Consider the following 57,194-nt stretch of genomic DNA (forward strand, 5'->3'; position numbering starts at 1 on the left):
CCGCCACAGCGGACCGGCCGGGCTGAAATGGGTTGGGATGATCATGGACAAATCCTCTTCAGTCGATGTGTTGTCCCGGTATAGAACCCCCCTGCTGCCAACATCCTGTCAGCATCCACGCGCCGGATTTTGAGCGGGCTGCGGTCAGGAATTTGGAAAGAGAATTGTCATGAGACGCGCCGACCGGCTGTTTCAGATCATCCAGGTGCTGAGGCGCACGCGTAAGCCGCTGACGGCGGATGCGATTGCGGCCGAGCTCGAGACCTCCAAGCGCACGATCTATCGCGACATCGCGACACTGATCGGCCAGCGCGTGCCGATCCGCGGCGAAGCCGGCATGGGCTACATCCTGGAAAAGGGTTTTGACCTGCCGCCCCTGATGCTGACACCCGACGAGATCGAGGCGGCGGTGCTGGGCGCGCAATGGGTCGCGGGCCATGCCGATTCCACACTGGCGCGCGCGGCCGAAGATCTGATGGCGAAGATCGCCGACACCGTGCCTGAGCGCCTGCGCCCCTTCGTGCTGGAGCCCGCGAGCCGCGCGCGGCCAAGCTGGAACAGGGAGCCGGACCGCCTCGACATGGCGCGCACGCGCACCCAGATCCACGAAGGCAAGAAGATCATGCTGCGCTATCGCGACGAGCAGGGCCGCCCCAGCGAGCGCATGATCTGGCCGATCTCGGTCGGCTATCTCGAAGCCGTGCGCCTGCTCGCGGCCTGGTGCGAGCTGCGCAGCGACTTCCGCAGCTTCCGCACCGACCGCGTCGTGGAGGCGACCTATCTCGACGAGAAATATCCGGAGCGGCGCGACGTGCTGCGCGCAAAATGGCGGCAGAGCCTGGTCTGGGGCCCGCCAAAGGACACGTGACGACGATGGAAGAGCCATCCCCCATCGACCTGTCGAGCTGCTGCCAGAGCTGCGGCGCCTGCTGCGGCTATTCGGAGAACTGGCCCCGCTTCTCGATCGAGAGCGACGAGGAGCTTGCGGCGATCCCGGAGGCGCTCGTCAATGCGCGACAGTCCGGCATGCGCTGCGAAGGCGATCGCTGCTCGGCGTTGCGTGGGGAGATCGGGAAAGAGACCGCCTGCGGCATCTACGCCGTGCGGCCGGAAGTCTGTCGCACCTGCATGCCGGGCGACGCCGAATGCGCAATGGCGCGGCGGAAGTTCGGGCTGCCGATGATCGCGAACCCTTAAGCGGGGACAGCTTCGCTGATCTCGTCGTCGAGCTCGTCATCGAGCGGTGCAAGCACCGAGAGCGGCTTGGTCGACAGCGTGATCGGCTTGCGGCCACCCGACAGCGACGGCGAGGATTTGGCGACGCCTTCGCGCGACAGCGCGTAGAGCGTCGAGCCGACCCGGCCGCCGTTCTCGATCAGGTCGCGCTCGCTGCAGCTGCCCGCGATCGCGACCGCCAGCGAATGCAAATGGCTGCGGCGATAGCAGAACAGCGCCAGCTTCGCGCGTGCGTCAGGGGAAACACTCTCAACCAACCTCGGCAGGCCACTCTCGCTGGCGCGATACATCTCGCCAAGGAGCTCGTCGCGAACCGGGCAGAAATCGCTTTCAAAGGCGTCGCGGCTTGAAAACATTGCAGTTCTCCCTCGTGTGGGGAAGATGCAGCGCAATTCTCTAACGGAAGGTTAACCACCCCTGACGGTAGTCACCCGGGGTTCCTTGTGCCCTCCCCGCGAATCGGAGGCGGCGAGAATTGCCACTTGCCGTCATTCCGGGGCTCGCGAAGCGAGAACCCGGAATCTCGAGATTCCGGGTTCGGTCCTGCGGACCGCCCCGGAATGACCGGTGCAAGCAATCAGTTCGCCGCCATGAAGATGGAGAGGCCGAAGCCGGTCAGGTGATGGAGCGCCTGGTCGACGCCGATCAGGGTCCAGAACCAGGGGTGCGCAAGGTCGACCCCGAAATTGGCGGAGACGAACCCCTTGGCGCGGTCGATCGTGATGTGGATCACGAAATCGATGAAGGCCACGAACCAGAATTTCGGCGCGACGATCAGGATCAGCGGCAGCGCAACCGCAAGGTGAATCAGGCAATGCACCAGGAGCGGCAGGGCCCAGCCGTGCTTCTGGTCCTTGCCATGCGCCATCCAGGCGGTCTGCAGGACGAAATCAGCGATGATGTGCTTGAACGTGAGCAACAACATCCAGCCAATGAGCGCCTCAACCGGAACCGCCGATGACATGGGTGGAAACGACAAAGCTGACGCCCTCATTGAGGTGACAAGAAAAGATTGGAGCGTTCAGCGCAACTTCTTCTTGGACCGGTCAAATCGCCGGGACCTCTGATTTATGACACCTCCCGCACCGGAATGCAGCCGGGGGGAACCGGAAAATCGCCAACTGTGGCTAACTGGTGATAGGATGACCAATCGCCGCGTCGGCGTGGAGTAAGGTTACCTCCGGCTCGAAATTTGCATTCCGGTACCGGCAAGCTATCATTGACGATAGAGAATATCGTTCTTTTTTCAGGCGTTTAAGAATTGCAGGGGCGCACGCAGCGATCGGATCCGCGAGCCGCCCGCGACCCAGAATAAGGCCAGAGTGCTGCCATGAGTACTGAAGGCCCGACCACATCGTCGGTCGAACCGCCGCCCCGGCGCCCCAAGGTGATCAAGACCAATCAGCAGCAGGTCCTGCTGTACGTCGTGCTGACCCTGCTGCTGTCGCTTGCCACCGTCTGGGCCGGCCGCGCGCTGGTTCACAATTCGGAGACGCTGACCTTTGCCGTCGGCGCACCCAACAGCGACGAGGCGCTGTTCGCGGCCAAGCTCGCCGCACTCCTGAAGAACAACGCCTCGCGCTTCCGCATCAAGATCGTCAACAACCCTGACAATGCCAAGGCGCTTGCCCAGTTCGACCGCAAGCAGGCCGACCTCGCCGTGCTGCGCACCGACGCCAAGGTCCCGCTGCGGGCGCGCACGCTCGCGATCCTCGAGCACGACCTCGTGCTCCTGCTTGGACCCGGCAACAAGAAGATCAAGTCGCTTGCCGAGCTGAAGAAGAAGAAGGTCGCAGTCCTCGCCGAGAACGAGTCCTCGCTTGCCTTCGTCCGCGGCATCCTCGACATCCCCGACGGTCCGGACGCCGCCAGGATACAGATGGCGCCGCAGGGCGCAACACTCGACAAGCTGCTTGCGCCGGGAAACGGCTTCGGTGCGGTGATCGCCATCGTCCACGCCTCGAAAGCGGTGCGGGACAAGGCCTATGAGCAGGTCGCCAAACGCGGTGGCTTCACGCTCAACGCAATCGACGAGACCAAGGCGCTGGCACGCAAATTCCCCGGCATTGCCGACGAGACGCTGACGGCAGGGACGCTGTCGGTCTCGCCTGAAATTCCCGACGACGATCTCGAAACGATCGGGCTGGAATGGCTGCTGGTCGCGCAATCCAGGATGTCGGCGGCCACGGCGGGCGAACTCGCGCGCACCGTCTACGAGAACAAGTCGGCCCTCGGGCTCGACAGCGGCTTCGCCAGCAGGATCGAGCCGGCCTCGGTCGAGAAGGACGCCTATGTGATAGCGCATCAGGGCGCGGCCGATTACATCAACGACGACACCAAGTCGTTCATGGATAAATACAGCGACCTGATGTATCTCGGCGCCGCGGCGCTCAGCGTCATCGGCTCGATCTTCGCCGCCATCTACGCCAAGATCACCCGGATCGCACCGGAGAAGGCCAGCGAGCTCTCCACCGCCATCCTCGACATCGGCGAGCGCATCGAGCACGCCCACTCCCTGGATCAGCTCGAATGTCTCCAGGATGAGCTGGAAGGCATCCTGCGCGGCGCGGTCATCGGCCTCCGGGACGGCACGATCAGTACCGACGGGCTCGACACCTTCAAGCTCGGCTACGAATTCGTCCGCGACGAGATCGGCATGCGTCGCGACTACCTGAAGCGCCATGCCGGCGAGATCGACGAGACCGCCCAGGATGCCGGCCCTCCCCAGCACGACGACAGCAACGTTGTGGTGGTCAAGACCGCGCAGAGCGCTTGACCCGCCCACCTGGCACTCTCGGGGCAGGCCGGGCGGACGTCTTCCGGGAGGATCAACCGCCGGAACTCGGGAACCCTCCCCATCCGCAACCATTGGTTTCCGGATACAACCAGAGAACGCGCCATGCGTACACTCCTCATGATCTTCCTCGTGGGAATGCTGGCAGCGGTTGGCTATTTCGCTTATTCCGCGATGGCGGTCGAAGGCGAGCCGATCCCGACGGAAGGCTATGTGGCTCTCGCGCTGGGGGCGGCATTTTCCGTCGTCGTGGGCATCGGCCTGATGGTCCTGCTGTTCTTCAGCAGCCGCCGCGGCTACGACGAGCCGCCGCATTTCAGGTAGCGGCGGGACCGGCTGCCGCCCCCCGCCTTCGTCTTCCCATTTGCCGCGGCCCGCGCCCGTCGTTGACGGCCTCGGCCCGGGCAGGCACTTTGACACCGAGGTCCCAGCCGGGACCGCAAAAGCCAAGACTGCTGAAGCGAAGACCGCTAAAGCCAAGACCGCTAAAGCCAAGACCGAGCCACCTTCCCGCATGTTCAAGCCGCTGATCTCCGCTCTGGCCCAGTTCGTGGCCGCCACGGCCGGCCGCAACATGACCAAGGCGGCCTATGTTGCGGTCGGCGTCGGCCTGCTCAGCATGGTGCTGCTGACGGTTGGCCCGGCCTATGAGACGGCGCCCCGCTGGGTCGATGCCCTGCTCTGGGCCTGCCTCGCCTATTTCGTGTTCGAATGGGTCGTCCGGCTGCGCCACATGAGGCGAACCGAGCGCCTTGCGCTCTACATGTCCTCCTCCGCCGGCATCGTCGATGCGATCGGAGCGCTGGCCGTGCCGGTCGCGCTGGTTCTCGGCGTCGAGCTCCGGACGGCCTGGCTGCTCAGCGTGCTCTGGGTGCTGAAGGTGGTGCCGGGCATTCCGGGCCTGCGCCAGCTCCGCCGTGTCCTGGTGCTGGAATCGGGGCCGCTGGTCAGCGTGCTCGTGATCTTCCTGATGGTGGTTTTCCTCGCCTCCGTCGCCGAATATTTCCTGGAGCGGGACGTGCAGCCTCAGACCTTCGGCAGCGTGCCGGCGGCGCTGTGGTGGGCGGTGGTGACCTTGACGACGACCGGCTATGGCGACGTCGTGCCGGTGACGCCTCTGGGGCGCATGGTGGCGGCGCTGGTGATGATCTCCGGCCTCGGCGTGTTCGGCCTCTGGACCGGTATCCTGGCAACCGGCTTTGCCGCGGAGACCCGGCGCGACAATTTCCTCAAGACCTGGGAATCCGTCAGCAAGGTGCCGTTCTTCGCGGCGCTTGGACCGGCGGCCATCGCCGACGTCACCCATATGCTGCGGACCATGGAGCTGCCGGCGCGCACCATGATCATCCGCAAGGGCACGCAGGGTGACTGCATGTATTTTATCGCGGCCGGCGCGGTCGAGGTCGACCTGCCCGGCAAGAAGGTTCAGCTCGGCGAAGGCGCCTTCTTCGGCGAGATGGCGCTGCTCGGCAACAACATGCGCGGCGCCAACGTCTCGACCACGAAGGTGTCGCGGCTCCTGGTGCTCGATCTCGTCGATTTCCGCGTGCTGATGGCGCGGCATCCCGACCTCGCCGAGACCATCGACGCCGAGGCGAAACGGCGCACGCTCGAAAACAGGTAAAGGGAGACAAGAATGTCGGATATAGCCGACGCAGCCTCTGGCCCCGTGCTCGAACGCGACGGCGCGCGGGCCACCATCCGCCTCAATCGTCCCAAGCATCTCAACCGGCTCGAGGCCGAAGATCTCGGCGAGCTCGTCAAACTGTTCGACCGGATCGAGGCTGATCCCGCGATCCGCGTGCTGGTGCTGACCGGCACCGGGCGCGCCTTTTCGGCGGGCTATGATCTGAATTCGGTCGCCGAGCGCGCGGTGAGCGCAAGCGAGCAGCAGAGCGCGGGCTCGGCCTTCGAAGTGGTCGTCAACCGGCTGGAGGATCTCGGCGTGCCGACCATCTGCCGGCTCAATGGCGGCGTCTATGGCGGCTCGACCGACCTCGCGCTCGCCTGCGATTTCCGCATCGGCGTCGACACCGCCGAGATGTTCATGCCGGCGGCGCGGCTCGGGCTGCACTATTACCGGAGCGGCATCAAACGCTACGTGACGCGGCTCGGCGTCGACAATGCGAAAAGGCTGTTTTTGACCGCGCAAAAGATCAGCGCGCCGGAGATGCTGCGGATCGGCTATCTCACCGCCATGGTGGCGGTGGAATTCCTCGACGAGGAGGTCGACAAGCTCGCCGGCGTCCTGGCCGGCAACGCGCCACAGGCGATGCGCGGCATGAAGCGCGCCATCAACGAATTCGCCCGCGGCGAATTGGATGAACAAGCCGCCGACCAGCGCCACCGCGACAGCATGCGCGGCGACGAGATCAAGGAAGGCATCAAGGCGTTCGCGGAAAAGCGGCCGCCAAAATTCTGATCACGCCCGCTTCGACCGCATCGCGCGCACCTGCGTGAGCTTGGGATCGCGGACGAGCGCCTGGTAGCGTTTGCTGTCGACGGCGTAAATCGCGATCCGGCCCTCACTGTCGGCATGAACGCCCCAGCCAAAACGCTTGCCCAGGCTCGACGCCCTCATGCACGCCTGCCCCCGGGAGAAGAACGCTTCACGGGCCGCACGCTTCTCCGTCTTCGTCGCCTTCACATCGAGCTCGCGTCCCGGCGCAGACGTCGCGAAGATCACGTCGTCGGACGTGCGTTTGTAGGGTGCCTTGGCGATCATCTCGTATTGCAGGGACGCCACCGTCGGCTTTCCCGCGCGCAGCGGCGGCTCCTCGCCAGTATGCGCCGGACAGTCTTCAGCGACCCGGATGAAGGTGTCGAAGCAATTGGTCGTGTGAATTGTCATCTGCAACCCTGGATCATTCAACCGCCAGCAGCCGCAGCATGCTGCGCCGCCATCTCGTCATCCGCCGCATTGATCCGCTGGAACGCAGGCCGTGACGTCATCCGCTCGGCATAGCGGACGAAGACGTCCTTTTTCGGCACGATGCCGAACATCATCGTCCAGCTGAACGCGACGCCCCATAGCACGTCTGCTGCTGTCATGCGCTCGCCGAGCAGATACGGCCCGTTCGACAATTGCGCCTCGAGCGCACCCAGCATGGTGTCGTAATCGGCATAGGGCGATTGCGTGATCGGTGCCGGCTCGCGCTGCATGAACTTGTCGATTAAAGCCGGCTCGAACGATGCGCCGTAATAGGCGATCCAGCGCAGATAGGGGCCGCGCAGCGGATCGTCCAGCGCGGGCGTCAATCCCGCCTGCGGAAACAGGTCGCCGAGATAAATGGTGATGGCGACCTGCTCGGTCACCAGCGCATCGCCGTGGCGGATCGCCGGCACCTTGCCGAGCGGGTTGATCGCGAGATAGGCGCCCTGCCGCTGCTCGCCGGCCTTCATGTTGAGGACATGGAGATCGTAGGGCGCCCCCAACTCCTCCAGCAGCACCCGCGTGCCGGTGGCGCGGCTTTGCGGCGAGTAATACAGCGTGATGCGGTTCGGATCGGTCATGGCAGGTCTCCTCGAGCGCCGTCTGGCGATGCGCACCTTGTAGCGGACCATACCTGACATCCTGTGTCAGGTATGGTTTAAGGAGTCATGCGCGCGAGCCGGATGCTGTCGATCCTCACCACCCTCCAGGCCAGGGGGCAAGTCACCGCGCCCGAGCTCGCGCAAGCCTGCGAGGTGTCGGTGCGCACGATCTATCGCGACATCGACGCGCTCGCGGCATCGGGCGTCCCTGTTTATGCCGACCGCGGCGCGGAGGGCGGCTACCGCCTGCTCGACGGCTATCGCGTGCGGCTGAACGGCCTGTCGCAGAACGAGGCGGAAGCGCTGTTCCTGACCGGTTTGCCGGGGCCGGCGGCAGCACTCGGGCTGGATGCGGCGATGATCGCCGCGCAGAACAAGCTGATGGCGGCACTGCCCGCCAATCTGCGCGCGGACGCCGGGCGGATGCAGGAGCGTTTTCACCTGGACGCTCCCGGCTGGTTCGGCGAGGCGGAAGAACCAAAGCACCTGCGCACGATTGCCGGTGCGGCCCTGCGCGGGACGCTGATCAAGATCCGCTACCAGAGCTGGCGCGCCGAAAAGCAGCGCCGCGTGGCGCCGCTCGGGCTCGTGCTGAAGGGCGGCGGCTGGTATCTCGCAGGGCAGGTCGACGGCAGCGTGCGCACCTATCGTGTCGCGCGCGTGCTCGATTGCACGGCGCTCGACGAGCGCTTCGATCGTCCCGCCGATTTCGATCTCGCCGCCTATTGGCAGGCCGCCACGCTGCGCCTCGAGGCCGAGATGCATCCGAATGTCGCGATCGTGCGGCTGTCGCCGTTCGGCGTGAAACTGCTCGACGCGCTGAGCCAGCCTTACGTCCGGGCGCGCACGCAGATCGAGGACGCTGCCGACGCGGACGGCTGGCGCATCGCCAGAGTGCCGACCGGCAAGACGTCATGGCACGCCGCGGCCGAATTGCTGCGGCTCGGTCCCGAGGCCGAGGTGCTGGAGCCTGCCGATCTCCGCGAGAAGATGGCCGAGCTGACGCAGGCCATGGCCGCGCGCTATCGCGCGGCGCGGAAAGCATGACGGCGGCGCGCCTCGCCGCAGTCGACGAAACAATCCTGAAACACGATTCTCCCCTCGCCCCGTGAACGCATTCGCGTTTCGACCCGACCGAGATGCAGGGACACAACAACGGCCTCGCGCCAACTGGAGAATGAAGATGTTTCGTAAGCTTGCACTCGGTCTGATCGCTGCCGGCTCGCTCGGTGTTGCCGCTCTCGCCCCCACCGCCGCTTCGGCCCACGGCTTCCACCATCACTGGGGTCCCGGCTGGGGCTTTGGCGGAATCTACGTCAACACCGGCGTCAACAACTGCTACCAGGAGCGCGTCGTCCAGACCCGCCACGGCCTGCGCGTCCGCGTCGTGAATGTCTGCGCCTACGGAATCTACTGATATCTCGCGCCGTCGACAAAGCCCCGATCGCTCCGCGATCGGGGTTTTGCATTTGCCTAGCCGGCCTGCCGCTGCCGGCGAAACCAGGCCCAGGTCTCGCGCGTCGTCGCGATATAGCCGCGGCCGCGATAGACGATCTCGCCGTCGACGATCTCGTTCAGCTTCGGCAGCGCGTGGAAGGGTATCGAGGGATAGGCGTGATGCTCGACGTGGTAAGGCATGTTCCACGCGAACCATTTGACGAGCGCGCCGGTGTAGGTGGTGCGCGTGTTCTGGAAGGCGCTGCGGGTGCGGTCGCAGCCGGTGTGCTCGGCATAGAGATAGGGCCGCAGGAAGAACTGCCCGATGACAAGCGGCACGATCCAGACCCAGAGCAGCAGCGCCGAGGAGAACCACAGCGAGAGCGCGAGCAGTAGCGCATAGAGCGCAGCATAGGCGCGCGCCTCGCGCACGATGATGGCGCGCTTGTTTTCGGGAATCCAGGGCACCGTGACCTTGCCGGTCACGGCGTGGCCGAGCATCAGCCAGAGGCGGCCGGCGACCTGGAGCAGGCCGCTATAAGCGAGCGCCAGCTGCGTATCGGATTTCGGCTTCACGCCGACGATCAGCTCCGGGTCCTTCTCAGGATCCTGGGTGTAGCGGTGATGGTCCCAGTGAAACAGGCAGTAATATTCGTAAGGTTGTCCGATGATGAAGCCCGAAGGATAGCCGACCGCAAGGTTGAGGCCACGGCTCCTGAACGCGGTCTTGTGCGCGGTCTCGTGCAACGCCATGAACAGGAAGGCGACGAAATAGCCCTGCACCGCCATCAGCGGCAGGGCCCATAACACGCCCCAGGCCGAAGAGACCTTCCAAACCAGCGCGCCGACCAGCACGACCAGGCCGTAATGGCTGAGGCTTTTCGCGGCGCCCCTGAGATCGGAGCGCACTGACAATTCACGCAGCATCGCCGGCGTGAGCGGCTTCAGGCGGTGGCCCGGCTCTGAAACGGTTGCGTCAGTCATGATCGGATGCCTGTCTTACTTGCTGAGGAGCTGTGCGATCTCGGCCTTGATGAAGGCCTGGTCGGGTGGATTGTTCACGGGGTTGCCGGCGCGATGGCCGTGCAGCGACGGGATCGGATGCAGCACCGCCGACTTTGCGTTGACCAGCCGGCCGAGTTCGTCCTCGTTGTCGCGGACGTCGAAATAGCGGTCGGTCGCGCCCGGCATCAGCAGCATGTGCGCCTTGATCGCGGCGAGCGCCCGATCGAGATTGCCGCCGAATGCGCCGCAGCGGCTGATATCGCCGCTCTGCCAGATGCCGATCTGCGCCAGCAGGTCGTTGGCATCGCGCCGCGCGAACGTCGCGTCCCAGCCACGGACGAGATAATCCTCAAGCGAGCTGAAACCGGCCTCGCGCCAGAGCTCGTCGCGATAGAAGCCGTGCGACATCGCCCAGCCGGCATAGACGCGCCCCATCGCGCGGTAGCCGACGGTCGGCTTCTCGACGAAACGGCCGTTACGGAAGGCGGGATCGCCGGTCAGCGCGGCCTTCACGCTTTCGAGGAAAACATGATTATAGGGCGCGCAGCGCGCACTGCCGCAGACCACCGCGGCGCGCTCGACCATATCGGGATGAGATGCCGCCCAGTGATAGGCCTGCATGCCGCCCATCGACCAGCCATAGACCAGCGCGAGCTTCGAGATGCCGAAGCGCCCGGTGAGAAGGCGATGCTGGACCGCGATGGCCTCGTGGTAGGTCGGCTCAGGGAACGGGCCAGCCGTGTTCGAGGGCGAGGACGACAGGCCGTTGCCGAACAGATTCGGGATGACGATGAAGTAGCGTTCGGGATCGAGCACGCCGCCGGCCCCGATCAGCCATTCGGTGTCGTAATGCTGCGCGCTGAACGAGGTCGGGTAGAGGATGACGTTGTCTTTGGCCGGGCTCAGCGCGCCGTACGTCTTGTAGGCGAGCGTCATCGAGGGGAAGATGGCCCCGGACTGGAGTGTGACGTCGCCGGCCTCGAAGGTCTCATAGTCGCGCTGCGCCGTCATGCGTTCAACTCCGCTCACGCGGTCGCAGAACGCGCCGCTGAAATGGCGATGCATCGATCATGCCGGGCCGCTCACGCATCATTGCGTCACGCTTAATAACTGTACGAATAGTACATATATTAGCAGGTGGCAAGATGTATCTGGCCGGTTCGCCGGCTCAAGCGATGGCCGCCAGATAGCGCGCGACCGACGCCGCGAATGCGGCCTTGGCCCCCGCGGCGATGTTGCGCCCCCACCAGGCGCCATAAATGCGGTCGAAGGCGAACGGCTCGACAACGCCGGCGATCCGCCGCACCGCGGCGGCATTGAGCGGCATGTAGTTCGGATAGGAATACATGAAGCTGACGAAGCGGCGGTCCATCGTCACCTGCGCGATGTCGCCGGTGAGCAGCGCGCCCCTGCCGTCCGCGCCCTGCCGCCAGTGCAGCATGGTGGCGCCGGCGAAATGGCCGCCGCTGCGCAGCAGCACCACGTCGTCGGAGATGCGATGGCTGTCGCCGGTCCAGTGCACGATCGAGGCATGCGGCCGCGTCACCCATTGGCGGTCGTCCGCGTGCAGATAGACCGGGATGCCGCCGAAAGCCTCGCTCCAGTCGGCGAGCGCGCCATAATAATGCGGATGTGAGATCGCGATTGCCTGCAGTCCACCGAGCGAGCGGACCTGCGCGATCGCCTCCGGCGTTGCCAGCGGCACACAGTCCCACATCACGCAGCCGTCTGCGAGCGGCACGAGCAAGGCGCGCTGGCCGATGGCGAAGCTCGGCTCGAGTGCAAGGCCGGTCAGGCCGAGATCGTCGCGACAGATCATGCGATGGCTTTCCGCCAACGCCTCGCGGGGGAGGAAGGTCTGCCCTTTCCAGTTCACGAATTGCCGTTCGTCCTCGCAGATCGGACAGGACGCAGGAGGTCTTTCGCTGGCCGGGAATTGCGCGCCGCAGGTTTCGCAGGTCCAGAGGGACATGGCTCGTGATCCAGGATGTCACGCTTCAAATATGGACGGGAGATCGACGACGGCAAGAACCCCGCAAGCGGGAAAGGCGAAGCCCCCTCACGTCCCGAAATTCTTCTGGATCGCCTTGTCGAGGGTCTCTCCGCCGACGAAGCGCTGGCGCAGCTCGCGCTTGAGCAGCTTGCCGCTCGGATTCTTGGGCAGCGCGTCCACGAAGATGACCCGCTTGGGCACTTTGAAATGCGCCATCTGGCCGGCGCAGTGCTTGATGACGGATTCTTCGTCGAGCGTCTCGCCGCTCTTGACCACGACGATCGCGGTGACCGCCTCGATCCAGCGCGGATCGGGCAGCCCGACGACGGCAACCTCCGACACCGCCGGGATACGATACACCATCTCCTCGACCTCGCGGCTCGCGACGTTCTCGCCGCCGGTCTTGATCATGTCCTTGACGCGGTCGACCACGGTGATGTGACCCTCGCCATCGACGGTAGCGAGATCGCCGGAGTGAAACCAGCCGCCGGAGAACGCGGCCGCCGTCTTGACCGGATCGTTGTAATAGCCGGACAACAGGTGCGGCGAGCGGTGCACGATCTCGCCGACCTCGCCGACCTTGACGTCCTCCATCGACGTGTTGACCACGCGCGTCTCGACGTTCAGCACCGGCTTGCCGGCCGAACCGGCCTTGCGTAGCTGATCCTCGGGCCGCAGCACCGTCGCGAGCGGCGCGATCTCGGTCTGGCCGTAGAAATTCCAGAACTTTACAGCGGGCAGACGGCGCTGGAGCTCGAGCAAGACTTCCACCGGCATGATCGAGGCGCCGTAATAGCCCTTCTGCAAGGTCGACAGGTCGGTCTTGTCGAAATTGGGTGAGCGCAGCATCGCGATCCAGATCGTTGGCGGCGCGAAGAACGACGTGATCCTGTGCGCCTGGATCAGCGCCAGGATGTTGTCGGCAGTCGGCTTGCCCGTAATCACGCCGGAGGCGCCGAGATAGACTTGCGGGCCAAGGAACACGTCGAGCTGGGCGCAATGATAGAGCGGCAGCGCGTGCAGGAATTTATCGTCCACACTCATGCCGCCGTCGATGATGCAGCTGACATACTGCCACATCACCGCTTCATGGGTCAGCATCGCCCCCTTGGGCAGCGATTCCGTGCCGCTGGTGTAGACGATCTGCGCGAGGTCGCGGCTGTCGACGGACGCCTCCAGGAACGAGCCGTCGGCATGAAGCAGATCGTCGAAGGTGGTGAGGCCGGCGGGCGCGGTGGCGGGATCCTCGCCCGGGAGCCAGATCATCTTCTCGACCGCACAGTCCTTGGCCGAGGCCGCTCGCGCGGGCTCGACGAAATCAGGCCCGGTCGCAAGCAGCTTTGCGCCGGAGCTCTTCAGGATGAAATTGATCTCATCCGGATTGAGCATGAAGTTGATCGGCACCAGCACCGCGCCGATCCGCGCCACTGCGAAGCGGAGCGCGGCAAAGGCATGGGAGTTGCGCGAGAGCACGGCGAGACGATCGCCCTTTTTGACGCCGAGGCCGAGCAGGCCGCGGCCGAACCGGTTGCAGATCGCGTCCATCTCGGCGAACGTCCAGCTCACGCCGCCGCAGCTTATCGCGAGCTTACCCGGATCGCGGCCCGCCGAACGGCGCAGGAGATCGCCGATGGAATGCTCGCGCGCTTTCGAGATGGTGGCTGCGGTGTCGCTGGACATTTCTATTCCCCAAGATTTGCAATTTGCGCGAAGCGTAGTCGGCGCTGTCGACTGCGTCAAATTGCCTGCGCGCCGGCGTCATGACGCAAGAATTGCCCCTTCGCCGGGGCAATCTAATCTGGCGCGCCAACTACAAAGATCGGGGGAAATGTCATGTATCGGATCGCACGCGCCGCCCTTGCGGCCGGGCTGTTGTCTGCGCTTTTCATCAATCCGTCGCCCGCCCAGCAGACCCCGCTCAAGATCGGCGTGCTCTCCGACTTCTCCTCGGTCTATTCCGACATCGGCGGTATGGGGAACGTCGAGGCCACCAGGATGGCCATCGAGGATTTTGGCGGGCAGATGTTCGGCAAGCCGATCGACATGGTCTCGGCCGACGTGCTCAACAAGCCCGACGTCGCCTCCACCATCGCCCGCAAATGGTGGGAGACCGAGGGCGTCGACATGATCATCGACCTGCCGACCTCGGCCACCGCGCTCGCCGTGATGGAGCTGTCGAAGCAGTACGAGAAGATCATGATCGTGACGGATGCGGCGAGCTCCGACATCACCGGAAAATCCTGCTCGCCCTACACCGCGCACTGGACCTACGACACCTATGCCAACGCCCACACCGTCGGCAGCGCCATCGTCAAGAACGGCGGCGACACCTGGTTCTTCCTCACCGCCGACTACGTGTTCGGCCATTCGGTCGAGCGCGACACCGGCGACGTGGTGAAGGCCGCCGGCGGCAAGGTGCTCGGCAGCGTCAAACATCCGCTCAACACCGCCGACTTCTCGTCCTTCCTGCTCCAGGCCCAGGCCTCCAAGGCCAAGATCATCGGGCTTGCCAATGGCGGCGGCGACACTATCAACGCGATCAAGCAGGCCGGCGAGTTCGGCATCGTCGCCGGCGGCCAGAACCTGGCGGCGATCGTGATGTTCATCTCCGACGTGCACAGCCTGGGGCTGAAGCTCGCGCAGGGGCTGATCATCACCGAGGCCTATTACTGGGACCTCAACGACAAGACCCGTGCCTTCGGCAAGCGCTTCCTGGAGCGCGTCAAGCGGATGCCGACGATGAACCAGGCCGCGACCTACAGCGCGACGCTGCATTACCTCAAGGCCGTGCAGGCCGCCGGCACCAGGGACACCAAGACCGTGATGGCCAAGATGCGCGAGCTGCCGGTGAGGGACGCCTTCACCGACAACGGCAGCTTGCGCGAAGACGGCCGCATGGTCCACAGCATGTACCTGTTCCAGGTGAAGAAGCCCGAAGAATCCAGGGGTCCGTGGGACTATTACAAGCTGCTCGCCGAAGTCCCCGCCGACCAGGCCTTCCGGCCGCTGAAGGACGGCGGCTGCCCGCTGCTGAATTAGCGCTTTGCGCGCATCGGGGACCTGCCTTCCGTCGCGGGGCGGGTCCACGGCATTGCATTGCACGGAAAAAACGAGCGAGCGCTCTCTCAGAAAATTCTGGTCCGCCCCCTTTCCCGACGGCCACTCTCTGCGCTAGGAATGACGACAAGGGTGTAAAGCCCACGCCTGGATCAACAACAACGCCAAAAGACCCGGGAAGAAATTTGGGGAGGCAGCGTGAATCTCGCGCGCCGACGACCTTGGACGAACGCGTTCTCGACGGAAGCGCTGTGCACGCGCATTCTGGAACGTCACCGCGACTCAATCCGCGTCCAGAAGCCACGTCTTGCCGTCGCAAATCTCGCGCGTATCATCGGCGCAACCCTCACCCTCTCCAACAAGCAGGGCTTTCACGCCACCACGCTCCGCCAGCTCGCGGAGGCCTCCGGCCTCAGCATGGGCGGCCTCTATACGTATATCGACAGCAAGCCCAGGCTCCTGTCGATGATCCTCGGCGAGGTCGCGGCAACGGCGACCGAGGTTCTGACGGCGCCTCCCGACGACGTCAGGAATGACGCCCACAGGCACCTCGACTGGATCATCGCGACCCATATCCGCATGAGCGAGGCGATGCAGCCCTGGTTCGTCTTCGCCTTCATGGAGGCGAAGTCCTTTCCGCCGGCGGAACGTCAGCGCGCGATCGACATGGAAGCCATGACCGAGAAGATCATCGCCGACGTCCTCAGGCAGGGCGTCGCCAGTGGCGCCTTCACGATCGACCATGTCAGGCTCACGGCGTCGCTGATCAAGCCGCTGCTGCAGGACTGGTACGTCAAGCGCGCCAAGTACCGCAAACGCGGCACGTCGATCGACGGATACATCGATGGCGTCGGCAACTTCGTGAGCGCCGCCTTGTCGAGTGGCACCCGCGCCAACGGACGCTCGTCCGCCAGGGCACGCTCGCGGCCAAAGCAGATGGCGCACCCATAGTCCGCAGGAAGGGCCAGGCGATGAAGCGTTTCCGGTTCAATCAGCAAGAGATCGTCTTCGCCGTCTTCGCGCTGCTGTTCCTGGTATTCTCGATCTTCCTGCGCGGCTTTCTCACCCCGGAGAACATGCTGACGCTGCTCCAGAACGTCTCCGTGCTCGGCATCCTCGGCCTTGCCATGGCGATCGTCGTGATCGGACGCGGCATCGACATCTCGCTGATCGCCGCGCTCGCCGTGCCGCCGGGGCTGGTCTTGCAGATGGTGCAGAACGGCCACTCGCTGCCGGCCTCGCTCCTGACCGCCGTGCTGCTGACGATTGCCTTCGGACTCGTCAATGGCTGGCTGATCGCCTACGCCGAGGTTCCCTCGTTGTTCGCGACGCTCGCGACCGGCTTGCTCCTCGCCGGTCTCGGGCAGGCCGCATTGTTCCAGCTCGACGTCGTGCAGTGGAGCCCCGGCATGGACGGCTTCGAGCGGCTCGGACAGGGCACGATCCTCGGCATCCCGACGTCGATCATCATGTTCGCGATCGCCTGCATCGTGGTGGCTTTCCTGCTGCGCCAGACGCGCTGGGGCGCCTATATCTATGCGATCGGCGACAACCCTTTCGCCGCGCGCGTCACCGGCATTCCCTCCCGCCCGATCATCGTCCTGCAATATGTGATCGCCGCCCTGATCGGCTGCTTCGCCGGCCTCGTGTTGGCTGCATCCGTCAACTCGATGCCGACCCGCATCTTCAACTCCACGCTCATCTACGACGTCATTCTGGTCGTCGTGCTCGGCGGCATCGGGCTATCGGGCGGCCGCGGCGGCGTCCTGAACGTCGTGATCGGCACGCTCCTGATCGGCACGATGCTCAACGGCATGACCATCATGGACATCTCCTACGCCGGGCAGAATCTCATCAAGGGCGTGGTTCTGCTGCTCGCCGTCATCACCGATTCCTTCCTCAATCCGCGCAACGAGGAGACGGCACAGCAGGGCGACATCTGACCGACCCAACGAGATAACGACAACCACAACCAAGGAGGAAGCAATGAAGCATCTCGGCAGCCCGACAAGGGCCATCGTTGCAGCACTGGGCCTTGCGGCCATGACCGCACCGGCTTTGGCCCAGCAGGGCCTGGACGAGCCGTTCCAGAAGCCGTTCAAGGAAGCGCTGGCCGGCAAGACCGTGGCCTATGTTCCGGTCGCGATGAACTTCGACCTCACCGAGGGCTGGTATGCGGGCCTGAAGAAGGAGCTCGAGCCGCTCGGCGTCAAGTTCGTGATCCGCGACGCCAACTGGAACACCAATGCCGGCGCGCAGGCCGTCACCTCGCTGATCTCGGAGAAGCCGGCGGTGATGGTGGTCCATAATCCGGACGTGCAGACCTATGCCAAATTGCTCCAGCGCGCCGAGAACGAAGGCATCTACGTCATCCAGATCAACATGGGCTCTGCCTATCGGAGCTCCGCCTTCGTCGGCGCCAACTGGGTCGAGATCGGCGAACGCCAGACCGAAGGCGTGGTCAAGGCCTGCGAAGGCAAATCGAACAAGATCGCGATCATCCAGGGCGCGCTGTCGGCGGCCGCCAGCGCCTATACGCTCAAAGGCGTCGAGAACGTGCTCGCCAAGCATCCCGAGATCAAGGTGGTGTCGAGCCAGGCCGCCGATTGGGACGCCGCCAAGGCCAAGGCGATCACGCAAACGGTGCTGAAGCAGAACCCCGATCTCTGCGGCATCGTCGGCTTCTGGGACGGCATGGATATCGGCACCGCGGCGGCCGTGAAGGAAGCCGGGCTCACCGGCAAGGTATTCCTGGCCACCTCGGGCGGCGGCGAACGCAAGGGCGCGTGCGAACTGGTGAAGTCGGGCGCGTTCGATCTCAACATGAGCTACGACGTGCCGACCCAGGCGGCACAGATGGCAGGCACGATCAAATGGCTGCTCTCGTCGGGCGTCAAGCCCGGCTCCGTCAAGGGCTCGGAATACACCACGCTGATTCCGATCACCAAGGAGAACGCCGACAGCCAGACCGCCTGCTGGAATCTCAGCGACCTCAAGAAATAGTTCGACGCTGACGCTCGAGGTCCCCTGGGCCGTTGCGGTCTCGGGGACCTCGCTCCCAACATCTTCCATGCCCCGCCGGAATGCCGATGCGCGACACCCTGACAAGCCTGCGTTACCGCTACTGGCCCGATCACCTGCTCGGCGAAATCCTGTCCAAGCGATGGACCGAGACGGCCATCCCGGTCATCCTGCTGCTGATCGTCGGCCTCGCGCTCAGCCGGTCCATCGACAATTTCCTGTCGCCGGCGAGCCTTGCCGACACCGCGCGCCAGGCCGGAGAGATCGGCTTCATCGCGCTCGGGCTGGCGCTGGTCGTCATCGTCGGCGGCATCGATCTGTCCGTCGGTTCGATCTTCGCACTGACGGATTTCTGCGCGCTCTATCTGCTCGACGTGCTGGGCTGGCCGGTCCCGGCGGTGGTGGCCGCCACGCTGCTCTGCGGTGCGCTGCTCGGCGCCGTCAACGGCGTCCTGATCGGTTATCTGCGGCTGCGCGCCTTCATCACCACGCTGATCACCCTGATCATCTACCGCTCGGCCTACGACCTCCTGATCCAGCGCTACTCCAACGCCATCGCGTCGGCCTTCCCCGACATCCCGTCCTGGGACTTCATCGGCGGCGGCAGCATTTTCGGCATCCCGACCGTGGCGCTGGTCTATATCGTCATCGCCATATTCGGCCATATCTTCATGACGCGGCTGCGGCCGGGCTGGCATATCACCGCGATCGGCGGCTCGCGCCGCTCGGCGTACAATTCCGGCATTCCCGTCCGTCGCACGATCGCACTCTGCTACGTCGCAAGCGGCGTGCTGACCAGCATCGGCGCGCTGTTCTTCGCCTCCCGGCTCGGCACCGTCGGCGGCGACATCGGCGTCGGCCTCGAGGTGATCGTGCTGACCGCGACGGTGCTGGGCGGCATCACGCTCGGCGGCGGCAAGGGCTCGGTCGCCAAATCCGCGGTCGGGGTCCTGATCGTGCTCCTGATCACCAATGGTCTCACGACCATGAACGCGCGCGGCGGCGTCAACCGGATGGCGCTCGCCGGCATCCTGCTTGTCGCCGCGATGGTCGACATCCGCTGGCAGAAGAATCGGACGCGCATCATCAGCAAGGTCTACGTCGCCCCGACCTACCACGCGCTGCCGCCGCCTCCCCCGACCGAGATCGGGCAGGGCGGCCCGTTCGAGCAGAACGACAAGCTGCGCGATGTCGAATTGATCGGCCTTGGCCGCATCGAGGCGCCGGAGGACGTCATCCTCGATCGCCACGACAACCTCTATGCGGGCTCGCGCCACGGCGACATCATCCGCTTCCTCGCGCCCGACTATCAGAAGATGGAAGTATTCGCCCATATCGGCGGCCAGCCGCTCGGCATGGCCTTCGATCGCGAGGACAATCTCTACATCTGCATCGGCGGCATGGGGCTCTATCGCATCAAGCCCGATGGCACCGTGGAAAAGGCGACCGACGAGACCAACCGCAGCATGCGTTCGGTCAACGACGACAGCCGCCTTCGGCTCGCCGACGACCTCGACATTACCGACGACGGCCTCATCTTCTTCTCCGAGGCGACCGTGCGCTACGAGATGGACGAGTGGCCGATCGATGGCCTCGAGGCGCGGGGCAACGGCCGCATCATCTGTTACGACACCAGGACCGGCGCGACACGGACGGAATTGCGCGGCCTCAAATTTCCCAACGGCATCTGCGTGGCCAGCGACGGCCAGTCGATCCTGTTCGCCGAGACCTTTGGCTGCTCGATCAAGCGCTATTGGTTCGCAGGACCGAAGAAGGGCGCGGTCGAGGTGGTGATGGACAACCTCCCCGGCTACCCCGACAACATCAACCTCGCCTCCGACGGCAATTACTGGCTGGCGCTGGTCGGCATGCGCAGCCCTTCGCTCGACCTCGCCTGGAAGATGCCCGGCTTCCGGCGCCGCATGGCCAAGCGTGTGCCGGTCGACGAGTGGCTGTTCCCCAACATCAACACGGGCTGCGTGGTCAAGTTCAACGAGCAGGGCAAGATCCTCGAATCGTTCTGGGACCTGCGCGGTGAAAACCATCCGATGATCACCTCGATGCGCGAGCATCGCGGCTACCTCTATCTCGGCGGCATCGCCAACAACCGGATCGGCCGCTACAAGCTCGACAACGCCGATCCCGACTTCGTCCAGTATGACAAGCGGTGGGGGAAGCTGTCGTGATCGCAGCCGTCAGGGAATTCGCCAACCGCTTTCTCGGGCGCGGCGAAGCCACCATCACGGTGCCGTCCTTCGACGGTGCCTTGAAGCCCAACCAGAAGCTGGAAGCCGCCGACACCTTGCTGACGTGCCAGGCGCCGGAGGACCTCGCCACCGATGGCCGCAACCTCTTCATTGCGGACGGTCCGCGACTGATGTGCCTGAATGGCGGCTCGCCCTCGGAGATCCGCACCTTCGATCGGCCGATCTCGGCGTTGTGTGTCCTTCCCGAAGGCGGCCTTGCCGTGGCGCTCGGGGGACGCGAGGTGCGTCTCTATGCAAGCCCTTCGGCCGAACAGCCAAGCGTGACGTTTACCGACGCCGCCTTCAATGCCGTCAACGCGCTCGCGCCAGCGGGCGACAACACGCTGATTGCGACGGACGGCTCGGCGACATGCGGCGTCGACGACTGGGCGCGCGACCTGATGGAGCTCAACCGGAGCGGCCGCGTGTTCAGGCTGGATCCCGGCAGCAAATCCGTGACGGCGCTGGCCCAGGGGCTCGGCCATGCCTTCGGCGCCTGCGCGCATGGCAACGGCGTGCTGGTCAGCGAGAGCTGGCGCCACCGCCTCGTTCTGGTGACGCCGGGCGCATCGCCCCAGATCGTGCTCGCCCACCTGCCCGTCTATCCGTCGCGACTGACAGGAGCCGCGGGCGGCGGCTACTGGCTCACCGCCTTCACCGCGCGCACCCAGCTCATCGAGTTCGTGCTGCGTGAGCCGGCCTATCGCCGCCGCATGATGACGGAGATCGATCCGGCGTATTGGGTTGCCCCGCGCCTGCGCTCAGGCCTCTCGTTCAAGGAGCCGATGCAGGGCGCGCACATCAAGACCATGGGCGTCATCAAGCCGTGGGCGCCGCCGCGATCCTACGGACTCGTCATCCGTCTCAACCCCGATGGCCAGCCGCTCTATTCGCTGCACAGCCGGGTTGACGGCGTCAATCACGGAATCGTTGCGGCCATCGAGATGTGCGACGACCTCGTCCTGATCGCCAAGGGACCTGGCCGTGTCCTGCGACTGCCACTGGCCGGCCTTGCCGAGGAGTCTTGCCAATGAGCGACATCATGCTCTCGCTGCGCAAGGCGACAAAACTCTACGCCGGCGTTCCCGCCATCGACGGGGTCGACTTCGACCTGCGCCGCGGCGAGATCCACGCGCTGGTCGGCGAGAACGGTGCCGGCAAGTCGACGCTCACCAAAGTCATGGCCGGCGTGGTGACGCTGACCTCGGGCGCCATGACGGTCGACGGCGCGGACGTCGCACCGAGGACGCCGCTGGAGGCACGCAATCTCGGCATCGCCATGGTGTTCCAGGAGAACAGCCTGGTGCCGACCATGACGGTGGCGCAGAATTTATTCCTCGGGCAGGAGAAGTTTTATAACCGCTTGCGCGGAATCTACATCGCCGCGCAGCAGTTTTTGCAATCGCTCAATTTCGACGTCACGCCGACCGCCACGGTCAGCGGTCTCGGCGCGGCCAAGAAGCAGATGGTGGAAATCGCGCGCGCGGTTCTGCACCGCGCCAAGGTCATCATCTTCGACGAGCCGACCGCGTCGCTGACGCCGGAGGAGAAGAAGTACTTCTTCGACCTCGTCCGCGACCTCAGGAAGCGCGGGGTCTCGATCGTCTTCATATCGCATGCGCTGGAAGAGGCCCTGCTGCTCGCCGACCGCATCACGGTCCTGCGCGACGGCAAGCATGTCGTGACCGACGACGCCGCCAGGTTCGACCGCGCCGCGATCGTACAGGCCATGGTCGGCCGCGACCTGTCGAACACGCTCTACGGCGCACGCAAGCGCGGCGTGCGGCCGGCCGGCGCGCGCGTGCTCACGGTGCAGAATTTGAAGATGGCGCCGATGGTGAAGAACAATTCGCTGTCGGTGTTCGCAGGGCAGATCACCGGCGTATTCGGCCTCGTCGGGGCCGGCCGCACCGAGACGTTCAAGATCGTCTCCGGCGTGCTGAAGCGCGACTTCTTCCACGGCGGCGAGATCCTGCTGCACGACAAGCCGGTGCGCTACCGGGTGCCGGCGCCGGCGGTCAAGGCCGGCATCGCCTATGTCACCGAGGATCGCAAGGTCGAGGGCTTCTTCGAGACGTCCTCGATCGCGCGCAACATCTATCTCGGGCTTCTGTCGAAGTTTCCCAAGGGCCGCATGATGCTGTCGCGGCGGGAAACCGCGACCATCGGCAAGACCTGGATCGAGAAGCTCGGGGTTCGCGCCATCGGCGACCACGGCAAGGTGGTCGAGCTGTCCGGCGGCAATCAGCAGAAGGTCGTGATCGCCAAATCGCTGGTGCAGGAGCCCGACCTGATCATCTTCGACGAGCCGACCCGCGGCGTCGACGTCGGCGCCATCGTCGAGATCCACGAGCTGATCAACCAGCTCGCCGACGAGGGCAAGGCCGTCGTGGTCATCTCGTCCTATTTGCCCGAGATCATGGCGCTGTCCGACCGCATCCTGGTCTCACGCCAGGGCAAGGTCGTGGAGGAATTCTCCGCGCTGGACGCGACGGAGGAAAGGATCATGTACGCGGCGATCCACTAGGCGCCGCCAGAGCGCTCGGGGCCAGCCGACTGCCTGAACCTTGGGCAGAGGCAACGGTCGCGCAATCTGATCTGCATCAAGTTGCGCTGCAAAAATCGCTGCAATGTTGGACCAACTTCGGCTGCGCGGCTTCCACCTCGGAGATATCCGTAGCGGCCGGCCATTCGTGTCTCAACATGTGGGCGCCGCGGCGCGGCGTTATGAACAGATGAACTTCACTCCGGGCCGCGTCATCGCCGCGATCGCCATCCTGCTTGCAGGCGGCGGCTATTACTACTGGCAGCACCGCGATTCCAACACGCTGCCGGCGGGCTTTGCCCGCGGCAACGGCCGCATCGAAGCGGTCGAGATCGACATCGCCACCAAGACGCCGGGCCGGATTCGCGAAATCCTTGTCAACGAAGGTGATTTCGTGAACGCCGGCCAGGTTCTGGCGCGGATGGACACCGAGCAATTGCAGGCGCAGCGCCGCCAGGCCGAAGCGCAGCTCCAGCGCGCATCCATCAATGTCGAGACCGCGAAGAGCCTGGTGAACCAGCGCGAGGCCGAACGCAGGGCTGCGGAGGCTGTGGTCGACCAGCGCATCGCCCAGCTCGACACCGCCAGCCGCAAGCTCGATCGCTCCGAGCAATTGATCAGGACGAATGCGGTGTCGCAGCAGGTGCTGGACGACGACCGCTCGGCCAACGCCACGGCGAAGGCGGCACTTGCCGCAGCCCAGGCCCAGGTCGCGGCCTCAGAGGCGGCGATCAGCTCCGCCCGCGCCATGGTGATCGATGCCGGCGCCTCGGTCGACGCCGCCAAGGCCGCGATCGAAAGCATCAACGCCGACCTCAACGACAGCGTGCTGAAGGCGCCGCGCGAAGGCCGCGTCCAGTATCGCGTGTCGCAGCCGGGCGAGGTGCTCGCGGCCGGCGGCCGCGTCCTCAACATGGTCGATCTTGGCGACGTCTACATGACATTCTTCCTGCCGACCGCGGATGCCGGCCGCGTCGCGATCGGCTCCGAGGTCCGCCTCGTGCTCGACGCCATCCCGCAATACGTGATCCCGGCCAAGGCCACCTTCGTCGCCGACGTCGCGCAATTCACGCCCAAGACCGTCGAGACCGAGGAGGAACGCCAGAAGCTGATGTTCCGCATCAAGGCGCATATCGCGCCCGAGCTGCTGCGCCAGCACATCGAGCATGTGAAGACCGGCCTGCCCGGCATGGCCTATGTGCAGCTCGATCCGGCCGCGCAATGGCCCGACAATCTCAAGATCAAAGTGACCCGATGAGCGCGACTGCCGCAGCCGACGCACCGGCCGGGCCCGGCAGCGTGGTGCATCTCGAAGGCGTTGGCCTGAGCTACGGCAAGACCCGCGCGCTGGATGGCATTACCCTCGACCTGCCGTCCGGCTGCATGATCGGATTGATCGGACCCGACGGCGTCGGCAAATCCAGCCTGCTCGCGCTGATCGCCGGCGCGCGCGAGATCCAAGAGGGACGCATCCATGTGCTTGGCGGCGACATGGCGAGCTCGCGCCATCGCCGTGCGGTCTGCCCTGATATCGCCTATATGCCGCAGGGGCTGGGCAAGAATCTGTATCCAACGTTGTCGGTGTTCGAGAACATCGACTTCTTCGGCCGCTTGTTCGGACACGACAAGGCGGAACGAAGCAGACGGATCGCTGGCCTTTTGCGCGACACCGGGCTTACCCCCTTCGCCGACCGCCCGGCCGCAAAGCTCTCCGGCGGCATGAAGCAGAAGGTGGGCCTGTGCTGCGCCCTGATCCACGATCCCGAGTTGCTGATCCTGGACGAGCCGACCACCGGCGTCGATCCCTTGTCGCGGCGCCAGTTCTGGGAGCTGATCGCCTCGATCCGGAGCAGCCGGCCCGGCATGAGCGTGATCGTCTCGACCGCCTATATGGAGGAGGCCGCGCAGTTCGACTTCCTGATCGCGATGAACGCCGGCCGCGTGCTGGCGACGGGAACGCCTGCCGCGCTCAAGCGTCAGACCGGCGCCGACACGCTCGACGACGCCTTCATCCGCCTCTTGCCGGAGGCCGATCGCGGCAATCACACCGGCGTCGTCATCCCGCCGCGCAGCGCGGACCATGACGAGATCGCGATCGAGGCGGACCACCTGACCCGGCGTTTCAATGACTTCGTCGCTGTCGACGATGTCAGCTTCCGCATCAGGAAGGGCGAGATCTTCGGCTTCCTCGGTTCGAACGGATGCGGCAAGACCACGACCATGAAGATGCTCACCGGCCTGTTGCCCGTGAGCGAGGGCAATGCGCGACTGTTCGGCAATGCGATCGATGCCGGCGATATGTCCGTGCGCCGCCGCATCGGCTACATGTCGCAGGGGTTCTCGCTCTATTCGGAGCTGACGGTCGCCCAGAATCTCGATCTGCATGCGCGGCTGTTCGGGCTGTCGGCGGAGACTATCGCCGCGCGCATCAGCGAGATGATCACCCGGTTCGATCTTGCGGAGGTGGCCGACGCCCTGCCCGACGCGCTGCCGCTCGGCCTGCGGCAGCGGCTGTCGCTGGCGGTCGCCATGATCCATGCGCCGGACATCCTCATTCTCGACGAGCCGACCTCCGGCGTCGATCCCGTCGCCCGCGACCGCTTCTGGCAGATTCTCGCCGAGCTCTCGCGCAAGGACAACGTCACCATCTTCGTCTCGACCCATTTCATGAACGAGGCCGAGCGCTGCGACCGGATCTCGCTGATGCACGCGGGCAAGGTGCTGACGTCGGACACGCCTGCCGCGATCGTGGCCGCGCGCGGCACCGCCACGCTGGAGCAGGCCTTCATCGCCTGCCTCGAAGAGGCGATCGCTGACACGACAGATGCAGCCGGCCCGCCTGCGGCCGCATCGCCCGCGCCGGCTGCGACCGCTACGCCGCCGCGCAAGCGCAGCAGCGCGACGTTCAATCCGATCCGCATGCTGGCCTATTCCCGGCGCGAGGCGCTCGAGCTGCGCCGCGACCCGATCCGCGCGACGCTCGCGATCCTCGGCAGCGTGCTGCTGCTGTTCGTGCTCGGCTACGGCATCAGCATGGACGTCGAGAACCTGACCTTCGCCGTGCTCGACCGCGACGACAGCGCCATCAGCCGCGACTACAGCCTGCAGATCGCGGGGTCGCGCTACTTCACTGAAAAGCCTCCGATCACGGATTACGCCGATCTCGACCGCCGGATGCGCGCCGGCGAGATTGGCCTCGCCATCGAGCTGCCGCCCGGCTTCGGCCGCGACGTCAGCCGCGGTCGCCATGTCGAGATCGGCGCCTGGGTCGACGGCGCCAACCCCACCCGCGCCGAAACGCTGCGCTCTTACGCCCAGGCGATCCACGCCACCTGGCTCGCGCAGAAGGGCCGCGAGCTCTATGGCGAGGCGGCGATCGCCGGTTCCTACAAGCTCGAGCTCCGCTACCGCTACAATCCCGACGTCAGAAGCGTCGTCGCCATGGCGCCCGGAATCATTCCGCTGCTCCTGATCATGATTCCGGCGGTGCTCGCCGCACTCGCGGTGGTGCGCGAGAAGGAGCTCGGCTCGATCGTCAATTTCTACGTGACGCCGGTGACGCGGCTGGAATTCCTGCTCGGCACGCAACTGCCCTATGTCGTGCTGGCATTCGGCAACTTCCTGCTCCTGGTCGGCTTCGCGCTCGCCGTCTTCGGCGTGCCCTTCACCGGCAGCTTTCCGACCTATGCGCTCGCCGCCCTGCTCTATGTCACCGCCACGACCGGCATGGGGCTGGTGATCTCGGCCTTCATGAACAGCCAGATCGCGGCGCTGTTCGGCACGGTGCTGATCACGCTGATCCCGGCCATCCAGTATTCCGGGCTGATCGATCCGGTTTCATCGCTCCAGGGCCTGGGCGCACTGGTCGGGCGGCTCTATCCCACCACCTATTTCGTCACGATCTCGCGCGGCACCTTCTCCAAGGGGCTCGGTTTCGAGACTCTCCACAACGATCTCCTGGCGCTCGCCGTCATGATCCCGGTGCTGGTGGCAGCCGGCACAATGCTGCTGAAGAAACAGGCCCGCTGACCATGCGCATCGACAACGTGCTTCAGCTCGGCATCAAGGAATTGCGTGGCCTCGTGCGCGACCCGATGCTGCTCGTGCTCATCGTCTACTCCTTCACGCTGGCGGTCTATGCAGGTGCCAAGGCACTGCCGGAAACGTTGAACCGCGCCGCGATCGCCATCGTCGACGAAGACCATTCGCCGATATCGACCCGCATCGAGATGGCGTTCACGCCACCCTACTTTTCCGAGCCGCGCCTGATCTCGCAATACGAGATGGACCGGCGGATGGACGCGGGTCTCGACACCTTCGCACTCGACATACCGCCGGACTTCCAGCGCGACCTGCTGGCGCGGAGATCGCCCGCGATCCAGCTCAACGTCGATGCGACGCGGATCTCGCAGGCCTTCAACGGCGGCGGCTATGTCGAACAGATCGTCAGCGCGGAGATCGCGGAATTTCTGGCGCACACGCGCAATGCACAGGCCGCACCGATCGAGCTGGCGCTGCGGGCGCGGTTCAACCCGGAACTGAAGAAGTCCTGGTTCGGCGCCATCGACCACGTGATCACCTCGATCACCATGCTCTCGATCATCCTGACCGGCGCAGCGCTGATCCGCGAGCGCGAGCACGGCACGATCGAGCACCTGCTGGTGATGCCGGTCACGCCATTGGAAATCATGGTGAGCAAGATCTGGTCGATGGGAGCGGTGGTGCTGATCGCCTCCGCCTTGTCGATCATCTTCGTGGTCAAGGGGTGGCTGGCGGTTACCATCGATGGCTCGGTGGCGCTGTTCCTCGTCGGCGCGGCGCTTCAGCTCTTCGCCACCACCAGCATGGGCATCTTCCTCGCCACCGTCGCCGGGTCGATGCCGCAGTTCGGGCTGCTGCTGATCATGATCCTGCTGCCGCTGCAAACCCTGTCGGGCAGCATGACGCCGCGGGAGAGCATGCCGCAATTCGTCCAGGACATCATGCTGGCGGCGCCCAACACGCATTTCGTGATGCTCGCGCAGGCGATCCTGTTCCGCGGCGCGGGCCTGGAGGCCGTCTGGCCACAGCTCGTCGCGCTCACGCTGATCGGCGTCGTCTTCTTCCTGATCGCGCAGCGCCGGTTTCGCGCGTTTCTGGCCTAGGCACGACGCGCGGCCCGAGCATATTGCCCGGCCTCAAAGCTTGTGCCCCTTCTGCCGCAGCGCCTCGATCAGGCGCTGCTTCAGCTCGTCGGCCGCCTTCTGACCGACGTCCTGGCCGATCTGCATGCTCGCCTGCGCCAGCGCATCCGACTTCTCCAGGAATTTTCGTCCCACGGGCTGGGCGTAGAACGCCTCGATCTGGCGCAGCTCATCGACGGTGAAGCTGGCGGCGTAGAGAGCCGCGATCTGATCGATCATCGAGGCGACGAACGGAGCATAGATCTCGGCGCCGGGCGCCGTCAGCGCATCATAGTCGCGCTCGATCTCCGGCCTGTCCTGGGCGACCACGGGCCTGAGCTTGAGCAGGAGCTGCGGCAGCAGCGCACGATACTGGTCGGCAATCTTCAGCGTGACGACGAGCTTGCGCGCTGCATTCATCGCCTCCGGCGGCGGCGCCTGCGCCGACGCGCCGCAAACCAGGAACAGGAGCGTGCCGGCGATCGTCAACAAACGTCTGGACATGAACCTCTCCGTGAGAAGGCGAGCTGGCGCCACGATGCTTTCAACGGCTCGCGGGCGCCCCGGCCGCGGCCGGAGCGCTTTCGGGCTCGGAATCCTCGACCTCCGTCACCTTCACGAACAGGCTGGGCACGCGTTCGGCACGATCGAGCAGCCAGGCGGCACCGATCATGATGACGATGCCGACGACGGAGACGGCGAGCTGCTCCCAGACGCCCTTGGTGTATTGCGTCAGGATCCAGTGCGCGGAGAACGACAGGAACACCCCGAGGCAGAAGATCGGCAGCGAATGCTGGCCGCAGAGGATGACCGGGCGCAGCCAGGGTGTGTGCAGCGACCGCCATTTGCGCGAGATGAAATGGGTGACCCAGATCGCCAGCGCCAGGAAATGCGTGAAGCGCAGCATGTCGAGATCGGTCTTGTCGATCGGGTAGATCGCCTTGATCATCCATTTCGGGATCAGGGCCTCGAGCGCGGGAACGTGCCAGGTCATCACGATCAGGAGCGCGAAGGCGAGCCAGGCCGCCGCGAGCGTCATCGCCGCCTTCGACCACACCCATTTCGCGATCTTCCCGATCTGGCCGATGCCGCACCAGGCCGCGAACACGAACATCAGCTGCCAGCAGAACGGGTTGAAGTACCATTTCGTGCCGGGCGGATAGGAGGCGACGTTCCAGTCGAACCAGCGCGACAGCACATAGAGCACCACGGAGGCGGCGAGGGTCAGGTTCGGCCGCCGCACCAGGCACCAGACGATGAAGGGCGAGGCGAACACCAGCGCGATGTAGAGCGGCAGCACGTCGAGATTGACCGGCTTGTATTTCAGGACGATCGCCTGCCCGATCAATTCGTCCGGATGCGACAGGAAGTTGAACACGTTGAACTCGTGCTCGTACATCGGATTGTCGAAGCGGCGCGCGGTGCGCGCGATCTGCGCCGTGAACAGCAGGAACAACATGATGTGGGCGACGTACATCTCGGCCGCGCGACGCCACAGCCGCTTGAGCGCGGCGAGAAACCAGCCGCCCGCGATGATCGGCCCGTAGATCCAGCCGACCAGGTAGCCGGAGATGAAGACGAAGAACTCGGCGGCGTCGCTGAAGCCGTAATTGCGCAGCGTCAGCCAGGCCACGACGTCGTGCGGGATGTGGTCGAGGAAGATCATCCACAGGCCGATGCCGCGGAAGAGATCGAGCCGCAGGTCGCGCTCGACCGGCGCCAACAGTGCTGACTGGTCCCGTGTGATCATGGCCCCGCCTCTTCCGGTGGGCGTCGCGCCGTGGCGGCGCCGACAAAATGGAATGCTAAAAAACGCGAATCAAAAGATCACCTGGCCCTGCGGCTAGCTTCCCGCCAACGGTAGCCGACCCAGGTGCCCGCGCAAGGGACTTCGTCATCACGGGCGGCGGGGACCACCGCCGGGCCGCGCCGAACCGGCGGCCATCCCGCTAAAACATCGAAAACAACCCCATGCACAGTAGAAGTGGCACGATAAGCCATTGTGATTACTACAAAATAAAAACGATATGTCGGGCAAGAAGGTCACCCCGGCGGTACGATCGCACGGCAGGCGGATTGAGAGGCAGGGGTCAGGCGAGCTCGTCGCCCCGGGCGAGCATCCCGGTCAGCATCGCCTCGGCCTTCTGCTTCAGCGGCAGCGCGCCGCTGTCGGATGCGATCGCGATCGCCGCGCGCAGGGCGGCAAGGATCGCGGCCTTGTTCTCCTCGCTGGAGGGCGGCGTCACCACGGCTTCGCCGAACAGGGCCTCGGCCTCGAGGCCGGCAAACCCCTGCTGCCGCGCGGTGTTGCGCGCCTCGCGCAGCATGTTCTGCGCGGCCTGGACGTCGCCGAGCCGGCGGGTTGCCAGCGCCAGGTAGATCGAGCTGCGCAGCACCGCCGAGGTATAGCCGACCGCCTTCGCCTCCTCGCGCGCCTCGCCGAGCATGCCGCGCGCCCGATCGAACAGACCCTGCTCGAGATAGGCGATGCCGAGGTGGCAGGCGAGCACCGGCACGAACAGCCGAATGCCATGCTTCTGCGCGAGGACGAAACCCTCTTCGAGGATGGCGGCGGCCGCCGCCGGATCGTTGCGGCCGAGCTTCAGCCACCCGCCGCTATAGGCCGCCGCGACGCGGTCATAGGGACGGCCCGTCTCCTCCGCGATCGCCGCGGCCTGCTGCTGGAGCTGCTCGGCGGCATCGAGCTCGCCCATCACGGTGTGGGTGAAGCTTTTCATCATGCAGCAGAGGAGGAGCGTGTATTTTGGGGGCGTTCCGAAGGGCGCGCTTGCCTCCGGCCCCATGAGATTAGCGCGGCCTCGCGCCAACGTCTGCTCCGCTTCGCGATATCGACCGGCGAGAAAATAGGCCTGTCCCAGATTGTATTGTGCAAGGTTGCGCCAACCCGGGTTGCCTGACTTCTCGGCGAGGCCAACGACCTCCCGGCCGAGCGCAACCGCTTCAGTTGGCGTTCCGTAGAAATTCTGTCCACCCGCCATGACGGTCATGGCGGCGACCTTTCTTCCGATGTCGTCAATTCCACTGGCCCGGCGTTCGGCCTCTTTTCCGAGATCGATCCACTCGGCAACCTGACCGGACCAGATGAATGCCATTCGCGCCTCCATCCGGAGGTCAATTGCATCTGCCTCCCGCGAAGGAGTCATCGGTGTTTTGTCGAGCGAACTCATCGCGATCCCGAAATAGTCGACCGCATCGGCATATGCCGAGCGCACAAGACATTTCCGCGCGGCCCCCCTCCCGTACCCGAACGCTTTCAGCCAATCCTTCGCGCGCATTGCGTGGTAGCAAAGCGTGTCAGGACCGTCGCTCCATGTCTCGTCGCTTTCGAAGGCCGCAAGAATTCGCGCATGTATATTTTCGCGCACCTTTTCGACCATCGACTCGTAGGTCACTTGGCGGACCATCTCGTGCTGGAACTCGATCGAGTCCTCAAGTTCACTATCGATCCTGACGAGGAGCTCGGCTCGGTCGAGCGCTCCAAGGCAATCCTGGAAAACGTCTTCGGGCAGCGCCGCGACGTTCCGCAGCATCATCACGCTTGAGCGCGGCCCCAGCGCCGCCGCTATTTGGAGAACCGAGCGCTCCTGCCTTGAAATGCGATCGAGCCGCGCCGCAATCACGCCCTGAATGCTGGTGGGGATGCCGAGCTCATCAATGGGTCGAACGAGCGCAAGGTCACCCCACTGACCGCGAAGCGTGCCACTATCTTTCAGTCCGCGGCAGACTTCCTCGAGAAACAGGGGAACGTTGGCCGTATGAGAGATGATACGGTTCTTCAAATCGGTGTTCGTCGCCGACGGTCCGAGCATATCGGCCAACATGGCCAATCCCGAATCGTCATCCAGGGGGCGCATTGCAATCACTTCCGCGTGGCAGCGCGCGATCCACTCAGGCATGCCGTTCGGCCTGCTCGTGAGAAAAACCATCAGGTTGGGGCTCTGCAACGACGCGATTGCAGCAACAACCGCATCGCTGGCTCGGTCGATCCAGTGCAGGTCCTCGATGAGAAGAACGGTGCGCTGCTGGAAGGCCAAGCCTTGAACGATGGCGCAACTTGCATCGGAAATGGCACGCGCGCGCGCGTAAGGCTCCAACTCGCTCCAGCGAGGATCCTCGACCGGAATATCCAATATGGAATCGATCGCGAGTTGATGGATTGCCTGCAACTCCTGTCGGATGTCGACCAGACCATCCGAATCTCTGGCGGTAACTTCGGAGATCGAAAGTATAATGCGCTTGAGCGCGCTGAACGGCACGCCCTGAAGGTTCGGGCTGCACTCGGCGTCGATCAACCGCCAGCCATCGGCCTTGAGCTCCTGGGCGAACTCATGTGCGAGCCGCGATTTTCCGATGCCTGCATCGCCGATCAGAAGGACCGTCTGCCGGCTTGCACTGGACCTCTCGGCGGCGCGTCCCAACAGGGCCCGCTCGGTCGTTCGATCGACAAACCGCGAAACGCTCCGCGCACGTCGCACCCGCCAGCTTGAAAGGTCGCTCGCGCCGACGACACGGTAGACCGGCAGCGGCTCGTTGAAGCCGCGCAGCACCTTGAGGCCCAGGGATTCGAATCGGACATGTCCATCCGCGAGTTTCTGGCAGGCTTCCGACACGTAGATCTGATTGGCCTCGGCCGCTGCCTCCAGCCGCGCGGCAAGATGCTGAGCGGCGCCTCCGATCTCGTAGACCTTGGAAAACTCGCTGGCGACCATATAGGCGACGACGTGCCCCGAATGGAGGCCGACCCGAACCTGAAGTCCGGGATCCCCAAGACGGCCAACGCGCCGGACAAGCTCGATGGCAGCATGGCAGGCCAGCGGCGCATGGTTGTCGTCGGCGATCGGGGCACCAAAGACCGCGGTCAAGCCGTCCCCCAACTCCTTGCTGACGATGCCGCCGAACTGGCGTACCGCGCCCCTCATGGCCGCCAGCGCAGGCTCCAGGCGTGAGACGGCCTCCTCCGGCTCCAGTTCGGCAACAAGCCCTGTGGAGTCGATGACGTCGGCTCGGAGAATTGTCACAAACCGCCGCTCGCTGTCGGGATCAGCACGCCGACGTACCGCCGCCCCACACTTGGAGCACCAGCTATCGTCGGGATCAATCGCCGACTGACACGCGAAGCAATGCATTCCTGCGCCTTCAAGGATCGCGGCGTCGCTGTCGTCCAGCGCCCGCGAGCAACTCGTGGTAAGAATACCTATCAAGAACCGCTTAGCAAATCGGACTTGCCCATCGCCGTTTAGCGGGGCGCGGTGCGGTTGGCGATCTGGACGAAACACAGTCCTGAGTGGTAGCGTACGCAAATCCCAGCAAAGATGGGGCATATATCGGCGAGGCCAGGTTGGCAAAACCAACCGGCGTCGTGGAGCTGTATGTATTTTCGCAAAGCCAAGGACATATTGAGGGAAAAGACGATGGGGTCGAGAACTTACACCGGGGCTTCATTCAAAGATTTGATGAACGACAATTATTTCCCTCTGGAAAACATGCAGAGGAGCGTGGACATCCTCAAGGCGTCGCCGGACATCCATCTGCCGACCCTGGAGTACGGCCAGTACCACCTGATCCTGACGCCGGCGGACAAATGGCCGGACGGGAGTGCGGCGTACTGGCACAAGGAGAAGGGCCGGGCTCGCGTCGACCTCACCACGCAGCTGAATACGGTCCCGCTGTCCAAGGACGAGCCCGGCGTGATCCCGCTGACGCGATGCGCGCTGCTCGATGCCTGCGTGCGGAAATGCTTCAATTCCGAGCCGCCGATCCCGATGAAGACGAATATCATCACCCACGCGGCGAGCGACGCCTATGCCGACCGGCACGAAATCCGGCTGGAGTGGGAGTACGACAATGGTGAGGACCAGGCGCCGACGTTGCTCCACCTGACGATGGTCTGTCCGTACCGACCCTGATTCCGAGCGGGAGCAGCGCGGAAGCTTCCGCACCAATCGAAGGTGGTCCGTCGTCGCCACAGCATACGTTGCACGACGGACCAATCATGCCCCGCCCGCTCGGCCCGAAGGCCGCGGCGCACTGTCTCGCTGCCGCCCCGTCATGGGCCTGTCGCACGAAAATGATCTGTTCCAGCTGTGCGCGTGCGAGCCGCCTGCTTGAGGCAACCGTCGCGTCCATTGACAGGAGCGGCCGATGCCGGTGGGACTGCTGGAGGTCGAAGGCACGATCGAGGTCAGCCAGTTCTGGCCGGAGGGGAGGTCTGACGCCGACACCACCAAGGTCGTGGTGAACGTCGCGCCCGATGCGATCCGCTTCCGCAAGAACGACACCTCGCCGTTCCAGCCGACCCATGTCTTCGACAACGCCAAGGTCAAGGGCCGGACCAACACGGCACCGATCAAGAACGGCAAGCTGACCGTGCGCCTTCAGGGCATCGACGCGCCGGAGCTGCACTATCAGCCGTCGCCGCTGTCGCCGGCCGAGAAGAAGGGCCTGGCGGATGCCAAGCGGCAGGCCTATCACGAGGTCACGCACCCCTACCGGCAATTCCTCGGCGCGACGTCGAGCAAGGCGCTGCATGACTTCCTCAGCCGTGCCGGCGGGGCGACGCTGGCCTGCCGGGTGTTCACCCGTGTCGATGCGCCGAACGAGGTGTTCGACACCTATGGACGGCTGGTCGGCGACATCGAGGTGGCGGTCACGAACAAGACGGTCGACATCAACCACTGGCTGGTCGAGCAGGGCTTTGCCTATCCGACGTTCTACTCCTCGATGAACGACGACGAGATCAAGGCCTTCCTCGTGCTCGCCAAGGCCGCGCGGACGAAGAAACTGCCGGTCTGGAAGCATCTCGCCAAAACCGTTCCGGCCTTCGACTTCGACCTGCGCGAGCCCAAGAAGAACGAGACCGACGTGCTCGCGACCGACAAGGGCCCGGTGATCCTGCCAAAACTCTACCGCCGCCAGACCAACTGGTCGGCGCGCAAGAAGGCGAAGGTGACCAGCCAGACCTTCCAGAAATTCCTGGGTGAAGGATCAGGCGGCAAGCCGGACACCTGCTACGAGATCGACGACTTCCTGACCAACGGCGTTCACTCGGCGACGCCGCGGAATTTTGCGGAGTTCGTCGAGGGCGGGAAGACCATCAAGTTTCAGCCGGAGGGGCTGGTGTTCGGCGAGGCGCCGTCGAGCCTGGTCGGGGCGGACAACAAGTCCATCCTCCATTTCTGAGGCCTGCCTGTCGCCAAACAAAATGGCCCGCGTCGCGCGGGCCATTTTCTCATCCAAAGCTGCGAAGTCCGAACTTGGCCTTCAGCGACGTCGCGCCGCCAGAGCGCCTGCTCGTTAGCGAAGGCCGCCGGTGACGTGAAGTGTCTCGCCGGTGACGTAGGACGCGTCGTCCGATGCGAAGAAGGCCACCGCGGCAGCGATCTCCTCGACCTTGCCGATGCGGCCAAGCGGGGTGGTGGATTCGATCCAGTTGCGCATGTCGCCCTCGTGCAGGCCGGCCGACACGACGCCTTCGGTGGCGATCATGCCTGGATTGACGGCGTTGACGCGAATCTTGCGCGGCGCGAGCTCCTTCGACAGCACGGAGGAGATCGCATCCACCGAGGCTTTGGTCGCAGTGTAGACGGCGGTGTTCGCCGGCGCGATGGTCGATACGCCGGAGCTGATGTTGATGATACTTCCGCCGTTGGCGTTGAAGTGCTTCGCCGCTTCACCCGAGACCAGCAGCAGGCCAAGCACATTGAGGTCGAAATGCTTGTGGAAATGCTCGGGCGTGATGGCCTCGAGCGGGGCGAACTCGTAGACGCCCGCGTTGTTGACGAGGATGTCGATCGCGCCGAACGCCTTCACGGTCTCCGCGACGACGCTCTTCACGTCCTTGGCGTCGGCCAGGTTGCCATGGACCGCGACGGCTTTACCCCCCTTGGCGATGATGGCGGCGACCACGCGGTCGGCGGCCTGCTTGCTGGAGCTGTAATTGACGGCAACCGCCGCCCCCTCAGCCGCAAGCCGGGCGGAGATTTCGGCACCAATGCCTTTGGATGCGCCGGTCACGAGCGCTACTTTGCCTTCCAGTCTCTTGGTCATCGCATGTCTTCCGTTGTTCGGCGGGATGCCGATATTCAATAGTTCAATACTAGTGAACTATTGAATGAGTTCAAGGGGCATGCTATATTTTGGGCATGGTGCAGTTCGTTCACCCTTCGCGCGACGAGATTACGCTGGCCGGAGTGCTCGGAGCCCTCGCGGATCCCATGCGGCTGCGGATCGTCAAAAGCCTGGTCGCGCAGAACGCTTGCATGTCGTGTACCGAGGCGGCGCCTTGCCCTGACATGGCGAAATCGACCCTGTCGAACCATTTTCGCATTCTGCGGGAGGCCGGCCTGATCCGGACGTCAAAGCAAGGTGTCCAGCACCGCAACGTGTTGCGCGAGGAGGACATCAATGCGCGGTTTCCGAAACTGCTGAAAATGATCCTGAGCTATCCGGACTGAGTGTCGCCACTACCAGGCATAGCGGATGATGCCCTTGCCGGCGTAGCTGCTTGTGACGTTCGAAAACTCGCCCTCGAAGGTAGCGCCGAACGAGACGCCGCCGCGCCATTTCACCTCGGCCGAGGCCGTGACGAGCGCGGAGTCGCGCGCCTGCGCCGCGCCGTTGACCACGAATGATGCGCCCGGGAGCGCCTGGAAGGTGGCCGCGATAGCGCGATCGGGATCGAAGTCGTGCGCCCAGGCGGCGCGGCCGCGCAAGACCAGGACGGCATCGCTCAGCGCAAACGACCTGTCCGCGCGCAGACCGAGCTCGCTGCGCGTGTCGGTGACGCTCCGCGAACCGTAACTCAGGGCGAAGGCATTGCTGCCCGCGAGCACCTGTTCGGCATAGGCCGGCAGATCGAAGATGGTCGACTGGCCGGCGGCGTAAGGCGTGAGCCCCATCCACGGCGTCACGAAGCGATAGCCGGCCTCGACGCGGCCGGAATAGGCGTTGGCGTTGAAGCGGGCCCGCAACTGATCGCTGCCGGCGATGGTGACGGTGCGGGTGGTGGTAATGTCCTGCCAGCCATACGCCAGCGCGGCGGAGACGTAGGCCGCGCCGACGCCGTGGCGAAGGAAGGCGCCGGCCTGAAACAAATCCGACCGGCCGCTGCCGCCGTTGGCGACGCCAAAGCTCGTGCCGCCGCCGGCCAGCGCGAAGCCGGCGACGGTGTCGGGTGAAAAGCGATAATCGGCGCCGACCGCCGTGCCGGCGATGCGACTGGTCGCCGTGTTCGATCCCATCGTGGCATTGCCGTCGGTGGTCTGCGAACCGCCATAGCCCGCGGCCCATACGCCCCAGCGTTGCATTACGATGTCGGACGCCGCCGGGGCCTTGCGGGAGAGCGCGGCATAGGCGTCGCGCTCCGCGGCGGAACGTCCGCGACCGGTGGAGGCGTAGGCACGGAAGCCATCCTCGTCGGCGAATTGCGACGCACCGGCCGGCGACGATCCGCCATCGCCCCGGCCGGCCAGGAACGGATCGGTGAGGACGCCGATGAACTGCGTCATCGCGTCGAACGTGGTCTGCTGCGACCCGGTCGCAGTTTCGCCGGAGGCTTGCGTCAGGCCCGCTTGCGACAGCGTGCCGTACACGGCGGGAATGCCGCCGGTGAGGTTGAAGAAAGTCGACAACGCATTTCCGACATTCTGCTGATTGACGTTGAGCCCGCCGGGAATGGAAAAGTTCAGCGCCAGATCGAGATAGGCATTGTTGGCATCATAGCTCAGGCTGGTGTGAAAGGTGGCCGGCAGGTTGGTATCGACCAGCGCGCCGAACGTGCCGGTCAACCCGCCGCCGGCATTGACGATCGTGTATTGCTTCGCCACGTAGCTGCCGGCCGCGAACACGGCACTGACGGTGGCCCCGCCCAGGGTCGCGGTGCCGGTCACGTTGACGCGATCGGCATTGGCGGGCGAGACCTCGACCACGTAAGTCGACGGCGCCGTGAAGACGAGATTGCCGTTCACGGTCAAAAGGCCGATCGAATTGCCCGGCGCCAGCACGCCGCCATTGATCGTAGTGTTGCCGACCGTGCCGTTGCCGCCGAGCGTGCCGCCGCTGTTGACGGTGGTCAGCGACGCCGAGGCGAGCGAGCCGTTGACGGAGAGAATGCCGGCATCGACGCTGACCGCGCCTGTGAATGAACTCGATCCCGTCAGCGTCCAGTTGCTGCTGCCGGCCTTCACGAAGCTGCCGAAGCCGCGGTACTGGGCGGAGTCGCCGAGCGTCGACAGGTCGAACGAGCTGTTGGCGGCTCCGCCCAGCCGGAGCGTGTCGGCGTAGCTGAAGGCCATTACGTTGCCGGTGACGGTCGACCCGGCCTGAAGCTCCAGACTGTTGACGCCGCCGGTGAATGTGATGGCGTTGGCACGGGCCCCCGTGCCGGCATTTCCGAGCCCGCCGCTGATGATCCCCGCATTCTGCACGACGAGGCCGGCGCCGCTGATTCCCGCGCCGCCGGCGACGGGCGGAAAAAAGGTCGGATACCTGGGATCACCTTGGGGGCCACCGGTGCCTCCCGAAATCATGCCGGTATTGATGACGATGCCCCCGGCCGCGAGAACAAGACCATCGCCGCCGCCGCCGCCGCTTCCAGAACCGATTGCGCTTCCGCCGCCAGAACCGCCGCTTCCTCCCGTGATCGAACCGGCATTGGTCACGGTTGCAGTGGTGCCGACGACGACACCCTTTCCACCTCCACCGGCGCCGCCATTGCCATCGGCGGAAGTTGTGCCTGCATCGCCGCCCGAACCACCCCTGATGAAGACGCCGGCATTGACCTGCAGATCGCCGCCGGACAGGTACAAGCCATCGCCGCCGCCACCGCCCCCGCCGGCCGACCCGTTGTAGGGGCCAAGACCGCCTGCTCCGCCATTTCCGCCGGTCAGGTTGACCACCGCGGCGTAGTTGCCGCTGACGGTCGCGGCCCGGCCACCACCCCGCCGCCGCCCCCGGCGTTGATGCCCCCCTGGAATCCACCCCCGCCTCCGCTGCCGCTGCCGCCGCCACCGCCGCCTGAATAACCCGCGCCCCCGGTTCCTCCGCCTGGCGCAACGTTGTTTCCGGCTGCGCCCCCGTACGGACCGCTTCCCGCAGTGTCCGGGCCACCGCCGCTTGCGCCATTCCCCGCTGCATTCCCGTCGCCCGCCAGACCACCGGCGCCGCCGGCTCCGGGGACACTGTCGGAGTAGGCGCCGCCAGTGCCGCCGTTGCCGCCGACCAGTTGCGCATGCGCCGGCATCATTTGCGCCGCAAGGCCGACAAGAACACCGACGCTCGCAAGCAGAGCCCTGCGCAACAGCCATCCAAGGCCGGCGCATCGCGAAGGCGCCGGCGTGCGCGGACCGGAGCGATGCCGGTCGCGCGACGGGTCGATCTCATCGGGAGAAAGCGGCAAGGACCTGTTGTTCATCATCATCTGCGACATCAAGGAGGAGGCCGCCCGCGATCAGTGCAGGCCGGCGGCGCGAAGATCCGTAACAGGTCGCCCGCCGCCGTGATGTGCCGTGTGTCTCACGCGCGGATTCCGACGGACGGTGATGCAGAGACGGCACAGTCGCGCGAACCGTCGATGCTCGCCTCAACGGGAAGCAGAAAGAATTGCCGACAGTCGGCAGAATGGTCCGGCGGTTGATCGGGCCTGCGGCCTCGCGAGCGACGAAGCGTCGGACTTGTCTCGATCCATCAATCAACAATCGCAGCGCGCAGGATTGGTACGGATCGTGCAATTCCTCGTCGTGCAGACGAACGAGGATCGGACAATGAATATCTCGGGCGCGAATGCCTACGCGTATTTGCAAGACGCTTCATCGGCAAAGCGAGCGAATGCCGGCACGACGTCATCCGCCGGCAGTGCGCCGGTCTCATCGAGCGGCTCCGGTCAGGCCAGCGACGGAAGCGTCCAGAGCACCAAACGACTGGCGTCGATCTGACGGTCTGATCATCCGCCGATCCGGATCAGCCGTCGTAGCCTTTCGGACGATTGAAGCGCCCATGGCAAAACAAAAATGGCAAAACAAAAATGGCCCGCGCGATGCGGGCCATTTTCGTATCGGAACCGGTGAAGTCCGAATTTGGTTGCGGGGACACGCAACACCCGATTATTGCGATTGGTCGAACAGGAAATCCCCCGGCTTGTTGCATGAAAGATCGGAACCTGCGACCTCTGCGTCCCAAACGTAAGTAGCAATCGAAAAACCAACAAAAACAGTAGCGTTTGCGCTTGTTTAACGTCCTTTGGCGCGGTTTGGTCACGGTATTTCAGTAGTCAATCGGCGTCTTAGCCGAGTAGCGAATTCCTACTTCGCGGGTAGCCGGTTCGATTCCGCTAGGGAGCGCCAAATTGACTTTAGCAAAAACTCCGTAAAATCAGATAGTTAAGCGTAAATCTTGACATTTTCGGCAGCTATGCCGCATGTAAATGTAGATACATTGCGTAGATACATGGGTCCGAAGATGAAGCCCGATTACCTGATTCAGCGGAACGGCTATTGGCAATATCATCGACGCGTCCCGAAGGCCTACGCCGGCCTGGGCGGCAAGACCAGCAGGTTTGTGGTCATCAGCACCAAGATAGCGGTTGCCGACGATCGGACCGGCGCCAGGGCCGCGCGCGCGGCTGTCCGGCTCAACGAGCAGCAAGAGGCGCGCTGGCGCTCACTGGCTTCCGGCACGCCAGATAAGCAGCGCTGGCAGGATGCAGTCACCCTCGCCCGCTCGCATGGGCTCGACTACTTGACACCCGACGAGGCCGTCAGGCGCGAGATCAGCGAGCTGCTCGCCCGGATCGAGACCTTGAAGGTTGGTGAGCGCAGGACCGACGTCGCCGTCGTGGACGCCGTGCTGGGTGCTGTCGACAAGCCGCGCGTCATGCTCTCCGATCTGTTCGGCGAGTATGACCCAGCAAACGCCGCTCTCGAAAATGTCGCCCAACCAAAAGCGGAAATGGACCAGCGCCAAGAAGCGCGCGGTCGAAATCCTGATCGAGCAGCGCGGCGACAAGGCGTTGCAAGATATTACGCGCGCCGACGCCGTGGCCTATGCTGACTTCTGGGAAGGCCGCACCATCGCTGAAGGCATCAGCCCTAGCAGCGCTAACAAGAACATCAGCCACATCGGAGGCATGATCCGCGCTGTCGACAAACGCCTCAAGCTTGGGCTGGATCATGTATTCGGCGGCACGCGCCTGGAGGGCGGCAGGGACGGCAATCGGTCGCCATTCACGGTAGAGCACATCCGCAGCGTTATCCTGGCTCCGGGAGCGCTGGACGGGCTCAACGACGAGGCGAAGGATGTGGTTTACATCGTGATGGAAACGGGCTGTCGACCAAGCGAGATAGTGAACCTCAATAAGAGCCGGATCAAGCTGGGCGCAGAGATCCCGTTCATTCGCGTAGAAGCTGAAGGCAGGCTGTTGAAGACAGAGCACAGCGAGCGCGATATTCCGCTCGTCGGCATGGCGCTGGATGCGATGAAGCGGCAGGCAGGCTTCCCGCGCTACTTCGACAACGGCGACAACCTTAGCGCCACGCTGATGAAGCATTCTAGAAAGGCCAAGCTGCTGCCCAAGGTGAGCGAGGATACGCCACTGAAGAAGAGACCCAAGTACGGCGTTTACTCGTTTCGTCACAGCCTCAAAGATCGCCTGAAGGCTGTGGAGTGCCCAGAGGAGTTAACCGACGAGTTGATCGGTCACGCCACAGGCAAGCCGAAGTATGGCGATGGCTACGGGCTGCAGCTCAAGGCGAAATATCTGCAGTCGATTGCTCTGGCGCCAGGGTAAGCCCTTTGGGTTGGGCTCTGAGAGGCGAAGCCGAGTCGGCCGCCATAAACGGAAAAGCCGCAGCGCGGTCCAGCCCCACTGCGGCTCCCCCAGTCCAATAGCCTTGGTGCTCAAATCTCGATCAAGTATTCCTTTAGTAGAACACAGTGTTCCGAAAATGGGAGTCCGTAAAATTACTGGCACACACTGTGGCAAATAGCCCGCCCAACTCGCATTGGAGCGGGCCGCGGTAGAAGTTGCGCCGAGATGGGTGTATGATTGGAGGGTTGAAAATCCGCTTCATTTACGGGCCGGCGCATCCGGCGCCCAGAGTCGAAAACGGGCCTGTACATCGTATGGGCCCGTTTTCCTTGATCCGCTTCCGGCTATTCGGCCGCCTGCGCGAATGACCCGGCACCACGGCAGACGCGCGCCGCCGATTCGACCGCCCCGATCTTGACGCTGTATCCACCACCCTCCACAGCGTAGCAACCCGCGTCATCACCAGCGGCATTGCGCCAGTCGCAGCGGTCAGGCACAAGGCTAAATCCGATGTCGGACAGGCGGTCTTCCGCCTCCTTCAGCGTATTGAACGTCCGGCCGTCCACCGACTCCGCCAGCGACAGGCGCGCGATGTCCTCCTGGAGGCTCTCACAGATACGATCGAGCCACTCCTGCTCGTAGGGCAATTCGTCGAGCAGCAGCAGGGCTTTCTTGCTCAGATCCCGCCAGTCTGCGGCGGGCGCCTCAAGGATCCTCTCCGCAATTCCGCATGCGGTGTGGGTCATCTCCTCAACGATCTCGCTGGGAAGCGGCCCACGGGCCAGGTCGGTCAATCGGCGATGGGTGTAGAGAAACTGCGAAAGGGTGGTGGGTCGTTCAGCGGACGGAAATGAGGCGGCTTGCAGCATTGGGCGGGTTCCTTTATTGTGCATCTATCACCGCTATGGTGACAAATGCACTATACAGGAATTAACCATGGTGACAAGTGCACAAATTAGGGCGGCGCGCGGTTTGTTGAACTGGACCGTTCGAGACCTTGCGGAGAAATCGGGTGTGCACAGAAACACCGTGACGAGGGTTGAGACCGACGCGACGGCACCGGGTCATTCGATAGCCGCCATCCGCGCCGCCCTCGAATCTGCCGGCGCCATCTTCCTGGCAGATGGTCAATCGATCGATGGCGGCCCTGGTGTGAGGCTGGCGAAACCGAAGGCCTAGCTGCCCACACCTATCGGGGCGCTTCGGCGCGTCCACAGGGATGTGGGTGCTGCCCTATTGTAAAGCCACACTCCCATTCCAGCGTGCGGCGGCAGCAACGATTCGGTGGCGCCCGTGTCGACCGTTGATCTCAACGCCCTCGCGACAGATCAGTATCTCAACGCCAAGCAAGTTCGCGAGCGCTACGGCAGCGTATCGAACACTTGGCTATTCCGGCGCATGCGCGATGCGGCCTTTCCGCAACCGTCGACGCGCCTCGGTGGCCGCACCAGGTTCTGGCTTCTATCCGAGTTATTGGAGTGGGAGCGGAGCAAGCTCCCTATTGACGCGGACAGCGTAGGCGAATGATGACCAAACGGTTCGCGATCCGCAGTGACGAACCAATCACGGTCGATACACTGGAGCGTTGCTTGGATTGTCTTGCGATCCTAATGGATCAGTCGCCACAAGGCGGTGAAGTCTATCTCGCGATCTTCGAGCGGCTTGAATCAGAGCTTGCCACTGCGAAAGCGAAGGAAGACATGATGGAGCGAGCGCGCGTTAGGGCCGCGCGGTTTATGCAAGAGCACTCGATTAAGAAGTAGCCGCTACGTCTTGGCTGACTTACGGAATTTTTCCGCATTCTCCGCAGCTACAGCTAAGGCCCGCGACAACTCAAGCGCCTGCTCCACTGTCACTTGGAAGTGAACGCCGACAATGCTTGCAATGACGAGCGTGATTTCGTCGTCCATCTGCTCAACACAGATCGCCGCCGATTCATTTAGCCCGTCCTATTCGTGAGAGTGCGGCTTTTGGGCCCGATTGATGCGGCCGCACATCTTGTCTGACGAGGCGCACAGGATTGCCTTCGGCTTTTCGCCGCCTGACGACCGGTACTTTGCAACGCGCTTGAGGGATGGGTTGGGCGAACGGGGGCGGACGCCCCGCCGGTCAAGGACCGAGCGGCAGCAGCGCGCCGGGCAAGCCGCAGATCAGGTCGGCTTCGGGACATGCCGCGGCAAACGCAAGGCGAATGCGGCTCGTGGTCTCGACGACACGGGCGGCGATTTTCAAGAGCCGAAGACGCAGCGTCGCGAACTCGGCAGCGGCCAATTCCCGGGCTTTGGGAATGGCGTCGCGTACGGTCAGCATCAGCCAATAAGCGGCCGTATGGAGCACGAGACGGACCTGGTTGGCGAGCGCCGAACGGCAGCTGGTGCGATCGGAGGCGAGCTGCGTCTTATGCAGCTTGATCAGATTCTCGGCTTGGCCGCGCGCGCAATACAGGCTGTCGTAGATCCACTCGGCCGAGCCGACATCGAGGCTGGTGACGACGAAGCGGATGTCGAGGCCGAGCATCGTCGCCTCAATACGGGCGACAGTGCGCCGTTCGCGATCCCAGGACTTTGCCTTGTGGCGCGTCTCGGTATAGCCACGCAGAACCGGCAGGTTCTCGATGGCGCGTCGGGTGCGGATGTCGTCGGCGACCTCGTCGACTTTTCTGGCGAGAGGCTTGGTGCCGGACAGACCGAAGATGTAGTCGATGCCGTTGGTCTCGCACCACGCCATTGCCTCCGGCCGGGCATAGTGCCCGTCGCCACGGAACGTAATTTGCGTGTTGTGCCATCGCGTCCGGATATGCCGTACCAGGCGGCGCAGATGGGCACGCACCTCGACGCCGCCCGGCGTCTTGCCGGGCCGCAGCACGACGGCCACGGGCCGGCTCTTCTCCGTGTCGTAGACGTGGATCGGCAGGAAGCAGCGTTCGTCATAATGAGCGTTGAACAGCGAGAGCTGCTGATGGCCGTGGACGACGTCGCAGGTATCATCGATGTCGAGCGTGACGGATGCCGGCTCGCGCGGGTAGCTATCCATCCATGCGTCGACCAAAGTGTAGGTCAGCCGGATCACGTCGCGCAGGCGCGGAGCATTCTCCAGCCGCGACAGCGTCGGCTGGGAACACAAATCCCGGCCCGTGTCCGGTAGGCGACCGCAGGCCAGTTTGAATGCCGGATCGGACCTCAGATGATCGAGGTCGTCGGCGTCCTCGTAGCCGCAGCAGATCGCGAACATGCGCGCGCGGAACATATCGACCAGGCTGTGCACGACCCGCGTCGGATCGCGCCGATCCGGGAACACCCGGGCCAGATTGTCGGCCAAACCGAGACGCCGCTCGGCCATCGCCAGAAGCATCACGCCCCCGTTCGAGGTTAGGCGCCCACCATCGAAGGCAGCTGTGACTTTCTTGGCGTGAACGGCTGGAAACGAGAAGGGCGCAATCGTATCGTCGGTCATGGCGGGCGTGGCGTTCGCGGTTGGAGGTGATGGGGTGGCTTCGCAACCGAATCCTACGCCGCATCAGCGCTTTACCCCTCAGGCGCACTCTTACGAATAAGACGGGTTAAGTTGAAGAAAGATTGAGTGACTCCCGATCATTTCTGTGCCGAAACGTGGAGTCGCGGTCGTGCCGCGTCCAAAGAAACCGGCGCGAGCGGCCTATTAGACGCGGTAGGTGATCAGCCTCCGAAACGAGACTATCAAGCATGAAGAGATCGAGCGCGAGGCAGAGGTTTTATTTGTGTTGAATTCTTGCTTCTCGATAGTGGTCTGAAATCGTATCATCGGTCATGGCGGGCGTGGCGTTCGCGGTTGAAGGTGATGGGGTGGCTTCGCAACCGAATCCTACGCCGCATCAGCGCTTTACACCACGCTCGCCAGCCTCTCAGGCGCCCTCTTGCGAATAAGACGGGTTAGTTCGATCTCAGCAATTAGTTCGATCTCAGCAATACGTCCGATGAGATCATCCGGTTCATTCGTCATGGCTACAATCCATCCGGCGATTGGGCTCGCGACTGGCGTAGGGTCCGCTCGACAGCAATTCGAGCCCAGAGAACACGAACTGGTCAACTACAAGAATTTGTAGTCGCACACCTACCGCAGTGACCGGCATGATTGCGGACCGTCGCAGCGGAGGCCGCAGACGCAATTTCGGAGGGGGATGTGCCTGCGGCCTAGCATTACAGTTGCAATTTTTGCCTGAGATGGGCTTTGCGCGCGTTGGCCTGATGAGCCCTGCGCCAGGACGACCATGCGAGGATGTGGGCGTGCGAGATGCGCCGCTGGGCAAGCTTCATGGCGACGCGGCGGATTTCCTGGATCGACCAGCGGATCAAGGACGATGCCTCGGTCGAGGCCGCGGTCGCGTTTTTTTGAGCAATGGCCCAGTGTTGGCCCGATGGCGGATGACGGCCATCATGGCGAAGGCAAGCATGACGAGTGAGGCATGGCGATGCCAGCCATGCCAGGAGCGGGTTTCGTTGTGATCAAGGCCGAGCTCGTTCTTGGTGGTTTCGAAGCTGTCCTCGATGGCCCAGCGATGGCCTTCCACCGACACTAGCTTCTGCATGGAGGTGCCCTTGGGGCACCATGTGGAGAAGAACGCCAAGCTGCCGTCGGCAATGTTGCGGCGGATCAGAAGACCCCGCGTCCATTCCCCGGTAAGGGCGTCGTTGTTTTCACTGGCGTCAAGATCGGCCAGCTCAAGATAGGCCCAGTCGTGCCAGCGCGGACCTTTGGTCCCTTCGCCGGACGGCAGGCGGCGCCAGGCCTTCTTGGGAAGGCTCTGCGCGATCGCGGAGGCGGTGCCGGCGACAGGCTGCGGCTTGCCCCAGGAACGGAACACGTGATTGGAAGCAACACCGAGAACATAGCCTTTGCCCGCCTTGCGCAGCAGGGTTTCGATCTCACCCGTGCCATACACGCTGTCCGCCGCCACGAACGAGAACGGCACCCTTGCGGCGATCGCGCGAGCGATCACTCGACGCGCCATCTTGGGCTTCGTCGCAAAGCCCACATCGCTCGGGACATGCGCTGCCTTCAGGCGAGCGGGGTCGTCCGTCCATTCCTTTGGCAGATAGAGCGCCCGGTCGATGAAGGCATGGCCATGCCGCGACACATAGCAGGCGAACACTCCGATCTGGCAATTGGTGATCTTGCCCGCCGAGCCGGTGTACTGGCGTGCGACCCCGCACGAGGCCTTGCCCTGTTTCAAAAAGCCGGTCTCATCGATGACCAGAACCGCACCCTCATCGCCGAGCGTTTCCAGGGCGTACTCACGCACAATGTCGCGCAGCGCATCGGCGTCCCACTGCCCCCGGCCCAGGATCGCCTGCTGGCGCCACGGCCCTGGATCGCCGGCCGCTTCCGCCCGCATCCAACCGGTCTTGCGCGGCTCGTTGCCCAACAGTCCGTCGAGAAACCGCCCCGCCGAGGCCGCGACCCGCTCCTGCGTAAACAGCGGACGGATCCGTTGCTTGGCATCTCGCAACGACGAAGCCCACAGCGTCAGCGTATCCTCAACCGACGCACCACCAATCATCAGATCCCGAATCATGGTCGCCCATGGATTCAGAATCTTCAGAAAGATGCAACTGTAATGCTAGGGGGAACTGATGAGCGAAAGCTTTAGGGTTGGTTTCGCGATAGCCATCACGGCAGCCGTAGTCGCAGGGGCGTTTTTTGCTATCCGTTTTTTGATTGGCTTTTACGGATAGGATCTCGCCGCCCTACTTCCACCCGAACCTGTCGCAAATCGATGCGATGATTTTGTCGATCGCTATCGCGATGTTCTCATCAGCATATTTTCTGGCCAGGGCGGCAAGTGCGACTATCTGAATCAGAAAAATGCAGATGACGGCCACAAATCCTAAGTGGGGAAATGTGGCCAAATCAATTAGCGTAATGCGCGCGCATATCCAGTAGAATCGTTCCTCGCGGCGCTCATCGGCCTTTTGAGCCCAACAGTCCTGGGGCGCGGGGGCGACTCGGCGTCGCGAAACATGCGAAACGACGCTGTCCCTGCCACACCCGCGCCGCGGTGAAGTTAGCGGCCACGTGACTCGGCGCCTCCATACCGAAGAAGCGCTGTCCCTATCGCGCGCGCCACTAACTTCCGTGGTCAGCCTTACCGCCTTGAGCTGCAAAACTGACCGCCCCGCCCCCGAGGGGGGGCATCAAACCCGCGGGGGGCCCTCGCGTTGTATCGGCGAAAAGCCTCCCAGGCACCTACCAGGATTGGTCGGGCTGCCTGGGCCGCCACTGAACGCTAAACTGGTCACCCAGCCTTTGCACACGAAGGAGAGAGCCCTGTGGTTAAACTCGCACGCGTTCGCTGCATCAATAAGACCGACAGGATGAATCCCCACGCGGCGTTCAGCCAGACAATCTTCTTTCACTGGCTGAGTGTCCGTGACCCCCACTAGCGACGGCTTCCACGGCTAAGACCCCCACCTTCCGCGAGCTGACGCTTTTTCCTTCCGGCCGCCCTGCGCATCCCGACACGGAGCTTCAGGGCCGCCAGCGCGGCGGCGCTCGTCAAACGATTTGCGCTCGTTCCAATCGGCTACGGCGCGGAGACTCGCCGCACCGGCGCCAGTGGAGATGGCCTGCTGCAGATGCGAATTGTTTATTCCCTCGGCCCGTTTCGGCTTCGGTAAAGTGCGAGAAATTCTCGCACTTTCTCCAACGGCCATTTCTGCCTGCACCTGCTCCCAAATCTCCTTACGTCGCTTGATGTAAAACCTCTCGCACCTAGCCAACCACCGGACATTTACGGAGAGCGAAGCTGTCTCTTTCCGGTGGACAGCCTTTGGTTGCGATAGTAACTTGGTCGTTTTTAAGGACGTGAGATTTTCTTATGCGCGATTGGCAACTGCCGTTTTCTCGCGTGTGCTCGGATTGCACCTCAAAGCGCGAACGAAGATCCTACCGCCGATTACCGTCATGCGCTGCGATTTTGAGCGGTGCGTGATGCTGCTCTACATTTACACGGTCATAATGATCGAGTCGTGGCTCGATTTCTGGCTCACGTCAGCCCAACGTCTCGCCCCAGCATGCTGCCCGTGCTGGGGTCTCTCTTTCGGAGACTGACTTGGAGTCCTGGCAGCCTGTCGGTCGTAATTGAAGCAAGACAGTCCGTCACCCTTTCGTCAGCTATCGCGAGCGCACCCAGTGCCTTTTATGACTAACCCGCACACCGCAAGCAGCGCGGGCGCGCTGGCGAAAGTCTCACAGGCATGCCACCCGAACCGGTTGGCACACACGCGGCTCTCCTAGAAGAGCGCGTATGCGTGCAGCGATCTTCCGCACCTCCTTCGGCCCGAGGTTGGGTTTCAAGCTGTCGAGTATGCCTAGCACTGCCTGAGCCTCCTCGGCATTAAACGTCGCGACTTGGCGATCTGCTTGGCTCAAAGACTGATCGGCCGCGCTGGCCTGATTGGCTGCAAACACCGCAAGCGCTTGGGACCGCAGGGACGTGATTTACTGCTCGAATATGTGCATCCATTGGCCTGTAGCTACCCTGTGTGGTGACGTCGCAAGCGATGGTGGCCAGCCTTCGCCCCTTGGATTGGCAGGGCTGGCCACCTTTGCTCCCGAGGGGCCCAAAATTCCCCCCTGGTGCCACCAAGGAGTATCGCTGAGAAGAACTGGAAGCACCTACCAGCACCGGTGGGTTGTCGCGCCCCCGCGTGCACGCCATATTAAAGTGCTCGGCCTGCAAATGTTCGAGCTGGCTCCGCTCATAGGAGTAACCGCCGTGCCTAGGACCGAAGTGGTAGCGGCAATCCAAGCATTCACGGACTACGTCCGTAGGCCAAGCCATACACCGGCAGAAGACACGTACGCGCCACAGCGAACTGAAGAACAGCTGGCCGATTGGCGATCCCGGGTTGAAGTTATCTGCTCAAAAATGGACGCGGTGGCGGATTGCCCTCTTTCGACCTTATCCGAATTCGAGGCGCTCAGACGCGAGATGGGGACAGATTTTCCCGCAACACCACCCGCTTTACTAAACCGTGTAGCGGACGCATTTTTACGCTGCGGGTCGGCGGATGCCGGCCCCTTAATCAGGACGGAGCCGGATGATGCCTAGCACATTCTCGCTGCACAAGATCGACGAAGCTATACGCGACCTCGAAGAAAAAGTTGCTCACGGTGCAGAAATCAGCCGCGAGGAGCTCGCGAGCGGCATTCTGCGGATTACGAAGCGTCTTCGAGATGAACTCGAAGCCGCGCTCAAGGTAATCGATAGCCTCAAGGATCACACCGGGCTCACGGTGGCAGCCGCGCGACCTAAACAGCGGGAACGTTAGCGGCCACGTGACTCGGTGCTTTGGGGTGGACCGATAAAGCGCTGTCCCTATCGCGCGCGCCACTAACTTCGCCCGGTCAGCCTCAAGGGAGGGAGAAGCTGACCGGGCAACGTATCCTCCGGACGAATGCCCTAGAGCAACTACCAGGATTGTGGGCGGTGACTTGGCAATCAGTCTCGGATCGCAGGCAGCGCCGTGGCGAGTCGCCATCGGCAACTTACTACCAAGGAAGGTACAGCGCGACGAACAGTACCAAGAGGATTAGAGCGCACGCCCACGCGAACAATAGCGCCTTATCCATCGGCCGATTCCGATCGATCTCCTCGGCCGCCCGCAGCGGCGTACCACTGCGGCCTTTCTGTTGAGCAACACAATGGGTGGTGCATCACTCGATTCGTAGATTTTCCGCCGACTCCTTTCCGCGATTTTTCACGATGTCGAAGCTGACTTTTGCGCCCTCTGCGAGCGAAGTAAAACCAGCCTTCTCAACCGCGGAGATGTGGACAAAGACGTCATTGCCGCCGGAATCCGGTTGAATGAACCCATACCCCTTTGTTGGGTTGAACCACTTCACTGTCCCAATTGCCACCTTACTTCTCCATTTTTCAAAAATGAAAAGTAGTGCGCGACTCCGACAAAAGAATGGCTTGTCGCGACGCGCGTCCGCAGGCCATACGGGTGGCACCGATCTTACATCCTCGCCAGGACGCTAAGCGCGTTCTGACCTGCCACGTTGATGTTGTTGGCGTTGGTGCCATCGCCCTGTTCGTTGGCTGAGAACACGTGCAAACCCAATAGTGGCGGAGCCGCGTACGCGGCTGCTCCACCGACCTGAGTAGTATTCGTCCGCCTGCAAGACCCCCCTGACCAATGAAAACGTTGGTCGCATCCACGCCAATACCGGAAACCGCGGCTGCTGAGTTCGCGACCAGACCAATGCGTGATGCATACGAAATCTGCGTCGCATCTTCGGTCAGCCCGAATACAGCCGACACCTGATTGCCTGCGGACGCTCTCGCCTGCCTCACGGTCGCGCTGGAATAGGTGTATGCGAGGCCGCTATCGATCGCCGCTGCGGATGCCGTCACGCGGTTATAGGCATTCCACACGCCGAGGTACCCAGCCACACCGCCAGACCCCGAACCGCCAAGAATCCAATCAAGTTGCGACGATGCATTGCTGCGCGTGGTGCCTCCGCGCCCCGCTGCCGGCCCATTGGTGATGGCTTGATTGTTGAGCCAGATACCATTGACCTGGCCCAACGCCGTTCCAGCCGAGCGCACCGTGTCGCTTGTCCAGTCGGGACCGTGAGGCAGCCGCAGCGTACCGCTGTCGTTCCAGACAAACCAGTCATTGACCTTGCTGGCGCCGATCGCCGCGGGGTTCTTGGTGATGTCGGTCGTCGCGATCGACAACTCGGCAAATGTCGTCATCGTGAGTTTGGTGCCGTCATAGATTGGCACCTGATTGCCGTTGTAGAGCGCATAGTACAGCGTCGTTTTGGCGCTCTGCGTCGTCGTCATCACGGGCGTTGCGCTCACCAGGGTCAGGCGACCTTGCGGCGGAGACAGAACCCCGAGATTGCCACGTGACGTTTGAGCACTCGCCACGTCCGACAGATTGTTGGCGCTCGACAGATCACCAGCCCCAGGCTGGCCCACCACGTTGAAGTTCCAGTCCGCGAGCGTGCCGCTGCCGCCGGTCTTGTCGGACGTCATGGTCAGCGTCGTGCCGCTGTAGGTGACGAGGCCTTCCATCCAATTCGCCGTGTTCGCCGCCGAGCTAGCCCGCACGCGAGCGCCATTCTGATAGGCGAGGCCGGCCTGCGTGGTGAACGCTTTGGATCCGGTGCCGATAGCGAGCGACGTGGTCGAAGTGCCGCCATACGTGGGGGCGTTGGCCCCCGCAGCACCGGTTGAGCCCGTGGCGCCAGCATCCCCCTTCGACGCCAGCAATTGCCAGTATGTCGCATTCGGAGGCGTGTGGTTGGTGTGGCCGAGATCGGAGGTCATTCGATCGATCGAGAACGGGACCAATACATTTTTTACGTTGGTCGGCGGTAAGCGCGCGGACGTTGGCGTCGTTAGCGGCCCGAACAGAAAATATGTTCGAACTCACGCTGACGGCTACTACAACGATAACCCACTAGCTCTGCCGGAGTGTCCGTGAGTTTTAGTCAAGTAAATCGTCCGCCTCCTCTGCCGGCGCCCAACTGATCTTGCTCGCATCGGCCGGTGTCGCGCCCATACTGCTTAGGCACAGCCTCAGTAGGCTGAGCGATTTTGTACCCATCTCCGCGCCGCTTTGCAGGCGAGCGCGCAAGACTGATGCGATGGAGACAAGACAACGGTGAGATGCATTGAGCCATGGCAACTCGCTGGCGAATTCACGCCATGCATTGGCCTGTTGCTCGTTTAGCCAAGTGGGTGGAGCGCCGATTTCGGCACCGGTTGGATCGTTGCGTTTATAGCGGCCAGCATTGATGATGTGCCGGCCTTCAACCAGCGCCTTGGCGGCCGGCTTTCTTGGTCGTGGCATTTTGCCCCTGGGGGTCCGAATTGCAGATGCGCGTGAAATGGGGGGCCGCCGGTAGCTAGTGGCGGCAGTGGGAGGGATCTGACCCACCCCTCCCCCTGCGCTTAAAGGATGCCGCGGGCCCGCATCTTCGCTTCAACGCGCCGTCGTGCTGCCTGGTTGTTGCTGGATGCTCGACTGATCTGAGCTGAGGTGTCCTTGCCGTAGGCTCCCCACAGGACCAAGCTGATCTCGAAAAGTTTGGCCTCGGTGATGAGGCGCTTCGGAATGTCGCCACCGTCGTCCCACTCCTCGACAACTGGAGTAAACGACACGCTCACCTCGTTGACAGTGCCAAGGCCTCCTGCCCTAAAGGCGCATCAGGATTCGGCTCTAACGAGTAGTAGAGTCCGACGTTATCCGAACGTAGTTTGAGGGTGCCGTTGCTGATGCGCCCCAGAGGCCTGCTGACATCATGACTCCAAAGCGCGGCGACGTCTGGATTTTGCGCGATGTGCTTGTCGAATGCGCCGCGCGCGAAGCGTTCCTCGAAGAGCCCCGCGATGATGGCCGGCCGATTCCAGGAAATCGCGAATCCTGAGATGGTTTCAGCCATTGCGTTGCGTCACCCGCAATCGTTTCTCGCGTTTCGCTTGCATCAACTTGCGCGCAATCACGGCTGGTGAGTCCGAGCACTCGGAGTGTCGGCTTTCGCCAGGCATCTTTACACGGCGCCGAACTGGCTTTCGGTCGGCCACATCGGAAGTGCGTTCGGATCCCTTAGACATTGTGGCCCGCCTCCTTCACTTCCTTCAAAAAGTAAAAAGCGCGGCCTTCGCGCCGATCGCCCAAGAAGTGCGCGCGCACTGGCCGCAGATAACCGAGGCGCACATCCTCGCGCTCCAGATCGTCCAGCAGCGCGTCGTGCTTTTCTCGGGCTGCTTCCAACGCGCGAGCGGCCTCACATACCGCACCCAAACGGCGCTGGTACTCTGGCATCACGGTGAAGCACACGAGCTTGGAGGCTACGTTCCGCGCTTCGTCTGTGCGCCTATGCAGGACCTCCCGCGCTGACTCGATGTTTGCTATCTCCGTGGTGACTTCGCGGAGCTGCCGCGACAGATCGGCAATGCTGTCAGTAGGATCGTCACCAAGCAGCGCGGCCACGCCGGGCGAGATATGTTTCCCAAAAGCCGCCCTGCCCGCCTCGATCTTACCGCGCAGTTTCGAGCGCTCGCTGTTGAGCTTAGAGTCTCTCTGCTCCAATTCCACGCGTTTCGCGATCAGGTCGGCGTACGAGCTGTCGGCCTCCGCGAGGCTGGGGACGCGGAATTCGTCGGTGGTCTTCGTCTTCAACGGAGCCATTAGGCAACAACCTTTCCAAACAATGCATCAATGATATCGGCCACAGCGGCGACGTTGATGGTGACTGACTTGTGATGGCCATTGGATTGCCAGTGAGCGCAATGAGCGCCCGGCTGACTGAAGCGACTGACCGACCCATCAGGTTTGTGAATCGCGACGGCTCTCCAATTGCAGGATACGGCAACCTGAGATTTTCGCGCCTCCGCGACGCCAGTGCGTGCGTCCTCGACCAAAATCGCAACAGCGATCGGCGCGTTGGGAATCGACTGCGGGGCCCCATCCAGGTTGACACTACCGGGTGTCATCGCGTGGTAGGCGCGGACCGCGTCAACAGCGGTGTGCAACTCGGTGTCAGAGGCGAGCGCAACAACGAGGTCGAGAACATTGTCCTCCTCTAGCTCAGGCGCAACGCCCGGTGCGCCGGAAGGCAAGATTCCGGCTTCCTGCAAACGCCTGGCGATTCCGGTGCTTCGCGAGCGCGGGAAATCAAGATGACGCTCGATCGCGTCGAGCACGTGATTCCAAGTGGCCATTGGGGCCGCTCTCCTTTCAGGATTGGAAATTGCGATTGGAGGGTTAAATAAAACGCCGCATGCGGCGGCTTCGCGGCTCAGGGCCGGGAAAAAGTGGCGACGCCGGGTGGTGGCCAGCGCGCCGAGTGCACGTCACGTCAGACCACAAATCGTGGTCTTCAAGGTGATACGTTCCCAACTATGGCGAAAACTGGATTTTAAGCCGCCAGCGCGATTTTCCTCCGGCGCGGCCTGTTCCTGCGAATGTCGGGCTCATTATCATTGGCCACCTGCGTCAGGAATCGCTTGGCGTCGATTGCCCGGATCATGGCGTCCTCAACGGCACCGAATTGCATGAGCCGAATGCCGCTTGTCGCCGGGGCGGTGCGGCCCGCAAGAAATTCAGCGCCCTCCGCAACTGCATGCGACCACCTGGAGTACGGTGCGCCCACGTCCTGCTGCCAATCCAGTAGCTCTGGCCTGGCGGGCTTGCCGGGCTTGTTGGGGGTGGCCGCCTGTTTGGTGCGGCGCTTGCCTTTGCTCTGGCGATATTGCTCGGCAGTTGAATGCCATCGCCCGTCCAAACCAAACCACTTGGACATATCCGCATTAAACGTCGCCCTCGCCGCCGCATCCAATTGCCAGCCATGGGCCGGCCCCATACCGGGGAAGCGGCGGTGTAGAATGCGGTTCAGCTCGCCAGGGCGCGGGCGGACCTCGGTAACATGGTCGGCTGCTATGGGTTGGTCGTTGTCGTTTGCGTGTTGCATTGGTTGTCTCTCGTGACGAGCGTACCTGACCGCTTCTGCGGTCTTGTGCGTCGGCATCTGCGTGCCGATCGAATAATCAAACAATCAAAAAAAGTTATACGTAACTCGGCCACTGGTTCGGGCGGCTCGCGGGATCCAAGGGATTTGCTATATCCCCGCCCCATGTTTTGGTTTTCATTTTGCACTCGGAGAAGTTTTCCTGGGGGCGCGGGTCCCTATGTGAACGGCGGGAGAGATCAGCTAGACCCCGCCGCCGTGCGCGGTGTGCGCGATGTGCGTGATTTTCACGTATGACTCTCTACACGCGCGCGCGAAGCGCCTATAATGGAAAAATCGCGCACATGTCGCACACGTAGCACCGACCATTGAAATCATTTCGTTTTCCCGTGCGCGATCCGTGCTCAATCGCGCACGCTAGGTTCTTTCTCGGCCTGCCTAAGCAGTTGCAGTCCGATATAGAGTTGTCCGCCGCGTACCCTTTGCCCCTTCTTGAAGCCACTCTTGGTCAGCGACTGGACAAATCCCTTCTGGCTTCCGGGGCGCTCGCCAGATGCTTCAGCATAATCGGTCCACGATTTGAACAGATCCGCGACGAAGTCTGAGATGCTACGATTGTCCGGCTCAACTCGGCAAGCATCCTTCAGCCACTGGCCGAACGTGTCTTGCTCGGCAAAATACGTTTCGGTCGCCTCAACAATAGATGCAGGTCGCACCAAACCATTGCGCTGCCAGTCCCGGCACCCATCAACCATCCACCGCAGAATGGCGGGCGCCTCACCGCGAAGCTTTGCTTCAAGTTCACGATCCGGCTTCGTCGGCTTTCGCGTGAACGGCACGATGTTGAATCGCCGCCGGGCTGCGGCGTCGACGCTATGCAGTGCTGGCTGGTGGTTTCCAACCACAAACAGTTTGAATTGCGGCTGGAACGTAAAGAAGTCCTGCCTCATAAAGCGCGCTGAAATCGCATCGCCGCCCGTCATCTGTTTTATTCGCGACTCGGCCCAAGCCCTGCCCTCCTCTGTCTCGCTGGCGCTGACTAGACGCGCACCGCGCAACATCGCCAAGTCTGTCGGGTGTCTGTCACTGCGGCTGGCAACGAACGTGTCCATTGACGCCGTAGTCGCATAATCGTGCAGAATATAGCTAGTGGTGTTGAGAAAAACCGATTTCCCATTACCGCCGTCGCCATGCACAAAGACAAGTGCATGTTCGCGCGTGTCGCCCGTAAGGCAGTAGCCGCACCACTGCTGCAGAAAGCGGATCATTTCACCGTCGCCGCCAGTCGCGTCTTGAAGAAATCGCAACCAAAGTGGACAGTCTGCCTGGGCAGACGGCGCGGTGGACGTTAGTTTGGTAATGCCATCTGCAGGGTCGGCAGCGCGCATTTTCCCTGTACGCAGATCAACGGTGCCGTCTGGCGTTCCGAGCAGAAACGGGTCGCGGTCCCAAGCCTCGATCGTGACGGCGAAGGTTGGGTCATTGCGAGCGAACCCCTCGACTCCTGAAGCGAATGAACGCTTTCGTATAGTCGCGAGCGCCTTCGGAGACAGGCCCTGTGACATATCGCGGGCCATCACCCTAACATGGTGAGCCGCAAGGCCGACTTCGTTCCTGCGCCAGTACGAACCATCCCATTCAAACCACGCGCCAGTGGAGTGGCAGAAGCGCAGCGTGTCTCGATAGGTGCTCGCGAATATATATACGCAACACTATCCTCGGTTACCGAAGTGCCGGGATTAGATGCGGGTTTGTTGTCGTTGGCTGCGACAGGCTCCTCATCGCGGGCTTCAACGGTTGAATTGGACGCGTCGGTTTTAATTGCATTTTGCATTCAGCAATCGCCCTTCAGGACAAAGTTGATGTTGATCGACG

The 57,194-nt window shown here is 63.4% G+C and carries 53 protein-coding genes and 2 pseudogenes (1 of these 55 cut by a window edge); 28 read left to right on the top strand and 27 right to left on the bottom strand.

What is annotated here, in order from left to right:
- A protein-coding gene (locus EI171_RS44105) for a hypothetical protein (RefSeq protein ID WP_011090574.1) crosses the window boundary here: on the bottom strand, positions 1–45 show its beginning. The gene continues 219 nt to the left of window position 1, outside the view; 45 of the gene's 264 nt are visible here — the first part of the coding sequence; it begins with the start codon at positions 43–45; its stop codon lies off the left edge, out of view.
- Between the two features lie 124 nt (positions 46–169).
- Here EI171_RS44105 and EI171_RS44110 point away from each other — a divergent pair, with 124 nt between their 5' ends.
- On the top strand, positions 170–868 hold the full coding sequence (locus EI171_RS44110) for a YafY family protein (RefSeq protein ID WP_011090575.1): 699 nt from the start codon (positions 170–172) through the stop codon (positions 866–868).
- A 5-nt stretch (positions 869–873) separates the two neighbouring features.
- Positions 874–1,197, top strand: a complete 324-nt coding sequence (locus tag EI171_RS44115) for a YkgJ family cysteine cluster protein (RefSeq protein ID WP_028173786.1) — start codon at positions 874–876, stop codon at positions 1,195–1,197.
- Here the strand turns inward: EI171_RS44115 and EI171_RS44120 are convergent.
- The gene (locus EI171_RS44120) at positions 1,194–1,592 is read right to left on the bottom strand and encodes a hypothetical protein (protein WP_028173785.1); all 399 of its coding nucleotides are present in this window, start codon (positions 1,590–1,592) and stop codon (positions 1,194–1,196) included. The genes EI171_RS44115 and EI171_RS44120 overlap by 4 nt on opposite strands.
- 221 nt (positions 1,593–1,813) lie before the next feature.
- Positions 1,814–2,161 (bottom strand): DUF3307 domain-containing protein, encoded by a 348-nt coding sequence (locus EI171_RS44125; RefSeq protein WP_049832502.1) that lies wholly within the window; start codon positions 2,159–2,161, stop codon positions 1,814–1,816.
- 405 nt (positions 2,162–2,566) lie between these two features.
- On the opposite strand from EI171_RS44125, the gene EI171_RS44130 reads away from it, so the two are divergent.
- The 4 genes from EI171_RS44130 (at position 2,567) to EI171_RS44145 (ending at position 6,452) form a co-directional block, all read left to right on the top strand.
- Positions 2,567–4,012 (top strand): TAXI family TRAP transporter solute-binding subunit, encoded by a 1,446-nt coding sequence (locus EI171_RS44130; protein ID WP_161536851.1) that lies wholly within the window; start codon positions 2,567–2,569, stop codon positions 4,010–4,012.
- A gap of 123 nt (positions 4,013–4,135) precedes the next feature.
- Complete coding sequence (locus tag EI171_RS44135; protein WP_161536852.1) at positions 4,136–4,354, top strand: hypothetical protein; 219 nt, start codon at positions 4,136–4,138, stop codon at positions 4,352–4,354.
- Between the two features lie 190 nt (positions 4,355–4,544).
- Complete coding sequence (locus EI171_RS44140; RefSeq protein WP_011090580.1) at positions 4,545–5,654, top strand: cyclic nucleotide-gated ion channel; 1,110 nt, start codon at positions 4,545–4,547, stop codon at positions 5,652–5,654.
- 12 nt (positions 5,655–5,666) lie between these two features.
- Entirely contained in the window at positions 5,667–6,452 is a 786-nt protein-coding gene (locus tag EI171_RS44145) for an enoyl-CoA hydratase/isomerase family protein (RefSeq protein WP_161536853.1), read from the top strand.
- Here EI171_RS44145 and EI171_RS44150 read toward each other — a convergent pair whose 3' ends face one another.
- Complete coding sequence (locus tag EI171_RS44150) at positions 6,453–6,881, bottom strand: DUF6157 family protein (RefSeq protein WP_161536854.1); 429 nt, start codon at positions 6,879–6,881, stop codon at positions 6,453–6,455.
- A gap of 17 nt (positions 6,882–6,898) precedes the next feature.
- Positions 6,899–7,543: a glutathione S-transferase family protein gene (locus EI171_RS44155; RefSeq protein ID WP_161536855.1), complete on the bottom strand. Its 645-nt coding sequence runs from the start codon at positions 7,541–7,543 to the stop codon at positions 6,899–6,901.
- A gap of 87 nt (positions 7,544–7,630) precedes the next feature.
- On the opposite strand from EI171_RS44155, the gene EI171_RS44160 reads away from it, so the two are divergent.
- Together EI171_RS44160 and EI171_RS44165 are read left to right on the top strand one after the other, a co-directional pair.
- Positions 7,631–8,611: a YafY family protein gene (locus EI171_RS44160; RefSeq protein WP_011090584.1), complete on the top strand. Its 981-nt coding sequence runs from the start codon at positions 7,631–7,633 to the stop codon at positions 8,609–8,611.
- A gap of 136 nt (positions 8,612–8,747) precedes the next feature.
- Positions 8,748–8,981 (top strand): hypothetical protein, encoded by a 234-nt coding sequence (locus tag EI171_RS44165; protein ID WP_027543365.1) that lies wholly within the window; start codon positions 8,748–8,750, stop codon positions 8,979–8,981.
- Positions 8,982–9,037: 56 nt separating this feature from the next.
- Here EI171_RS44165 and EI171_RS44170 read toward each other — a convergent pair whose 3' ends face one another.
- From EI171_RS44170 to EI171_RS44185, 4 genes are all read right to left on the bottom strand, one after another.
- Positions 9,038–9,985: a fatty acid desaturase gene (locus EI171_RS44170; RefSeq protein WP_161536856.1), complete on the bottom strand. Its 948-nt coding sequence runs from the start codon at positions 9,983–9,985 to the stop codon at positions 9,038–9,040.
- A gap of 15 nt (positions 9,986–10,000) precedes the next feature.
- Positions 10,001–11,017 (bottom strand): alpha/beta fold hydrolase, encoded by a 1,017-nt coding sequence (locus EI171_RS44175; RefSeq protein ID WP_161536857.1) that lies wholly within the window; start codon positions 11,015–11,017, stop codon positions 10,001–10,003.
- 157 nt (positions 11,018–11,174) lie between these two features.
- A complete protein-coding gene (locus EI171_RS44180; RefSeq protein WP_161536858.1) occupies positions 11,175–11,978 on the bottom strand; it encodes an MBL fold metallo-hydrolase in 804 nt (267 codons plus the stop codon).
- A gap of 87 nt (positions 11,979–12,065) precedes the next feature.
- A complete protein-coding gene (locus EI171_RS44185) occupies positions 12,066–13,679 on the bottom strand; it encodes an acyl-CoA synthetase (protein ID WP_161536859.1) in 1,614 nt (537 codons plus the stop codon).
- Between the two features lie 153 nt (positions 13,680–13,832).
- Here EI171_RS44185 and EI171_RS44190 point away from each other — a divergent pair, with 153 nt between their 5' ends.
- The 10 genes from EI171_RS44190 (at position 13,833) to EI171_RS44235 (ending at position 28,012) form a co-directional block, all read left to right on the top strand.
- Complete coding sequence (locus EI171_RS44190; RefSeq protein WP_161536860.1) at positions 13,833–15,038, top strand: ABC transporter substrate-binding protein; 1,206 nt, start codon at positions 13,833–13,835, stop codon at positions 15,036–15,038.
- Positions 15,039–15,254: 216 nt separating this feature from the next.
- Positions 15,255–16,007, top strand: coding sequence for a TetR/AcrR family transcriptional regulator (locus EI171_RS44195; RefSeq protein ID WP_011090590.1), 753 nt, complete (start codon positions 15,255–15,257; stop codon positions 16,005–16,007).
- 20 nt (positions 16,008–16,027) lie between these two features.
- A complete protein-coding gene (locus tag EI171_RS44200) occupies positions 16,028–16,999 on the top strand; it encodes an ABC transporter permease (RefSeq protein WP_011090591.1) in 972 nt (323 codons plus the stop codon).
- A 43-nt stretch (positions 17,000–17,042) separates the two neighbouring features.
- Positions 17,043–18,059: a sugar ABC transporter substrate-binding protein gene (locus tag EI171_RS44205; protein ID WP_028173770.1), complete on the top strand. Its 1,017-nt coding sequence runs from the start codon at positions 17,043–17,045 to the stop codon at positions 18,057–18,059.
- 80 nt (positions 18,060–18,139) lie between these two features.
- Positions 18,140–20,263 carry an SMP-30/gluconolactonase/LRE family protein gene (locus tag EI171_RS44210; protein WP_011090593.1) on the top strand — a complete coding sequence of 708 codons (2,124 nt, stop codon included), beginning with the start codon at positions 18,140–18,142 and terminating at the stop codon, positions 20,261–20,263.
- Positions 20,260–21,357, top strand: a complete 1,098-nt coding sequence (locus EI171_RS44215; RefSeq protein WP_161536861.1) for a hypothetical protein — start codon at positions 20,260–20,262, stop codon at positions 21,355–21,357. The genes EI171_RS44210 and EI171_RS44215 overlap by 4 nt, the downstream gene beginning before the upstream one ends.
- Complete coding sequence (locus EI171_RS44220; RefSeq protein ID WP_028173767.1) at positions 21,354–22,850, top strand: sugar ABC transporter ATP-binding protein; 1,497 nt, start codon at positions 21,354–21,356, stop codon at positions 22,848–22,850. Before EI171_RS44215 ends, EI171_RS44220 begins: the two co-directional genes overlap by 4 nt.
- Positions 22,851–23,058: 208 nt before the next feature.
- Positions 23,059–24,126: an HlyD family secretion protein gene (locus EI171_RS44225; RefSeq protein WP_161536862.1), complete on the top strand. Its 1,068-nt coding sequence runs from the start codon at positions 23,059–23,061 to the stop codon at positions 24,124–24,126.
- A complete protein-coding gene (gene rbbA / locus EI171_RS44230) occupies positions 24,123–26,897 on the top strand; it encodes a ribosome-associated ATPase/putative transporter RbbA (protein ID WP_202633079.1) in 2,775 nt (924 codons plus the stop codon). The genes EI171_RS44225 and rbbA overlap by 4 nt, the downstream gene beginning before the upstream one ends.
- A gap of 2 nt (positions 26,898–26,899) precedes the next feature.
- Positions 26,900–28,012, top strand: coding sequence for an ABC transporter permease (locus EI171_RS44235; RefSeq protein ID WP_011090598.1), 1,113 nt, complete (start codon positions 26,900–26,902; stop codon positions 28,010–28,012).
- A gap of 33 nt (positions 28,013–28,045) precedes the next feature.
- Here EI171_RS44235 and EI171_RS44240 read toward each other — a convergent pair whose 3' ends face one another.
- From EI171_RS44240 to EI171_RS44250, 3 genes are all read right to left on the bottom strand, one after another.
- Complete coding sequence (locus EI171_RS44240) at positions 28,046–28,534, bottom strand: DUF2059 domain-containing protein (RefSeq protein WP_028173764.1); 489 nt, start codon at positions 28,532–28,534, stop codon at positions 28,046–28,048.
- 40 nt (positions 28,535–28,574) lie between these two features.
- Positions 28,575–29,780, bottom strand: coding sequence for an OpgC domain-containing protein (locus EI171_RS44245; RefSeq protein WP_161536864.1), 1,206 nt, complete (start codon positions 29,778–29,780; stop codon positions 28,575–28,577).
- A gap of 340 nt (positions 29,781–30,120) precedes the next feature.
- Positions 30,121–33,177 carry an AAA family ATPase gene (locus EI171_RS44250; RefSeq protein ID WP_161537192.1) on the bottom strand — a complete coding sequence of 1,019 codons (3,057 nt, stop codon included), beginning with the start codon at positions 33,175–33,177 and terminating at the stop codon, positions 30,121–30,123.
- Between the two features lie 285 nt (positions 33,178–33,462).
- Between EI171_RS44250 and EI171_RS44255 the strand changes: the two genes are divergently transcribed.
- Both EI171_RS44255 and EI171_RS44260 read left to right on the top strand, forming a co-directional pair.
- Positions 33,463–33,957 carry a hypothetical protein gene (locus EI171_RS44255; RefSeq protein WP_028173761.1) on the top strand — a complete coding sequence of 165 codons (495 nt, stop codon included), beginning with the start codon at positions 33,463–33,465 and terminating at the stop codon, positions 33,955–33,957.
- Positions 33,958–34,192: 235 nt separating this feature from the next.
- Positions 34,193–35,230 carry a thermonuclease family protein gene (locus EI171_RS44260; protein WP_161536865.1) on the top strand — a complete coding sequence of 346 codons (1,038 nt, stop codon included), beginning with the start codon at positions 34,193–34,195 and terminating at the stop codon, positions 35,228–35,230.
- 114 nt (positions 35,231–35,344) lie between these two features.
- On the opposite strand, the gene EI171_RS44265 is transcribed toward EI171_RS44260, so the two are convergent.
- Complete coding sequence (locus EI171_RS44265) at positions 35,345–36,097, bottom strand: SDR family NAD(P)-dependent oxidoreductase (protein WP_011090604.1); 753 nt, start codon at positions 36,095–36,097, stop codon at positions 35,345–35,347.
- A gap of 95 nt (positions 36,098–36,192) precedes the next feature.
- Here EI171_RS44265 and EI171_RS44270 point away from each other — a divergent pair, with 95 nt between their 5' ends.
- A complete protein-coding gene (locus EI171_RS44270) occupies positions 36,193–36,504 on the top strand; it encodes a helix-turn-helix transcriptional regulator (RefSeq protein WP_011090605.1) in 312 nt (103 codons plus the stop codon).
- 9 nt (positions 36,505–36,513) lie between these two features.
- On the opposite strand, the gene EI171_RS44275 is transcribed toward EI171_RS44270, so the two are convergent.
- Complete coding sequence (locus EI171_RS44275) at positions 36,514–38,946, bottom strand: autotransporter domain-containing protein (protein WP_162494165.1); 2,433 nt, start codon at positions 38,944–38,946, stop codon at positions 36,514–36,516.
- Positions 38,947–39,771: 825 nt separating this feature from the next.
- Between EI171_RS44275 and EI171_RS44280 the strand changes: the two genes are divergently transcribed.
- On the top strand, positions 39,772–39,981 hold the full coding sequence (locus EI171_RS44280; protein ID WP_063921558.1) for a hypothetical protein: 210 nt from the start codon (positions 39,772–39,774) through the stop codon (positions 39,979–39,981).
- Between the two features lie 989 nt (positions 39,982–40,970).
- Complete coding sequence (locus EI171_RS44285) at positions 40,971–41,831, top strand: integrase (RefSeq protein WP_161536867.1); 861 nt, start codon at positions 40,971–40,973, stop codon at positions 41,829–41,831.
- 365 nt (positions 41,832–42,196) lie between these two features.
- Here EI171_RS44285 and EI171_RS46340 read toward each other — a convergent pair whose 3' ends face one another.
- Positions 42,197–42,721 carry a hypothetical protein gene (locus EI171_RS46340; protein WP_246740415.1) on the bottom strand — a complete coding sequence of 175 codons (525 nt, stop codon included), beginning with the start codon at positions 42,719–42,721 and terminating at the stop codon, positions 42,197–42,199.
- A gap of 67 nt (positions 42,722–42,788) precedes the next feature.
- Here EI171_RS46340 and EI171_RS44295 point away from each other — a divergent pair, with 67 nt between their 5' ends.
- The 3 genes from EI171_RS44295 (at position 42,789) to EI171_RS44305 (ending at position 43,615) form a co-directional block, all read left to right on the top strand.
- Positions 42,789–43,031, top strand: coding sequence for a helix-turn-helix domain-containing protein (locus tag EI171_RS44295; protein ID WP_011090956.1), 243 nt, complete (start codon positions 42,789–42,791; stop codon positions 43,029–43,031).
- A gap of 114 nt (positions 43,032–43,145) precedes the next feature.
- The gene (locus EI171_RS44300) at positions 43,146–43,379 is read left to right on the top strand and encodes an AlpA family transcriptional regulator (protein ID WP_223153795.1); all 234 of its coding nucleotides are present in this window, start codon (positions 43,146–43,148) and stop codon (positions 43,377–43,379) included.
- Complete coding sequence (locus EI171_RS44305) at positions 43,376–43,615, top strand: hypothetical protein (RefSeq protein WP_161536868.1); 240 nt, start codon at positions 43,376–43,378, stop codon at positions 43,613–43,615. The genes EI171_RS44300 and EI171_RS44305 overlap by 4 nt, the downstream gene beginning before the upstream one ends.
- Before the next feature lie 3 nt (positions 43,616–43,618).
- Here EI171_RS44305 and EI171_RS45220 read toward each other — a convergent pair whose 3' ends face one another.
- The 4 genes from EI171_RS45220 to EI171_RS44315 form a co-directional block, all read right to left on the bottom strand.
- Positions 43,619–43,762 (bottom strand): hypothetical protein, encoded by a 144-nt coding sequence (locus EI171_RS45220; RefSeq protein WP_196238411.1) that lies wholly within the window; start codon positions 43,760–43,762, stop codon positions 43,619–43,621.
- A gap of 199 nt (positions 43,763–43,961) precedes the next feature.
- The gene (locus tag EI171_RS44310; protein WP_161532339.1) at positions 43,962–45,305 is read right to left on the bottom strand and encodes an IS1380-like element ISBdi2 family transposase; all 1,344 of its coding nucleotides are present in this window, start codon (positions 45,303–45,305) and stop codon (positions 43,962–43,964) included.
- Positions 45,306–46,027: 722 nt separating this feature from the next.
- On the bottom strand, positions 46,028–46,183 hold the full coding sequence (locus EI171_RS45225; protein WP_202633080.1) for a hypothetical protein: 156 nt from the start codon (positions 46,181–46,183) through the stop codon (positions 46,028–46,030).
- Complete coding sequence (locus EI171_RS44315; protein WP_161536869.1) at positions 46,180–47,403, bottom strand: IS701 family transposase; 1,224 nt, start codon at positions 47,401–47,403, stop codon at positions 46,180–46,182. Before EI171_RS44315 ends, EI171_RS45225 begins: the two co-directional genes overlap by 4 nt.
- Positions 47,404–49,933: 2,530 nt before the next feature.
- On the opposite strand from EI171_RS44315, the gene EI171_RS44320 reads away from it, so the two are divergent.
- Positions 49,934–50,161: a hypothetical protein gene (locus EI171_RS44320; RefSeq protein WP_223153796.1), complete on the top strand. Its 228-nt coding sequence runs from the start codon at positions 49,934–49,936 to the stop codon at positions 50,159–50,161.
- Between the two features lie 385 nt (positions 50,162–50,546).
- On the opposite strand, the gene EI171_RS44325 is transcribed toward EI171_RS44320, so the two are convergent.
- Positions 50,547–50,750, bottom strand: coding sequence for a cold-shock protein (locus tag EI171_RS44325; RefSeq protein ID WP_011090960.1), 204 nt, complete (start codon positions 50,748–50,750; stop codon positions 50,547–50,549).
- Between the two features lie 16 nt (positions 50,751–50,766).
- Complete coding sequence (locus EI171_RS44330) at positions 50,767–52,173, bottom strand: hypothetical protein (protein WP_202633081.1); 1,407 nt, start codon at positions 52,171–52,173, stop codon at positions 50,767–50,769.
- Between EI171_RS44330 and EI171_RS44335 the strand changes: the two genes are divergently transcribed.
- On the top strand, positions 52,151–52,330 hold the full coding sequence (locus EI171_RS44335; protein WP_161537193.1) for a DUF3892 domain-containing protein: 180 nt from the start codon (positions 52,151–52,153) through the stop codon (positions 52,328–52,330). The genes EI171_RS44330 and EI171_RS44335 overlap by 23 nt on opposite strands.
- A gap of 3 nt (positions 52,331–52,333) precedes the next feature.
- Here EI171_RS44335 and EI171_RS44340 read toward each other — a convergent pair whose 3' ends face one another.
- The 6 genes and pseudogenes from EI171_RS44340 to EI171_RS44370 form a co-directional block, all read right to left on the bottom strand.
- Positions 52,334–52,699: a hypothetical protein gene (locus tag EI171_RS44340; protein ID WP_014498622.1), complete on the bottom strand. Its 366-nt coding sequence runs from the start codon at positions 52,697–52,699 to the stop codon at positions 52,334–52,336.
- A gap of 101 nt (positions 52,700–52,800) precedes the next feature.
- Positions 52,801–53,291, bottom strand: a pseudogene (locus tag EI171_RS46345) (HK97 family phage prohead protease).
- Positions 53,292–53,455: 164 nt separating this feature from the next.
- Positions 53,456–54,040, bottom strand: coding sequence for a hypothetical protein (locus EI171_RS44355; RefSeq protein ID WP_161536872.1), 585 nt, complete (start codon positions 54,038–54,040; stop codon positions 53,456–53,458).
- On the bottom strand, positions 54,040–54,573 hold the full coding sequence (locus EI171_RS44360) for a hypothetical protein (protein ID WP_161536873.1): 534 nt from the start codon (positions 54,571–54,573) through the stop codon (positions 54,040–54,042). Before EI171_RS44360 ends, EI171_RS44355 begins: the two co-directional genes overlap by 1 nt.
- 197 nt (positions 54,574–54,770) lie before the next feature.
- Positions 54,771–55,322, bottom strand: coding sequence for a hypothetical protein (locus EI171_RS44365; RefSeq protein ID WP_014498619.1), 552 nt, complete (start codon positions 55,320–55,322; stop codon positions 54,771–54,773).
- A gap of 401 nt (positions 55,323–55,723) precedes the next feature.
- Positions 55,724–57,153: pseudogene (locus EI171_RS44370) on the bottom strand (phage/plasmid primase, P4 family).
- Positions 57,154–57,194: the final 41 nt, after the last annotated feature.

It is taken from the genome of Bradyrhizobium sp. LCT2 (genome assembly GCF_009931255.1).
Classification (GTDB): domain Bacteria; phylum Pseudomonadota; class Alphaproteobacteria; order Rhizobiales; family Xanthobacteraceae; genus Bradyrhizobium; species Bradyrhizobium diazoefficiens.

Coding starts and splice junctions, on each gene's coding strand:
- EI171_RS44110 (WP_011090575.1), top strand. CDS start 170: ATGAGACGCGCCGACCGGCTGTTTCAGATCATCCAGGTGCTGAGGCGC.
- EI171_RS44115 (WP_028173786.1), top strand. CDS start 874: ATGGAAGAGCCATCCCCCATCGACCTGTCGAGCTGCTGCCAGAGCTGC.
- EI171_RS44120 (WP_028173785.1), bottom strand. CDS start 1,592: ATGTTTTCAAGCCGCGACGCCTTTGAAAGCGATTTCTGCCCGGTTCGC.
- EI171_RS44125 (WP_049832502.1), bottom strand. CDS start 2,161: ATGTTGTTGCTCACGTTCAAGCACATCATCGCTGATTTCGTCCTGCAG.
- EI171_RS44130 (WP_161536851.1), top strand. CDS start 2,567: ATGAGTACTGAAGGCCCGACCACATCGTCGGTCGAACCGCCGCCCCGG.
- EI171_RS44135 (WP_161536852.1), top strand. CDS start 4,136: ATGCGTACACTCCTCATGATCTTCCTCGTGGGAATGCTGGCAGCGGTT.
- EI171_RS44140 (WP_011090580.1), top strand. CDS start 4,545: ATGTTCAAGCCGCTGATCTCCGCTCTGGCCCAGTTCGTGGCCGCCACG.
- EI171_RS44145 (WP_161536853.1), top strand. CDS start 5,667: ATGTCGGATATAGCCGACGCAGCCTCTGGCCCCGTGCTCGAACGCGAC.
- EI171_RS44150 (WP_161536854.1), bottom strand. CDS start 6,881: ATGACAATTCACACGACCAATTGCTTCGACACCTTCATCCGGGTCGCT.
- EI171_RS44155 (WP_161536855.1), bottom strand. CDS start 7,543: ATGACCGATCCGAACCGCATCACGCTGTATTACTCGCCGCAAAGCCGC.
- EI171_RS44160 (WP_011090584.1), top strand. CDS start 7,631: ATGCGCGCGAGCCGGATGCTGTCGATCCTCACCACCCTCCAGGCCAGG.
- EI171_RS44165 (WP_027543365.1), top strand. CDS start 8,748: ATGTTTCGTAAGCTTGCACTCGGTCTGATCGCTGCCGGCTCGCTCGGT.
- EI171_RS44170 (WP_161536856.1), bottom strand. CDS start 9,985: ATGACTGACGCAACCGTTTCAGAGCCGGGCCACCGCCTGAAGCCGCTC.
- EI171_RS44175 (WP_161536857.1), bottom strand. CDS start 11,017: ATGACGGCGCAGCGCGACTATGAGACCTTCGAGGCCGGCGACGTCACA.
- EI171_RS44180 (WP_161536858.1), bottom strand. CDS start 11,978: ATGTCCCTCTGGACCTGCGAAACCTGCGGCGCGCAATTCCCGGCCAGC.
- EI171_RS44185 (WP_161536859.1), bottom strand. CDS start 13,679: ATGTCCAGCGACACCGCAGCCACCATCTCGAAAGCGCGCGAGCATTCC.
- EI171_RS44190 (WP_161536860.1), top strand. CDS start 13,833: ATGTATCGGATCGCACGCGCCGCCCTTGCGGCCGGGCTGTTGTCTGCG.
- EI171_RS44200 (WP_011090591.1), top strand. CDS start 16,028: ATGAAGCGTTTCCGGTTCAATCAGCAAGAGATCGTCTTCGCCGTCTTC.
- EI171_RS44205 (WP_028173770.1), top strand. CDS start 17,043: ATGAAGCATCTCGGCAGCCCGACAAGGGCCATCGTTGCAGCACTGGGC.
- EI171_RS44210 (WP_011090593.1), top strand. CDS start 18,140: ATGCCGATGCGCGACACCCTGACAAGCCTGCGTTACCGCTACTGGCCC.
- EI171_RS44220 (WP_028173767.1), top strand. CDS start 21,354: ATGAGCGACATCATGCTCTCGCTGCGCAAGGCGACAAAACTCTACGCC.
- EI171_RS44225 (WP_161536862.1), top strand. CDS start 23,059: ATGAACTTCACTCCGGGCCGCGTCATCGCCGCGATCGCCATCCTGCTT.
- rbbA (WP_202633079.1), top strand. CDS start 24,123: ATGAGCGCGACTGCCGCAGCCGACGCACCGGCCGGGCCCGGCAGCGTG.
- EI171_RS44235 (WP_011090598.1), top strand. CDS start 26,900: ATGCGCATCGACAACGTGCTTCAGCTCGGCATCAAGGAATTGCGTGGC.
- EI171_RS44240 (WP_028173764.1), bottom strand. CDS start 28,534: ATGTCCAGACGTTTGTTGACGATCGCCGGCACGCTCCTGTTCCTGGTT.
- EI171_RS44245 (WP_161536864.1), bottom strand. CDS start 29,780: ATGATCACACGGGACCAGTCAGCACTGTTGGCGCCGGTCGAGCGCGAC.
- EI171_RS44250 (WP_161537192.1), bottom strand. CDS start 33,177: ATGCATTGCTTCGCGTGTCAGTCGGCGATTGATCCCGACGATAGCTGG.
- EI171_RS44255 (WP_028173761.1), top strand. CDS start 33,463: ATGGGGTCGAGAACTTACACCGGGGCTTCATTCAAAGATTTGATGAAC.
- EI171_RS44260 (WP_161536865.1), top strand. CDS start 34,193: ATGCCGGTGGGACTGCTGGAGGTCGAAGGCACGATCGAGGTCAGCCAG.
- EI171_RS44265 (WP_011090604.1), bottom strand. CDS start 36,097: ATGACCAAGAGACTGGAAGGCAAAGTAGCGCTCGTGACCGGCGCATCC.
- EI171_RS44270 (WP_011090605.1), top strand. CDS start 36,193: ATGGTGCAGTTCGTTCACCCTTCGCGCGACGAGATTACGCTGGCCGGA.
- EI171_RS44285 (WP_161536867.1), top strand. CDS start 40,971: ATGTCGCCCAACCAAAAGCGGAAATGGACCAGCGCCAAGAAGCGCGCG.
- EI171_RS46340 (WP_246740415.1), bottom strand. CDS start 42,721: ATGCTGCAAGCCGCCTCATTTCCGTCCGCTGAACGACCCACCACCCTT.
- EI171_RS44295 (WP_011090956.1), top strand. CDS start 42,789: ATGGTGACAAGTGCACAAATTAGGGCGGCGCGCGGTTTGTTGAACTGG.
- EI171_RS44305 (WP_161536868.1), top strand. CDS start 43,376: ATGATGACCAAACGGTTCGCGATCCGCAGTGACGAACCAATCACGGTC.
- EI171_RS45220 (WP_196238411.1), bottom strand. CDS start 43,762: ATGGACGACGAAATCACGCTCGTCATTGCAAGCATTGTCGGCGTTCAC.
- EI171_RS44310 (WP_161532339.1), bottom strand. CDS start 45,305: ATGACCGACGATACGATTGCGCCCTTCTCGTTTCCAGCCGTTCACGCC.
- EI171_RS44315 (WP_161536869.1), bottom strand. CDS start 47,403: ATGATTCGGGATCTGATGATTGGTGGTGCGTCGGTTGAGGATACGCTG.
- EI171_RS44320 (WP_223153796.1), top strand. CDS start 49,934: ATGCCTAGCACATTCTCGCTGCACAAGATCGACGAAGCTATACGCGAC.
- EI171_RS44330 (WP_202633081.1), bottom strand. CDS start 52,173: ATGACCTCCGATCTCGGCCACACCAACCACACGCCTCCGAATGCGACA.
- EI171_RS44340 (WP_014498622.1), bottom strand. CDS start 52,699: ATGCCACGACCAAGAAAGCCGGCCGCCAAGGCGCTGGTTGAAGGCCGG.
- EI171_RS44355 (WP_161536872.1), bottom strand. CDS start 54,040: ATGGCTCCGTTGAAGACGAAGACCACCGACGAATTCCGCGTCCCCAGC.
- EI171_RS44360 (WP_161536873.1), bottom strand. CDS start 54,573: ATGGCCACTTGGAATCACGTGCTCGACGCGATCGAGCGTCATCTTGAT.
- EI171_RS44365 (WP_014498619.1), bottom strand. CDS start 55,322: ATGCAACACGCAAACGACAACGACCAACCCATAGCAGCCGACCATGTT.